This is a genomic window from Providencia sp. UF-183 (assembly GCF_058246155.1).
This window is the reverse complement of sequence record NZ_JBSICD010000007.1, coordinates 1-57,671: the sequence shown is the minus strand read 5'-3', so window position 1 is coordinate 57,671 and position 57,671 is coordinate 1. Positions and strand designations below refer to the sequence as shown.

Sequence of the window (57,671 nt, the reverse complement as noted above, 5' to 3'; positions counted from 1 at the left end):
TGGGCGTAATGCCATCAAGATAATACCAGCGCGAATTCAAACGAATAAAGCGGGAACGTTCATGAATAAGTTGTTTATGATCAGCTTTTTCATCAATAAAGCAAGTCGAAAATTCGACATAGCCTTCGTCTGGATTTTTAGCATAAGAAGAACTAATAACACGGAGGCCTAACCACTGCGTTTGTTCGAAGCTGGTTATTATTTCTTGCTCCCACTGTTTAGCGTTGCAATCTGGGTGCCATGTTTCAATAAGATAATTAGCGTTATGGTGGACATAGGCACTATAACGTGACCGCATCAGCTGTTCAGGGGTTTCAGGAGTGGCTTCTTTTTTCAAAAAAGGTGCACAGCAATGTTCAAATTGTGCTCTGCTGCCACAACAGCACTTACTTTCTTCTTGGTGATCCATAATACTCTCGATAAAAATAAGTAGAAGGTTGAAAAGTCACTATACTCAAAAGATAGGTGAAAAATGATTCTATAATATGAATAATAGTATTGTTAATTAACTAGGCCATCGCAGTAGGTATCAAATGAAAAATAGAAAAATATTGATAATAGAAGACGAAATTACCTTCTGTACCATCTTGAAAACTTACTTAGAAAGTTTAGAGATAGAGATATATACCGCAAGCAATGGCCAACAAGCAATTACTATGTTGACGATTGGGGAAATTGAACCCGATGTCATTCTTTGTGACCTCAACATGCCGGTGATGGATGGTGAGGCCTTCATGCGTGAACTCGTTGCAAGAAATATCACCATTCCTGTTATCGTTATTTCTGCGACAACAGATTTTACAAAACTCGACCGCATGTTTCGTCTCGGCGCAAGAGATGCATTACTTAAACCGATAAAGAACCTAGACGAAGTTAAAATTACCATTTTGTCTGCATTGTACCCAGAAGAGGATAATCTCACGGCCCAGATTGGGGAGGAGATCGAGCAAATAGCTGCTCTAATGCAAAGTAATACACAAGATATGTTAGCGGTTTTAAAGCAATTGCAGCCTCCAGTATGTCAAAACATTAATGGATATCGTATAAATTATCGGCAATTAAACGAGGCTAACCGGTTTGGATTGTTGCTTGATTTAGCGCCTATATCAGAGAACCAAATTGGATTTTATTGTATTGATACTGAGCGTTCACCACAAGAAGGGATCATGGCCGCTTTTTTAATCCGAGTTGTCTTCAATGATTTGCTAAAAAATGCAGTAAGTTATCCAGACAAAAAATTACCGAATATAGATAAAATTATTAATCAGATAAATCATTTGCTGGAAGATTCAGGGTTTGATGGGCAATTTCCATTGTTGTTAGGGTATTTTAATACTCACAATAAAGCCATTATTCTGGCTAGTGCAGGTTTAGAAGCCGAAGTGACTACAGAAGAATCTCATTTTAAGCTGGAGAGAAGTATTCCATTAGGTGCTTTAAAATTCTACCATCCAAACCATTTAGAAATAAATGGGACGGCTTGGCAGTGTTTAATTCGCAATAACAGCCAAAAAATAAAACTTATGTTTAATCCTGAAAATTAATGCTGTCTTAAAATGAATGGCAATGACGGGTAAAATAATACCAATAAGAGTCATCGCTATTTATTCATTAACAATTCCTGATATACTCCTGCGCAATAAAAAAATACCTCCTTCACTTTTTTGAAATATGAGGGAAAGTTGCGTAGAAATTCTCAGGAGCTATAAAATGACACAACGTAAGGTGCGAAAAGCGGTGATCCCTGTTGCGGGATTAGGGACACGGATGTTGCCAGCAACTAAGGCGATACCGAAAGAGATGTTACCGATCGTTGATAAACCATTGATTCAGTATGTTGTTAATGAGTGTATTGCAGCGGGTATCAATGAAATTGTTCTTGTTACACACTCGTCTAAAAATTCAATTGAAAATCATTTTGATACTAGCTTTGAATTAGAGGCTATTTTAGAAGCTCGTGTTAAGCGCCAATTATTAGATGAAGTCCAATCTATTTGCCCAAGCCACGTCACGATTATGCAGACTCGCCAAGGCATTGCTAAAGGGTTAGGGCACGCGATTTTATGTGCTAAGCCATTAGTTGGTGAAGAGCCTTTTGCGGTGATCTTACCTGATGTTATCTTAGACCGTTACAGTACAGACCTAAGCAAGTTTAATCTACGTGAAATGCTTGAGCATTACGAAGACACTGGTGCGAGTCAAATACTTGTTGAGCCTGTTCCACATGAAGATGTGTCTAACTATGGTATTGTCGATTGTAATGGGGAAACATTACAACCGGGAGATAGTAAAAAAATTATTCGGATGGTAGAAAAACCTAAGCAAGATGAAGCACCATCTAATTTATCAATTGTCGGTCGTTATGTATTATCTGAGAAAATTTGGGATGCATTAGCGAAAACAGCCCCAGGTGCTGGAGATGAAATTCAATTAACGGATGCAATTGCGTTAATGATGGAAAATAATGAACCTGTTGAAGCCTACCACTTATGTGGTAAAAGCCATGACTGCGGTAATAAATTAGGTTATATGAAAGCCTTTGTGGAATATGGAATGCAACATGACACGTTAGGTGACGATTTTACCAAATGGGTGAAAGATTTAGCTGAAAGCTTAAATACATCTAAATAGTGTTATACAGTCAGGTTTTATTATAGGCTAACTTAATTTGTTAGCCTTTTTTATGCAAGGAACTAGGATTATTTAAGCTTGTTATCTAAGTAATCAGAGGTATATCAAATTTTCTATATGAGGCTTTAGCCACTTTTTAGTTTTTTGAGACTTAAGCATTAAAAATACATGTTTAGACCAGACTAATAAACACACGTCTATACACCTGATTAATTCTAATTAAGATTACATTTCTTTACTATCTCGAGTTTTTTATTAATTTTTCAAGCCGTTTGCTGATAAGAAATACACGTCTAAACGTGGGCGGGAGAAGAATGATATTAAGAAGCCTATTTTATATGCGAGTGTGCTTTCGTAACAGATGGCTAATATAAAATAATATATAAGGGTACAAACAAAAACACCCTTTTAAAAAGGGTGTTTAGAATAAGCTTTTAGGCGATTAGATTAAGAAATCGTCTAAAGATTTACCTGCGTCAATAGCAACTTTGATCACGGCTGGAGTACGGCCTTGGCCTGTCCAAGTTTTAGTTTCGCCGTTTTCATCAACATATTTATATTTAGCAGGGCGTGCAGCACGCTTAGCACGAGTACTTGTTGTTTTGCCTGAATCCATTGTTTGCAGAAGGTCGTTTAAATCTACGCCTTGCTCAAGGATCATTTCACGAACTTTTTCTAACTTACGGTTACGTTCTTCTAATTCAGCACGTGCTTGGCTTTCTTCATCACGGCGCTCTTCAACAACGACCGTTAATTTTTCCAGCATTTCTTCTAAAGATTCTAAAGTAACTTCGCGAGCTTGAGCACGAAGAGTACGGATGTTATTTAACGCTTTTAATGATTCGCTCATTTTCCTGGTCTCAAATTATTTGTTGGCATGTGTACAGTAATAATAGAGTGCTATTTTAAATTCTGCAATAGCTAAATTACTTCCCTAGTTTAAAAGTAATCTTTAACGAATGCAATTTTTTTACTAAAGAAATATAAACTTTTGGTAGATATATATACCACTATTATCAATAACTGAACTAATGAAAAAAATAGCAATATGGAAAAGCTTAACAAACTTAATATTCTTCAAAACGAGTAAAAGGTCTTTTTTTACATTAACTCAGAATAATTGGGGTAGAGATTAACTTAAATTTTCATTTTTTGATGAGAAAATTTACTGCAATGTGCTTTAGTCAGGCTGTTTATTGTTAATATAAAATTAGCTTTTATTGCATATAAGGTAATCATTATAAGTATAAAACACAGATATGTTTACGTAAAAAAAGTTAAACTTTCAATAAGTAAAGTAAGTGTGAGTGGTTATAGTTAATCCAAGAACATGTTTTATGGTAAAATATTTTGGATATTATTTTTGAGGAAACTGCCAGATGGCTCAGCTTTATTTTTATTATTCAGCGATGAATGCAGGGAAATCAACGTCTTTGTTACAGTCATCGTATAACTATAACGAAAGAGGAATGCGGACGTTGATATTCACGGCAGAGATTGATAATCGTTTTGCCCAGGGGAAGGTATCTTCGCGCATTGGTTTATCAGCTGAAGCTTTATTATTCTCACCATTAACCAATATGGCAGAGGTTATTAAGCAAGAAAATAGCGCACAAAAAGTACATTGTGTTCTTATTGATGAGTGTCAATTTTTAACTAAACAACAAGTAGAGCAATTATGCGATATTGTTGATAACAGTGATATCCCTGTTTTATGTTATGGCTTAAGAACAGACTTTGCAGGGCAGTTATTTGAAGGGAGTCAATATTTACTTGCGTGGGCTGATAAGCTTGTTGAGCTTAAAACCGTTTGTTACTGTGGCCGTAAAGCGAATAAAGTATTACGTGTAGGTAGTGATGGTATTCCTGTTTACGAAGGTGCACAGGTTGATATAGGCGGTAATGAGAAGTATATCTCTGTATGTCGTAAGCATTATGCCGATGCGATAGAACAAGCAAAATTAATGGACTTAGGCACTATTCCTAAAAAGGGTATCGATTTTAATTAAGTTTAAAAATAGTCAGTAAGATAAACGATATAGTCCGAAGAGTTTGATGTGTTTGAATGAGTGGCTAAGTGCTTTAGTTCATCTAATATATGATTGTATTTTAATACCATTATATTATCGACAGAAACAATAAAGGCACCGCATTTGCGGTGCCTTTATTATTTAATTACCACTAAGAATTATTTTTTAGATGGTTTTTTTTCAGCAACTTTTTTAGGGGCTGCTTTTTTCTCAACAGCTTTCTTTTCTGTTTTCAGTTCAACAGATGGTGCACCTGCGTGCTCCACAAAATCACGACCATAATAGGAATCCAGTAATAACTGTTTAATTTCAGAGATTAATGGATAACGTGGGTTTGCCCCGGTACATTGGTCATCGAAAGCATCTTCAGACAGCTTATCTACACGCGCTAAGAAATCAGCTTCCGCAACACCTGTTTCACGGATGGATTTAGGAATACCTAAGTCAGCTTTAATTTCATCTAACCACGCTAATAACTTCTCAATTTTAACACCTGTACGGTCATCTGGATTTGTTAGACCGAGATGATCTGCAATCTCAGCATATTGACGACGCGCATGAGGACGGTCGTATTGGCTGAATGCAGTTTGTTTGGTTGGGTTATCGTTCGCATTGAAACGGATAACGTTACAGATTAATAGCGCATTTGCCAGACCATGAGGAATATGGAACTCAGAGCCAAGTTTGTGTGCCATTGAGTGACATACACCCAAGAAAGCGTTAGCAAAGGCAATACCCGCTAAGGTTGCACCATTGTGTACACGTTCCCGTGCTACTGGGTTTTTGGCACCTTCATGATAACTCGCTGGCAGATAATCTTTTAATAAGCTTAGTGCTTTCAATGCTTGACCATCGGTAAACTCATTGGCCAATACGGAAACATAAGCTTCTAATGCGTGGGTGACCGCATCTAAACCACCAAAAGCAGTTAATGATTTTGGCATGTTCATGACAAGGTTAGCATCGACAATTGCCATATTTGGCGTTAATGCATAGTCGGCTAATGGGTATTTTTGCCCTGTTTTATCATCGGTCACAACTGCAAATGGTGTGACTTCAGAACCTGTACCTGATGTGGTTGTGATAGCCACTAATTTTGCTTTCACGCCCATTTTAGGGAAACGGTGAATACGTTTACGGATATCCATAAAGCGTAATGCCAGTTCTTCAAAATGCGTTTCAGGGTGCTCGTACATAACCCACATGATTTTCGCCGCATCCATTGGGGAACCGCCACCTAATGCGATAATGACATCAGGTTGGAAAGCTTGCATTTGTGCCGCACCTTTGCGAACAACTGTTAACGTTGGGTCGGCTTCAACTTCAAAGAAAACATCAGTTTCAATATGGTGTTTTTTGAGAACATTAACAACTTCATCCACATAGCCATTATTAAATAAGTAGCCATCGGTGACGATAAATGCACGTTTTGCACCATCAGTCGCAATCTCTTCAAGGGCAATCGGTAAACAGCCACGGCGGAAGTAGATTGAATTTGGAAGTTTATGCCACAACATATTTTCAGCTCTCTTCGCTACAGTTTTGGTATTAATCAAATGTTTAGGACCAACGTTTTCGGAGATGGAGTTACCACCCCAAGAACCGCAGCCGAGCGTGAGAGAAGGGGCTAATTTAAAGTTATACAAGTCACCAATCCCACCTTGTGAAGCAGGGGTGTTGATCAGGATACGTGCTGTTTTCATTTTTTGACCGAAATAATTTACACGTACATGTTCATTATCTTGGTCTGTATATAAGCAAGAGGTGTGGCCAATACCGCCCATTTCAACCAATTGCTCCGCTTTTGCTACCGCATCTTCAAAGTTTTTGCCGCGGTACATCGCTAACAGTGGCGACAGTTTTTCATGGGCAAAAGGTTCAGACTCATCAATCAGTTTTACTTCACCAATTAAAATCTTGGTATTCATTGGTACCGTAATACCTGCCATTTCCGCAATTTTATGCGCAGGTTGCCCCACGATAGCGGCATTTAAGTTACCATTTTTTAAAATAATATCTTGAACGGCTTTGAGTTCTTTACCTTGCAGTAAATAACCGCCATGGTTTGCAAAACGTTCACGTACTTGGTTATAAATTTCATCGACAACAACAACAGACTGCTCAGATGCACAGATAACGCCGTTATCGAAGGTTTTGGACATTAAAATAGAAGCCACTGCGCGTTTAATATCGGCGGTTTCATCGATAACAACTGGGGTATTACCCGCACCCACACCAATGGCTGGTTTACCTGAGCTGTAAGCTGCTTTTACCATACCTGGGCCACCTGTCGCTAAGATCAGGTTAATATCAGGGTGGTGCATTAATGCATTGGATAATTCAACGGATGGGGAATCAATCCAGCCAATAATATCTTTTGGTGCGCCTGCTGCAATAGCGGCATTAAGAACAATTTCCGCTGCACGGTTAGTTGCCACTTTCGCACGTGGGTGCGGAGAGAAAATAATGGCATTACGTGTTTTTAAGCTAATCAGCGATTTAAAAATAGCTGTTGATGTTGGGTTTGTTGTTGGTACGATACCGCAGATAATCCCAATAGGTTCTGCAATCGTAATTGTACCAAATGTTGGGTCTTCAGATAGAACACCGCAGGTCTTTTCGTCTTTATATGCATTATAGATATATTCGGAAGCAAAGTGGTTTTTGATCACTTTATCTTCAATAATACCCATACCAGACTCTTCTACAGCGAGTTTTGCAAGAGGGATACGTGCATCAGCAGCAGCAAGGGCAGCAGCGCGGAAGATTTCATCTACTTTTTCTTGCGAAAAACTAGCGAATTCGCGTTGAGCTTTTTTGACACGAGCAACGAGTTCATTGAGTTCGGTAACGTTAGTTACGGACATATAGATTACTCCTGATAAATGTTAAACTTTTTAAGCCAATGAGCAATGTATCTATAAACAGGGTTAAAAAAGACTGCCTAAAAAAGAAAGTATAGATAATATTAATAATAACGTAGCTCATCATCGCCTATTGGCTTAAAAACCTTGTTAAAACGTGAATTATTGATGAATAGCTTATCAATAACTCGGTCTATCAGTTAAGGATAGATTAACAAAACAGAAATTAAATAAAGTGATCTAAATCACGAAAATAGCAAGCTGACACCTTTCAGCATGGTTGTTTTTGTACTGTTTGAAATAGTGTTGTTGGTGTATTAATTAACTTTCACATAAGTAAGCTAAATGCATCGAGATTGATAATAAAGCTAACAAAAAATGGGGTAAAAAGAGACATCTACAGAAAATAGTGCTTTGCTCAAGGAAATTTGTTACATCAGTGATAAAATTAAAAAAGATATCAATACATCTCTAACCAGAGTTATTTAAGGAATTGAATGAGTGAGTGCTGCATTACTTGATCTATCGGGCTACATTAAGTTTTTCATCGGTCTATTTGCGCTGGTAAACCCTGTGGGTATTTTACCCGTGTTTATCAGTATGACTAATTACCAGAGTAATGCTGGGAGAAATAAAACCAACACCATTGCGAATACTTCAGTTGCTATTATTTTATGTACTTCATTATTGATTGGTGACTCAATCCTACAGTTATTTGGGATCTCAATTGATTCGTTCCGTATTGCTGGGGGGATATTGATTGTTACCATTGCAATGTCAATGATAAGCGGAAAAATTGGTGAAGATAAACAGAATAAACAGGAAAAAACAGAAACAGCTGTTCGTGACAGCATAGGTGTTGTGCCTTTAGCATTGCCGCTAATGGCAGGGCCGGGGGCAATAAGTTCTTGTATTGTCTGGTCTTCAAGATGGCACGGTTGGCAGAATTTTTTAGGTTTAGCCCTCACCAGTATTTTCTTTGCTTTTTGTTGCTGGTTATTGTTTCGCTCCGCCTCATTATTAGTCCGCTATTTAGGGCAAACAGGGATCAACGTTGTCACGAGGATCATGGGGTTATTACTGATGTCCCTTGGCATCGAATTTATCGTCATTGGTGTCAAAGCACTTTTCCCAGGTTTACTCTAAGCCATTTCTTTCCAATGCCGCTGTTATGCATTTTTGCAAGTAGCGGCATTGAGATAATTACCACCTTCCCAATACAGCCTCAAAGTATCCAACAGCAGGATATGTCGTAAATCCACTTTTTTTGTCATAAACAATCAGCAATAGAAACAGTCTTATCTGTAATTTAATGTCGCATTTTTTGCTAAATCAGGGATAAAAAGTAAGGAATTGTGAGCTGCGTAAATTTATTCACTATTCTAATTGGTGTTTGTTAATGATATGTTTGGAAGAGTGAAGGGGGAATGTACTGCGCCACACAACGAAGAGTAATGTATTTTATTGAATTTAAAGGGTTTTATGTTATCTGTGCAAGGTTATTTTAAGATTGATATAAAATTTTTAACTAACAAATGTTAATTAGTTGTTTTGATTATTTGTATCTAAAGGATAAATTTGGCTATGTGTGGCTAGCTAAAGGGTTTAATTAATCACAGTGAAGGTTGCTAATCATGAGGGACAAAATGATAAGAACGGCAATAGGTTTGGGAGCTCTGTCATTATTTTTTGCATCATCCTATGTAAGCGCGAATTCAGCTAAGCCAGTACAGTCAATTGTCATTAACAACGGCTCAGAAGTCGCCTCCCTTGACCCCCACAAAGTGGAAGGGGTTCCTGAAAGTAATATCATTTTAAATTTGTTAGAAGGTTTGGTTTATACGGATGTCGATGGAAAAGTGACACCGGGTGTGGCAAAAAGCTGGGAAAACGATAATTACATAACTTGGGTTTTCACACTCAGAGATGATGCAAAATGGAGTGATGGAACGCCTGTCACCGCAGATGATTTTGTGTATAGTTGGCAACGGCTTGCGGATCCCACAACAGGTTCACCTTATTCAAGTTACCTACAAAATGCTTATATTTTAAATGCAGATGAGATCCTTGCAGGTAAAAAGCCTGTCAATGAACTTGGCGTAAAAGCCTTAGACTCCCATCATTTACAAGTCACACTCAGCCACCCAGTGCCTTATTTTGTCGATATGTTATCCCATACCGCCATGAAACCTGTTCACAAACAAACAGTTGAAAAATATGGTGATAAATGGACTCAACCACAAAATTTTGTGGGAAATGGGGCTTATTTACTGGATAAATGGGTGGTTAACGAGCGCATTGTTGTCAAACGTAACCCATTATATTGGAATAACGCGCAGAGCAAGATAGATCACGCGACGTTCCTCTCGATTTCATCAGAAGTCAGTGATATCAACCGCTATCGCAGTGGTGAAACCGATATCAGCAATTCCGCTATTCCGCCTGCGCTTTATCAAAAAATGAAACAAGAAAGGCCTAATGAACTATATGTAAGGCCTTATTTATGTACTTTTTATTATGAAATCAATAATAAACGCCCACCCTTTAATGACCCTCGAGTGAGGGAAGCGATTAAGTTAGGGTTAGATAGAGAAACCATTACAAATAAAATCATCAATCAAGGCCAAACAGTGGCTTATGGTTTTACGCCAACGTTTATTAATAATGGAAATTTTGTTCCGCCACAGTGGGCTAGTTTACCTGCTGAGCAGCGTTATCAACGGGCGAAGGCTCTGCTGGCTGAGGCAGGTTACACCAAAGAGAATCCCCTGAAATTTTCGTTGTTATACAACACGTCAGATCAAAATAAACAGCAAGCCATTGTTGCGGCGTCTATGTGGCAAAAAAATATTGGCGCTAAAGTTACATTGCAAAATCAGGAATGGAAAACGTCCTTACAAAGTCGCCATGAGGGGCAATACGACGTTGCAAGGGCAACTTGGTGTGCCGATTACAATGAACCAACGGCATTTTTAAATATGATGCTAACGGGTAATAGTAATAACACAGGTTTCTATTCAAACACTGCGTTTGATGCATTACTTGCACAAGCATTAACTGCGCCAAATGAACAAGCGCGTCATCAGATTTATCAACAAGCTGAAGCCTTGCTAGACAAGGACTCTGCGTTAGTTCCTGTCTATTATCGCGTCAGCGCTCGTATGGTAAAACCCACCGTTGGTGGATTTAAAGGTAAAGACCCCCTTGATTATACGGATATTAAGCGGTTATATATAAGTGAACCTAATAAATAATATCCAAATAATTATAAAAAGTGTTTATCTCAAAGATAAACCTGCATCAACACACAATCATAATAAATATGTATGGGAGTAACCGATAAGATGAGTAAATTAATCAATAAATCGATTATTGCACTTAGCGTGACAGCTGGGTTAGCGATGGGGTCAATAGCAACCAGTTTTGCTGCGACGGTTCCAGCAGGTGTTGAACTTGCTGAAAAACAAGTAATGGTGAGAAATAACGGCTCAGAACCACAATCTTTAGATCCACACAAAATTGAAGGGGTACCTGAATCTGCTTTAGCAAGGGATCTATTTGAAGGTATTACTATTGTTGGCCCAGACGGGGAAATTTTACCTGGCTCAGCAACCAGCTGGGAAAACAAAGATTTTACCGAATGGACCTTTAAAATTCGAGATGGCGCAAAATGGTCAAATGGTGACCCTGTCACGGCAGAAGATTTCGTTTACAGCTGGCAGCGCTTAGCGGACCCCGATACCGCATCGCCATATGCAAGTTATTTGCAGTATGCGCATATCAAAAATGTTGATGACATTATTGCTGGCAAGAAAAAACCAGAAGAGCTTGGCGTTAAAGCCCTTGATGACAAAACATTAGTGATTTCTCTCAGCGAAGCTGTGCCTTATATTCCTAAATTATTAGCGCACTCATCCATGTCGCCAGTGAACAAAAAAGTGATTGAAAAAAATGGTGCGAAATGGACACAACCACAAAACTTTGTTGGTAATGGTGCGTATAAACTGAAAGATTGGACGGTTAACGAGCGTATTGTACTAGAGCGTAGCCCAACTTATTGGGACAATGCGAATACCGTTATTGACCAAGTGACTTTCCTGCCAATTTCCTCTGAAGTGACTGATGTAAACCGCTATCGAAGTGGTGAAATTGATATGACGTACAGTAACTTACCGATTGAGCAATTTAAAAGCTTACAACAAAATATGCCCAATGAGCTACGCGTAAGTCCTTATCTGTGTATTTACTACTATGAAATTAATAATGAAAAACCGCCATTTAACGACCCGCGAGTTCGTGAAGCGTTAAAACTGTCGATGGACAGAGACACAATTACCTATAAAGTGAAAGCGCAGGGGGATATCCCCGCTTATGGCTTTACTCCACCATTCACCAGCGGTATGAAAACTGAGAAACCAGATTGGTATGCCAATATGACTCAGGAACAGCGCAATGAAAAAGCCAAACAACTGTTAGAAGAAGCGGGTTATAACAAAGCAAACCCATTAAAATTCAACTTGTTATATAACACGTCAGACTTACATAAACGTATTGCGATTGCCGCGTCTTCTATGTGGAAGAAAAACATTGGCGCAGACGTTAAACTCGAAAACCAAGAGTGGAAAACATTCTTGGATAGCCGACATCAAGGTAACTATGATGTTGCCCGTGCAGGATGGTGCGCAGATTATAACGAACCTTCTTCATTCCTGAACATGCTGCTTTCTTACAGCAGTAATAATACCGTTCACTATAAAAACACGGACTTTGACGCTGTAATGAAGAAAACATTACAGGTGAAAACGGACGAAGAACGTGCAGCTTTATATCAACAAGCTGAAAAATTACTCGATAAAGACTCAGGAATTGTTCCGCTTTACTACTACGTTAATACCCGCTTGGTGAAACCGTATGTGGGTGGTTATAGCGGTAAAGACCCATTAGATAACTTACATACTAAAGATTTGTATATTATCAAACACTAATAACAATGCTCTGGCTCCGAAAGGGGCCAGATATTAGCCTAATGGGCAATAGAAGTAGGAACGAGCAATGCTGAAATTCATTTTGCGTCGGGTGCTTGAGGCGATCCCGACTCTTTTAATTCTCATTACCATCTCATTTTTTATGATGCGCTTAGCGCCGGGTAGCCCGTTTACCGGTGAACGTAAGCTACCACCTGAGGTCATGGCAAATATTGAAGCCAAATACCATTTAAATGACCCAATGTATAAGCAGTACTTCAACTACCTTATTCAACTCTCCCAAGGTGATTTTGGGCCTTCATTTAAGTATAAAGACTATAGCGTCAATGACTTAGTGGCGAAAGCGTTCCCAGTTTCCGCAAAACTAGGGGCAACTGCCTTTGTGGTCGCCGTATTATTTGGTGTCACGGCAGGGGTCATCGCTGCCCTTAATCAAAATACAAAATGGGACTTTACAGTCATGGGGTTTGCCATGACGGGGGTTGTCATCCCAAGCTTTGTTGTGGCACCACTTTTGGTGCTGATCTTTGCCATTCATTTGAAATGGCTCCCCGGTGGTGGCTGGGATGGCGGTAATTTGAAACACATGATCTTGCCAATGGTGGCACTATCATTAGCTTATATCGCCAGTATCTCCCGTATTACTCGCGGCTCAATGATAGAAATTATGCATTCAAACTTTATCCGTACTGCACGTGCTAAGGGTTTACCGCTAAGAACTATCATTCTACGCCATGCATTAAAACCAGCGTTGCTCCCAGTGCTTTCCTATATGGGGCCTGCATTTGTGGGGATTATTACTGGTTCGATGGTAATTGAAACCATTTTTGGTTTACCAGGAATTGGCCAGCTATTCGTTAATGGCGCGCTTAACCGTGATTATTCCTTGGTGCTGAGCTTAACCATTTTAGTTGGGATATTAACCATTACATTTAATGCTATTGTCGATGTGCTGTATGCCGTCATCGACCCGAAAATTCGCTATTAATTGGAGAACCGCTATGATTTCGAATCAAAAAAATAGTGACGCTCTGGCGAATTTTTCAGAGCAATTGGATATTGAAGGGCGCAGTTTATGGCAAGATGCACGTCGCCGTTTTATGCATAACCGCGCCGCGATTTTTAGCCTATGTGTATTGTTTTTAATCACGTTATTTGTCATTTTTGCGCCGATGCTATCACCATTTTTATATGACGATACCGATTGGGAGATGATGTCTATGCCGCCAGATATGGCGACAGGTCATTATTTTGGTACCGATGCCTCAGGGCGTGACTTGTTAGTGCGTGTCGCAATTGGTGGACGCATCTCGCTGATGGTCGGTGTTGCCGCTGCGCTGGTGGCAGTAGTGGTTGGGACGTTATATGGCTCACTGGCAGGTTATGTGGGTGGTAAAGTTGACTCAATCATGATGCGTTTATTGGAAATTCTAAATTCATTTCCATTTATGTTCTTCGTTATCCTCTTAGTAACCTTATTTGGCACCAATATCTTATTGATTTTCGTCGCAATTGGCATGGTCTCTTGGCTCGATATGGCGCGTATTGTACGTGGTCAAACACTGGGGTTAAAACGTAAAGAGTTTATTGAAGCGGCATTAGTTTGCGGTGTCAGCACTCGGCATATTATTTTACGCCATATCGTGCCAAACGTATTGGGTGTGGTGGTGGTGTATGCATCGTTATTAGTACCAAGCATGATCCTGTTTGAATCATTCCTGAGTTTTTTGGGGTTGGGTACACAAGAGCCACTTAGTAGCTGGGGTGCTTTACTCAGCGATGGGGCAAACTCAATGGAAGTGACACCTTGGTTATTATTGATCCCAGCTGGTTTTCTGGTTATCACGTTGTTTTGTTTTAACTTTATCGGCGATGGCTTACGTGATGCCCTCGACCCGAAAGACCGTTAGAGGGAAATGTTATGTCAATAAATTCAACCAAAAGCCCTCTATTATCGGTTAAAGATTTGAGTGTAACTTTCTCCACTCAAGATGGCGATGTTACGGCGGTTAATAAACTTAATTTTGACTTACGAGCAGGCGAAACCTTGGGGATTGTCGGGGAGTCGGGTTCAGGGAAGTCGCAAACCGCGTTTGCGTTAATGGGGCTCCTTGCAAAAAATGGCCGAATTAATGGCTCAGCGATGTTTAATGGTCGTGAAATTCTTAATTTGAAAGAAAAAGAATTAAATCGGATGCGAGCGGAAGAAATTTCGATGATCTTCCAAGACCCAATGACGTCATTAAATCCCTATTTAAAAATTGGTACGCAACTATCTGAAGTGTTGATGCTTCACAAGGGTATGGGGAAAAGTGAAGCATTCGAAGCCTCAGTGAAAATGTTGGATGCAGTCAAAATGCCAGAAGCGCGTAAGCGCATGAATATGTATCCCCATGAATTTTCAGGTGGAATGCGTCAACGGGTGATGATTGCTATGGCACTACTGTGCCAACCAAAATTACTGATTGCGGATGAACCCACAACGGCGTTAGATGTGACAGTACAAGCGCAAATCATGACGTTGCTGAATGAACTGAAAGATGAGTTTGATACGGCGATTATTTTGATCACCCATGACCTAGGTGTCGTGGCGGGTGTTTGTGACAAAGTGTTGGTGATGTATGCGGGACGTACCATGGAATATGGCACTGCAAAAGATATCTTTTATCAACCATCCCACCCGTATTCTCTGGGTTTGTTAGCGGCGGTTCCGCGGCTTGATGGGGATGATGAAAGCCTTGCAACTATACCGGGCAATCCACCAAATTTATTAAGATTACCAAAAGGTTGCCCATTTTCACCGCGTTGCCAATATGCAACCCAACAATGTGTAGAGAGTGAACCTACCTTATCTTCTTTTGCACAAACCCGTCTGCGTGCCTGCTTTAAGCCTATGGAGGAATTAGTATGACCACTCATGAAAATAGGCCTGTCTTATTGGAAGTGAATGACTTAAAAGTGCATTTTTCCATTAGGGATAAAAAGCAGTGGTTTTGGCAACCCGATAAAAGTTTAAAAGCGGTAGATGGTGTTACGCTTCGGTTATATGAAGGGGAAACCTTGGGTGTGGTTGGGGAGTCTGGCTGTGGTAAATCGACCTTTGCTCGTGCCTTAATCGGTTTAGTCAAAGCAACGGATGGTACGGTCAGCTGGTTAGGCCAAAATCTATTAGGTAAAAGCGATAAAGAATGGCGCAGTGTGCGCAGCGATATCCAAATGATTTTCCAAGATCCATTGGCATCTCTGAACCCGAGAATGACCATTGGTGACATTATTGCTGAACCGTTAAAAACCTATCACCCAAAAATGCCACAATCGCAAATCACCGAAAAAGTGAAAGCGATGATGATGCGAGTGGGGCTATTACCGAACTTAATTAACCGCTATCCCCATGAGTTTTCTGGGGGGCAGTGCCAGCGAATTGGTATTGCTAGGGCGTTGATATTAGAGCCAAAACTGGTTATTTGTGATGAGCCAGTTTCTGCACTGGACGTATCCATTCAGGCGCAAGTCGTGAATTTACTGCAAGAATTACAGCGGGAAATGAAATTATCGCTGATATTTATTGCCCATGACTTAGCAGTGGTTAAGCACATTTCGGACCGAGTATTAGTGATGTATTTGGGGCATGCTGTGGAATTAGGTACCTATGATGAGGTCTATAATAACCCGTTGCACCCGTACACTCGCGCGCTCATGTCAGCTGTTCCTGTGCCAGATCCTGACAAGGAAAAAAATAAAACCATTGAATTACTGGAGGGGGAATTGCCATCACCGATTAACCCGCCTTCAGGTTGTGTTTTCAGAACTCGTTGCCCATTGGCAGATGAAGGGTGTGCCAAAACTCGCCCACTATTAGAGGGCAGTTTTAAACATGCGGTATCTTGTTTAAAAATCGATCCACTATAATGCTTTTAAAGCACAATTAACGTAAAAAGCAGGGTCAATTGGCTCTGCTTTTTTGTTATTAATCTTAAAAATAACGTTTTTAGTCATGTTCAGATAATTGTTAATGAATAATGGATATAAAATATGTTAATAAATTAGTTATTCATATAAATAAGGGCTTAAAAATCAATGGCGACTGATTTTTCACAGGATGAAGAGGCGATTTTACGCCAATGGCAGCAGATTAATGAACAGTATCCAAACGACGTATTAACGCGAATTCGCGAAAAAATTCCACTGGTTAAACAAGTTGATAGCGAGTTAGATCTATTTGGCGCAGATAGCCATGAATACGAATTAAACCCTGTTATTGCTTTGGCCGATATTGAAAAATGGGAAAAGCGAACAGGGGCGACATTACCGCAAGATTTTGTGCAGTTTTTAACACAAATTGGTAATGGGGGGTTAGGGCCTTATTACGGCATTGTCCGTTTTGAAGACAGTGAAAGTCGTTTTGATCAAACGGCAGCATTACCTTCTATTCTAAGCCCTGATATGAGCGAAGAGGAATGGCAAAAACTGACTTTCCTTGATGATGATTGCAGTGATGAAGAATTTGATGAAAGAGAAAATTATATTCACCAAGGCGTTTTTTACCTTGGAACCTGTGGGTGTGAATATGATTTATTATTAGTGATTACTGGGGAATATGCAGGGCGGATTATTTATACAAACCATTGGTGTGGTTCTAATCAGCCTTTCTTCTTTTCTTACGAATTGAGTTTTTCACAATGGTATGAACGTTGGTTAGATGAAGTTATTCAAGGCTATGAAACCAGTTGGTTTGGTCACAGAATTGGCGGTGATGAGCAAACATTATTTGATTTATACAACCAAATGGATTGTTCGGAACTAAGATGTCAGGCATTGTCAGGGTTGACTAAGCTTAAGCTTTTATCTGATAAAGGCTTGACGTTTTTGACCAAAATTATTAATGAAAAACAAGAGGACGAGTCAAGGCTGGCTTTGAAAATTTTAGCGCAGTATGCACCTAACATTGCCTCCTCATACCTGATGTCTGCGTTAAAAAGTACTGACCGTTCATGGCAAAATTTAGCGATTAGCACTATCTATTTTAATCAAAAAGAAAACCTAGCCGATTACAAAGATAATGTCCTGCAACTAATCAAAAATGTGGAAGATGCTGATTTTATTCGCTTTGCAGGGTATATACTTAAAGACTTAGCAGCCACGCAAGCGGAAGATTTTGCTCATTTATTTGAACATTCAAATCTTGACCTTGCAAGAACGGCTCTTTATGCAGCGAGTTCCGATGTGAATGTTAAGGAAAAATCTGCACTTTTTTACCCAAGTATTACGTCAGATGATGGTGACATGGCTTGTCTAGCCATTCGAACACTAGTTGAACTTAATACTGTAATACCTGATGTTATTCCTCTATTAGAATGCGCATGGGAAAAATTTCCAAAAGAGAAAAATGAATATGTCAGAACCAATATTCAGAATTATTTGCGAAAATTTTCAGTAACAGGCAACTTTCCTAAAGAAGATTAAGTTGTGAAGAAGAGGGGCGAATGCCCCTCAACTGCATGTTATTTTTTCCAGAGGATATGATGAAAAGGTTTTGTAGGATGACGGCTAATTAAGACACGAGCAAAAATATCGTCGAGTTCGTCATCGGGAGTTTTCGCTAACCCAATAATCACTTCACTGAACTGTGATAAATTAGCTTCATTCGCCAGAATACCCTGCCAACTATCTGTTAAATCAACAATTTCAGCTGCACCTGAGTCTTCAAACTGTAAGGCAAAAATCAGTTGATCAGCAGGCTCTAGGTTATCCATTGCACCATCGAGGAAAAGGTCATAAGCCATTTCAATGATATCGTCTTCATCGATTAAATGTGTATTGTGTGTCTCAGTCATGACCTTTCCTAATTCATTTACGCTATAACAGTGGGCTAAAGAAATAACAAACGCGCTCAACCACACGGTTCCAGAATGGGCGCTGTTCCCATTCTTCAATTTCTAAACGTGTCGAGCGAGCCATATAATCATACTGAACTAACGTCAGATCGCTACCAAAACTTTTATCATCAATAACGACAGTGATTTCAAAGTTGAGCCATAAACTGCGCATATCGAGGTTAACAGAGCCCACTAAACTGAGTTCGCCATCTACCAAAACGCTTTTGGTGTGCAATAAGCCATCTTCAAATTGATAAATTTTTACACCCGCTTCGAGTAATTCACTGTAAAATGAACGGCTTGCCCAACGGACGAGGAACGAATCGTTCTGCCTTGGCATGATAATACTGACATCCACACCACGCATCGCAGCCGTACAAATTGCGTGCAGTAAATCATCGCTAGGGACAAAATAAGGTGTCGTCATGATTAACTGCTTGCGAGCAGAAAACATGGCGGTCATCAGCGATTGTTGTATGAGTTCATCAGGGAAACCGGGCCCTGAAGCAATAGTTTGAGTGGTGTGCCCATTGGCTTGCTCAAACGGCATAATATTGCTATCAGGAGGTGGCGGCAAAATACGTTGGCCTGTTTCCATTTCCCAGTCAAAGGCATATACAATCCCTAACGTGGTACTCACTGGGCCTTCCATGCGCACTAAAATATCAATCCACTCACCAACACCTGAGTCCTGTTTAAAATAGCGGGGGTCGACCATATTCATACTTCCAGTGTATGAAATATAGTTATCGATAATGACAATTTTACGGTGTTGACGTAAATCCATGCGACGTAAGAAGAAACGCATTAAATTGACTTTTAAAGATTCGACAAATTCAATACCGGCAGCACGCATTTTAGCGGGGTAATCACTGCGGAAAAAGTGCCAACTTCCCGCGGAGTCAACCATAATACGGCACTTAACACCGCGCTTCGCTGCATTTAACAGGGCTTCGGTCACGCCATCGACTAACCCTCCAGGTTGCCAAATATAGAACACCATTTCGATAGAATGCTGAGCATTATTAATGTCATTGACAATGGCTTTTAATGAATCTTCGCAAGTGGTTAATAGCTGAATGCGATTCCCTTTAACCCCTGCAATACCTTGGCGTTTTTCAATAAGTTGAAAAAGTGGCTCTGCGACAGAACTGTTTTCATTTGCAAAAATATGTTTTGAATGGCGTAGGTTTTCGAGCCATGTGGCGACAGAGGGCCACATATGGTGGGCTTTATCAACGCGGCGTTTGCCTAAATGAAGTTCACCGAAAGCGACATAGGCAATGATCCCAACTAAAGGAAGGATATAAATAATTAGCAACCATGTCATTGCTGAGGTAACAGGCCTTCTTTTTACTAAAATGCGTACAGTAATTGCGGCAATAAGTAGCCAGTAAAGGAAAAAAAGAAGCCAACTCATAAGGGTATAGACGGTTGCCATAATGGATTACATGCCTCTCGCTAATAGGGGAATATCATCAAAAAAAGAAGTTTTACCTGAAAAAACAGTTAGCAACATATTAACTTAATAGAATTTAGCAAAATTTTGCAGTAAAAGCTTTGTGTAATAGACAATTCATAAGGAAATAATAGTTTCGTTCATTAATAGTTAATAATTGATATTAATATCGATTCAGAAATGGCGTGCTAAAAGTTCTACTTGGCACTTTTTTTCAAAGGAATATAATATTTTTTTCACAGTGTTTTTTTCATAAAAAAAGGGCAGGAAAATGAGACGCAGTAGGCACGAAGTCGGTCGTTGGAGAATGTTGAGGCAAGTGCAACGTCGTCGCCGACGCTGGCTGGAAGGGCATTCAAGACGCAACATGCACATTTATGCGATGCGCAAAATCGACATTTATCGCCGTAGACACTCACTGCTTTTTACTCAATGGGTTGAGTAGGGTTATTAAGGCGCACATTCACATTTTTCACTTTGTATGACAAACCTTATTGAATATGATTGCTATTTGCATTTAAACTAGCGACTATATTCTTTTAGGTAGACAGGTGTAGGGTAGAAATTGCATATGCGTTGGATCCGTTGGAGTTTAATAATCGTCATTTCGTTATCTATTCATGCAGGCCTTGCGATGGCATGGATTTTTAATCAACCTCATTTGGCGAGGGATCCTGAGCCAATGACGATTGCGATGGTTGCTTTTGCTGCTCCTGAACCTGCGTCAGAGCCTGTTCAGGAAGTTGAAACGCCTGTCGAACCTGAGCCAGAACCGATTATCGAACCTGAACCCGAACCTGTGGTTGAACCGGCAATTGTATTACCGAAGAAAAAACCTGAAGTGAAGAAAAAGCCAAAACCAAAACAGGAAGAGAAGAAAAAAATTAAAGAAGATGTGAAGCCAGTTGAAAAACAACTTGCGATGAATAACATCAAATCAGATGCAACGGCTCCGAAAACCAACAATAACCCCGTCACGACAGCGAAAAATACCGGGGCGAGCAATAGTCAATCTACCGCGAAAAGTGGCCCAAGGGCATTACATAAACAAGCACCAGTCTATCCTGAACGTGCACGTCGTTTAGGGAAAGAAGGTTATGTTAAAGTGCGTTATGATATTGATGATGGCGGCCGTGTGACGAATATCGAATTTGTTGAAGTGTCTCCTAAAGGCTTGTTTGAGCGGGATGTTAAACGTGCAATGAACCGTTGGACATTCGAAAAACAACCTGCAAAAGGTTATGTCACGGAAATTTACTTCAAACTTGATGGTACGGTTAGCCAAGTGTAACTCACTACTTGATACAATAAAAAAGCACCTTATAACAGGTGCTTTTTTAATTTCAGGGAGAATAAAACCGTTACTCAGTGATTTGCTCAGAACTGGCCAATTGAAAGTGCTGCTTTTCGGTTGGCAACTCCCGCGGGGTATTGTCATCATTTACTGCCACATAAGTAAAGACAGCATCAGTTGCGCGGTAGCGCTGGCCGACAGGTTCAGTTGCGACCTTTTTCACCCACACTTCAATATTAATCGTAATTGAGCTTTTACCCGTTTTTAAGCAACGTGCGTAGCAACAGACGACATCGCCAACGGCAACAGGTTTTTGAAATTTTATGCCATTTACAGCGACGGTAACAACACGGCCGAGTGCAATTTCTTTTGCAAGAATAGCACCGCCAATATCCATTTGTGACATTAGCCAGCCACCAAAAATATCGCCATTGGCATTTGTGTCCGCTGGCATGGCTAGGGTTCGTAAAACCAATTCACCGTTTGGTAATTGCATATTTAACTCTTATTAAAAAAGGGAATAAAAACGTCTAGTTAGCTTTTATAGCAAATTACTGATACTCAAGTAAACTCTAAGTACTGACTTATTACTCAAGTATCGCCAATAAAACGTATTAAGCCAATAAAATACAATAAATAGAGCAGAACATCGCCGTATAGGGTTTAATTTCGACGGAAAGTTAGAGTTATGCAAAGAAAACGCTAGAAGTGTTTTTTGTATTTAGTCAATTGATTAGATTGCCTATACTTAAACCGTAAATCTTTAATGAATATTTTGGGGAGGGTGTATGAGACTCATTTTGGCAATATTATTACCATGGCTGCAATTTTTTACGATTGGACGTCCGTTTGCAGGAATAATTTGTTTGATTTTACAACTGACGTTAATTGGTTGGTTACCCGCTGCTATCTGGTCTGTATATGCATTATCGCAATACAATACGGATAAAAAAATTGAAAAGGCGTTTGGACAGAGAAGATACTAGGTTAAAAAAAACCTGCTAATCAAATTAAGCAGGTTTTTTATTACCCAGATAAATGATCACTCTTCGTGCTTTTCAACTGCTTCTTTGGTCATATTTTTGAAAATATATACTACGCTTAACACAGTAAAAATCAGTGTTCCCGCAGTGAGCCCAAATACTTTGAAATTCACCCAAATATCTTGAGCCATCCAAAAGGCGACATAAATATTTAAGACTGCACAAAAAACAAAGAAGACTGCCCAAGCGCTGTTAAGCTTGTTCCAATAACTGTCAGCTAATTTAATTTCTTGATTACTTCCTAGCATGCGTTGAATGAGTGGTTTTTCAGTAAACCACTGGCTGAATAATAACGCGATTGCGAATGCACCATAAATAATAGTGACTTTCCATTTAATGAATGCATCACTGTGGAAAATGAGTGTTAAGGCAGCAAACCCCATCACAATAGCACAGGTAATTTTGGCGACTTTTTCGACTTTCTTATAAATAAGATAAGTGGCTAACAACGCGAGCGGTGTCGTTACCATTAAGGCACCACTAGCGTAAAAAATGTCATATCGCTTATATACGATGAAAAAGATAATCAGAGGGATAAAATCAATAAGTTGTTTCATAACAGTGAATACAGCGCCTCAACGTCAAGATAATAGAGTAGTTTAACCGATATTGGCATTAATTGTTAAAAGTTTGCACCTTTTTACCAATAAACATGCCTTGTTACCAATCATATTTGCACAATTTTACTATTATTTGACTTACTTCTAGATAAACTTTATTAGTTCGGCTATAAATAAGGTTTTAGATATTTTAACTTACTAATTTATAGGTGTTTTTCCCCAATGATAAAGGCGAAGCTATTTGTCTGGATGCCAGGTTTAAAAACGCTGTTTAACTACCAGCTTTCAGACTTAGGACCTGATGTGAAAGCTGGGTTGTCAGTTGCGGCAGTGGCGTTACCTGTTGCAATTGCTTATGCCGAATTAATGGGGGTAAACGCCATTGTTGGTTTGTATGCCTGTATCCTCCCGATGTTTTTTTACGCCTTATTTGGTACCTCGAAGCAATTAATCATCGGCCCTGATGCGGCAACTTGTGCTGTTATTGCGGCTGCTGTTGCACCGCTAGCGATGGGGGATGAAAATGTTCGCTGGCAGTTAATCATCGTAATGAGCTTAATGACGGGGATTTGGTGCTTGATTGCAGCACGATTCCGTCTAGGAACCTTTGCGGATTTCCTCTCTCGTCCGATACTCCAGGGCTTGCTAAATGGCGTGGCACTAACCATCGTCGTGAGCCAAATCGGTAAAATTTTTGGTATTACCACATTACCTGCGGGTTTTATCGAACGTCTTATCGCGTTTCCTCAATCGATAATGCAAACGCATATGCCAACCTTATTGGTTGCAGTGGCAACATTGGCAATCACATTGGTTATCAAACGCGTGCGTAGCAAGTGGCCATCATTATTGATAGCAATGGTTCTTGCAACAGTAGCGAGTATTGTTTTTAACCTTGAGCAATATGGTATTAGCATTGTTGGGGATTTAGGGGAAGGGTTGCCTTCTATACCCATGCCTGAGTTTCCTCCGGGATTGCTGCGAGACCTAGTGATCCCCTCAATGAACTTGGCGGTGATTAGCTTTGTGAGCTTTATGATGACGGCACGCAGCTTCGCGAGTAAAAATGGTTACGCCATTGATGCCGATCAGGAACTACGTGCGTTAGGGATAGCCAATATTGCCTCTGCGTTTTCCCAAGGCTTTGCGGTGAGTGCAGCAAGCAGCCGCACTGCGGTTAACGATATGATGGGTGGGAAAACACAACTGGTCTCTATTGTTGCGGCATTAACGATTTTAGCCGTATTGTTATTTTCTATGGATTTATTGGAATATATTCCAATGCCTGCGTTGGGAATGGTATTGGTTGTTTCGACTTTCTCACTAATTAGTTTTCGTAGTATTTTATCCATGCGTAAGCGCAATAGAGAAGCTTTCTTCTTATGTGTCTTTACGTTAATAGCGGTACTGCTCGTTGGGCTAATTAGTGGTGTTGGCTTAGCGGTATTATTAGGTTTATTGCAGTTTATCCGCGTGATATTTAGGCCGACGGACCAACAACTTGGTGTGGATGAGCAGGGGATGTTGCATTCGATGACATCAGATAATGGCATTAAACCGATTGAAGGCGTTTTAATTTATCGCTTTAATTCTCCGTTAACCTATTTTAATGTGAATTACTTTAAAGAGCGACTGAATAAGCATTTAGATAACCAGTTAAAGAGGCCTGCTTGGGTTATCGTCGACGCCGCAGTGAGCTTTACCCATAATGATGTAAGTGTATTCTCAACCCTTAATGACATCGTTACGTCTTTGAAAGCAAAAGGTGTTACGTTGGTGTTGGCAGGGCGCCGTACATCAATTAAGCGTTGGCTAGAACAAAACAAAATTACGCGTTCAGATGATGATTTATTAGTTGTGCCCGATATTTATTTTGCAATTCGCTTGATTCAAAGTAAGCAACAAATTCAAATTAAATGTGTTGAAGAGAGAAAAGCCCAAGAAGAGATGAGTGCTTTAGAGCAACAAAGTAATTGTGAAGATATTGATGAACAACTTAATTTGAAATCAGAAAATAATTAAGATATTTCTCAATTGATTGCATCAGGAGAAAGGGAGCTATTTGGCTCCCCTTTTTAAATCGAAATTAAGCGTTTTTATTCACTAACATGTATAAACGATAGAAATAAATTAAGGCGAAAGCGGCAACAATATTATTTAGCAAGAATGAAATGCCGTTGAGGACAATATGGTTCATCTGTAAGCTGCTTAATAACACGCTCACGAGCATTTGTGCTGCCATCCAAATTAAAATCATGGGTAGGGCAACACGCCAGTTTGCATAGGCCATTTTCCAGCTTTTACCCATGGCACTAAACGGATTTGTTTTTTCACTAATCAAGATGGCCGGCGCAAGAGAAAAGCCAATCGCCAGAACAATACCCGGAAGTACCATGATTGTAATACCGAGTTGAATAAGAAGAGAACAAACAATAAGTAACAAAAACATTGAAGGGGCTTTGCCTAACGAAGCACTAAGTGCCTGCGTTGCAGTCATGGACTCACCACGTGACATCCCTGCTATATAAGACAAAACACCGCATATAAGCACTAAGCTTCCCAGTGTGACAGATAAAATTAACCCAAAGGAAACTCGGAGAATACTGCTTTTATCTTGTTCTGAAAGACCTAAGATCCAGTCTTGTAAGCCTGCGTTCCCTGACTCAATCATTTGGTTCTGCGCTTGAGCCAGCACACCAATCATCTGTTCATTTGGGATCATCATTGCGTAAATCACGAGACTCACTGCCGTTGCTAATACAACGATAGTGAAGAGGCCACTCAGTTGATTTTTAAAAAAATTAACGCTGTCACTGATGAGTGAGTTGGCCGAAATGGACATTTAACTGCTCCTATCTACAAACGGGATCAAAATTTTAATGCAATTGTAACCGAGTATTAGGCATAGAGGTAGAGAAAGATAAGAAAATTCGGAAGGTTAACGTGAATACTAAAGAGAAATAGCCTCAAAATAGAAACAAATAAAACTGTAATTCTAATGGAATGTACTTAAATTGCATTTCAAATATATGTTTAGTATATGGAGTAAATATATAAAAATAAGAATCAATATTTTATTTTGTTAGTTATTTTCCAAAAATTGATTTAAATCAAAATTAAAAAAAGAATAGATGGAATAATAAAACTATATTTATTGGATTACCTATAAATTGGTAAAAGATGTGATCTTGATTTGAACATCAATTTATATAATGCGGTATATTTTACTAAAATAAAAACACAGGAATGGGATTGATAATGAAAAAACTCACTGCGCTTGTATTAGCGGCTGCAACTTTAGCTCCAGCTGCTTCTATTGCTCATGAAGCTGGCGATTTTATTTTCCGTACGGGGACTGCTACAGTTCGCCCAAATGCGGGATCTGAAAATGTATTAGGTTTAGGTTCATTTGATGTTAATAATAATACGCAATTAGGTTTAACCTTTGGGTATATGATTACTGATAATATCGGTGTGGAATTATTAGCGGCGACGCCATTTGAACATAAGGTAGGCGTTGGCCCATTAGGTAATATTGCAACCGTTAAACATTTACCACCGACATTAATGGCACAATATTATTTTGGTAGCAAACAAGATAAATTGCGCCCTTATTTAGGCGCCGGTGTTAACTATACCTTCTTCTTTGATGAAAAGTTTAACTCAACAGGTAAAGCTAATGGCTTGTCTGACTTAGATTTATCAAGCTCGTGGGGCTTTGCCGCACAAGCGGGTATGGACTATATGCTAACTGATAACTGGATGTTGAACGCATCAGTTTGGTGGATGAATATAGAGACTGATGTGAAATTTAAGCATGAAACATTAGGCCAGCAAAAAATTGATACTCGTTTAGACCCATTTGTATTTATGTTTGGAGCAGGTTACCGCTTCTAATAAATTTGATAGGATGCAATACAGGTTAATACCTGAATTCTGATGGAATAGAGTGCAGTAGGAAATCCGGGGATATTTATATTCCCGGATTTTTCGTTTTTCATCTTATTAAAAACACACACAAAGCTGTAACAATTAAGCTACATAAATAGATTTTAAATTTAGTGTGAATCCTTCTTATTTAAGGGATTAAATTAATAAAATTTTAAAGAGCGAAATGATAAGTCTATTTAATAAAGTGCGGTAACAGTCACGAAATTAAATAGAAACCAAATGTGGAGTAAGCAGCATTTGGTTTTAAGTATCAGAGTTTAATTATCGTTTACCAAAACCATTGAACATTTAATCCCGCATTGACGCTATTGGTCTCATATTCATCGGGCTTATACAGTGGGGCGCCTAAAAATAAATCATAACTGAAGATATTCACGTTCCCACGCATACCAATTGCCGTTCCTAGTAGTTGATCATCGGAATAAAGACCAAGTGGGTAGACTCCACCAAATACGCGGCCATAATCAATCGCATAATAAGGATAGAATGAAAAGCCAGGAATATAAAAGTTAAACTCATTCCTCAAATAAAAGCCTTTATCGCCAATAAGCGAAAACTCTTCATCAAAACCACGTACTGTCCACCGATTACCCAACGAGAATTGGTCTTGAATGGTCAACCTATCTTTGGTGTATTGCAAAAAGAATTGCGGGTTATAACTCATCACGAAATCGTCAAAAGGGATTGGGATCATACCCGAAACATCTAGGGTATACACACGAGCCATATGGCTTGCATCACCGTATTTCATGTCCCAACTTTGCTCGGCGCCTAACCAAGGAACATTACGTTGATAATTGAGGGAAGCATCCAAGGTGGCATTATCAATATTTTGTCGATGATTTACGCCAACTTTAAACGTGGTTAAGTTGCGCTCTTGAGATAAGAGTTTAACATCTTCAAGTTTGTATTCTGATTTCCGCTTAATTAACTGAATGGATGCGGTATCTTTGAATGTTTGCCCACGTAGAAAAACATTACTGGCGGTGGCATTGTAATATTTACTGTCACCACGATATTTATAACTGACGATGTCTTTGATGGTTTGTTTATAATCACTTTTACTGGCATAGAGAGAAAAAAGCCAATAATTGTAGGGAACAGCATAGTAAATTGCGGCATTACTTGTGCTGTTTCGCTCTTGATTTTTCAGGTTTTTTCCTGCGGAGATATAAACAGTATCATTAAGGCTAGTCAGATTATTACCATAGATTGTCACACCAACTTGGTCTTTACCTGTTTGGCGACTGCCTGAGTTATTGTAATAACCCCCGACGTTAACATGGGGGGATTTTTCCCTTTGGATAGTAATATCGGATGTTGAAAACTCTTTCCCCGGAGATAATTCAATATTTGCTTTAGCGCCAGGAATACGCTCCAAGTTTTCTAAACCTTGTTCGATATCGCGAATATTAAGAATATCGCCTTCTTTTGCGGGCATGATTGCACCCAGTGTAATATAGGTATCGCTATCTTCAGATAACTTTACGTTAGCAACTTTGCCGGGAATAATTTCTAACGTCAAAATACCCTCGCTGATATTTTGTTCGGGAATATTCACTCGAGTGGTGACATAACCTGATTTAATGATGTTATCCTGCAAGCCTTTAGCGAGTGTCTCGACACCTTTAATTCCAATGCAGACACCAACAACTTGGTTTGCATAAGCTTCGAGAGGGCGCATTGATGGTAATTTTGGTTCAGAGACGAGAATAACTTTTTTCATATTAAAACAGTGTTCTTCATCGTCAAACAACAAAATATTATTTGCCCGTTCTTGCTTTTTTCCTAAAACATCTTTGGCCTCTAACTGAGTTTGTTGTTGACGAGATTTGTCTTGGCTAATCTGGTTATTAATTTGCTGATTAACGGCCTGAGAGGGATCGCCTGCAACATAAAACGGAAAAGTGAGCAGAGTACTGGATAAAAAAAGAAAACGAAAATTCATGTTCACCACTTTTATTCATAAATGAAAACTAAAAAATGACATTAATAATATTTTTTAGATAAAAATGTATTATTTGTTAAATGAGATTTCTCTTATTTTATTTGTAATTATTGAAGCAAGATTTCATATACATATCCCTATGTTGTTTATTGATGAAAATAAGAGGTTCATTAGGCTACTAGCTGTTAAATTATGCGATGAAACAGGTTTTAATAAAAATTAATTATATTAATTAAGGCTGAAAACTAAATGAAAGTGCTTAGTGTTGATTAATTTAAGATAGCAATGCAATCTTTGGTTTTATAATTAATATGCTGTTGTATCAAATGGTTAGGTTAAATCCCAAAATGGAGTAATCAGGTGTTTTTACTTATATCTATATCTTTAAAATAATAATTAAAAATTGAGATGATTAGATAAATTTAACTAATCATAGTTTTGATTTAAGGTTTATAATTAAAGGTGGCTGATTTTTATTTTAAATAGCGTGATTAAGAGTGATAAAAGAGACCAGAAGGTCTCTTTTATTTTGCTAATTAATAAAAGTTTGGAGTGTTAAGAATGATTGTTGAGCCTAAAATCTGTCCATATGGGCTATTGTAAATTACAGGGCTTGTAATTTTAGTTGTGCCTCTTGAACTTAAGCGACCACCATTGTTTTCAATATAGCTTAATGCGTTGATCGTTAAATCTTTACCTGCAGCTATGACACCAGAAGAAGTATTGTCTAAATCACTTACACTTAGTGTTGTTGTGTTATCACTTGTGATTTTACCATAGCGGTTGTTTAACTCATGTCTCAAGTTAATATTAATGTCTCCTTTGTTACCCGCTCTTTCTGATATTTCAGCAGAGATAATACCAGAGAAGTTATTTAAATAGCTGCCTTTAATAGTAACTTCACCATCATGAGCATAAATACCACCTGTTCTTCCTGCAACGCCAAGTTTGCTTGCATAGCTATTGAACCCACTGGAATAGCTATTATCAAGTAAATATGTATTGATAACCACGTTAGAATCAGCATCAATTAAGCCACGGCTGTTCGATACACTGTTTGCTTTAATATCTAAGTTATTTCCCTTAATGTAACCATATTGGTTATCTAAGGTATTAACATCAAACTTAGATTTACCAGCACCTGAGATTAAAGTACCTTGGTTTTTAATGGTGTTGGCTTTAATGTTTAACGCTTTACCACTATTAATCGAGGAGTCAACAGTGTTTGTCAGTGCATTCGATAAGGTAATATTTGTCTGACCATTTGTGGTCTTGATGAGTGCTTTTTCATTTTTTAATGTCTGGGCATCAATATCAATACGACGTTTGGCGACTATTTCACCATCATAGAAATTGACGACTTGATTGCGAGCATTGATGGCAATATCTCGACCTGAAATTGTAGAGTTACCATTGAAAAGGTCAGATGAATTGATTGTGACATTATTGCCAGCTCTAATTCCAAGATTATCTGGGTTATTTACACTCTTTCTCCGATCATTTGAGTCATTTGTAACTTGGCCAGTTGTATTAATCGTGATATCACCGCGATTAGTTTTTATAGATCCCTCGAGGTTATCTAAATTTCTAGCAGTAAGCACAATGTCTTGGTTAGCACTGATGATACCGTTACCATTTTCAATATTTTCTATTGTATTTAGTTTAACACTACCACCAGTTGATTTGATTTGGCCTTCATAATTATATAACTGGTTATGTGTAGTATTAATATTAATATCATCATGACTACTAATTAAGGAGTTGTTGTAAAAATTTGATCCAGAATTAATATTGATTTTGCCATTTGCACTTATCTTCGCATTTTGGTTGTAAACAATACCGCTAGAATTAATATCTACACCGCCAAAACCAGCTGAGATATTTCCGTAATTAGAAACGCCAACACCACTTTCGTTTGAAACTAGGGTGATTTTATCTGCGTACATGCCGCCAAGTGAGGATACGTCAATACCTACACGTGTTTTTTCACCAACACCTTTGACTTTAGAAACGTATTTACCCTGAGCATCAACAAAGTTATTTCCTGCAACAATGTTGATTTCTTTTGCATTAAGTTCACCTCGGATTACCGCTGAACGGGCAATAATATCGGTTGGAGAATCAGATTGTAAGCGGCTGTTGATGATGATTTGGCCTTTTTCAACGTTGTAGCCTACAACCTCATTACCTGAAATAACAGGTTTACCTGTCGTTAAAGTGACTCGTTCCGTATTGATAAAACCACAGTTATTACACGTAATACCGGATGCGTTAGCGACAATAACTTGTGCTTTTGAACCTGCCACTTCTACCATGCCGTTGAGGGTGCTTGCTTTGGTGGAGTTAACTTCATTTAGAATAACTTTGGCAGGTCCATTACCATTGCTGAGGTTAAGGTTACCATTTATTTGGCCACCCAGAGTAGTGTTGGTATTGGTTGTACTGTTATTCAGAATAACGCCTTTTCTATCAACATCAAACTGGCTATAAATGTTATGAGAAACACCTTTATCGGTAGCACCTTTGATATGTACGATGGTAGGGCCATTATTTTGGTTCATAACGCCAGCACCATTAGTATTGACGATCGCTGCCTGAGCGACAGAAGCAGAACCTAAAATAACGCATACACTTAAAAATAGAGGGTTAATCTTCAGTGTTGGATGGCAAATAGATTTATTTCTAATATGTTTCATAAATATCCCTAAAATTGACTATAGATAAAATTAAAAATAGTTAATTAAAATTCCATTAAAGCGTAAGGATTATGCGTTATTATTATTTTTAATAAAATTTAATTGTGCTTAAGTTGATTGGTGGAATTATTAAAGAAATAAAATATGCTCGTGTGGGAAATAATGGTTTTTTGTATCTCGATAAATTCAAATGCCAATTTAATCATGGCATTATGATTACGCTTAAATGGATGTGTACGTGTTATTACTCGGGTAATAGCACGTATATATAGTATTGAAAAATAAAACAACTATGCAGTGTTATTTATGATTGTAAGGTTTACTTGGTAACTTCATTGTTTATATTTATGATATTTATTTTTTTAATGTTAATAGTAAAAATATGAAACAAATAAAATTAAACTAGATGAATAAATTAACAATTAATCCTAAAATCGTGTATTAACTAATTGAAATTTCATTCGATTAGTTGGATAGCTAAATTTTGAAACATGATGCCCTGGTACGCTATCTAAGCCCGCGAATATAAAAATGTAAACATAATTTATCAGGCTAAGAGATAAATTTAGCAATATCAGTCGATGAAAAATAAACCCCAAACTGGTGTGGTTGGGCGTTTTTATTTAATTAATTTTTTAGGTAAAATGATTTATTACGCTTTCTCATAAAACCATCTTAAATGGAGCTATTTTTAAATAAATAGAAACTGATTAATTGAACCTAAATGATACTGTATCATAGAAAGAAGAGGCCGGAAGGCCTCTTTTACTAATTAGTAATAATTAGGTGTGTTTAAAATAATAGTCGAACCCAAAATCTGTCCATATGGGCTATTGTAAATTACAGGGCTTGTAATTTTAGTTGTTCCATTGGAACTTAAACGGCCATTATTATTATCAACACGAGTAAATGCATCGATGATTAAATCTTTACCTGCATGCACTAAACCTGAATAAGTATTGTTTAACTTATTTACATCTAATTTTACGGTATTTGCACCTTGGATTTTACCATAGCGGTTATCTAAATCATTTCTCAGCTTAATACTGATATCACCTTTAGCACCGCTTCTTTCGCTCATGTCTGCAGTGATAATACCAGAATAGTTATTTAAGCTATTTGCATTGATGGTTACTGCACCATCTTCAGCGTAAATACCACCTGTTCTACCTGCAACACCGAACTTGCTTGCATAACCATTAAAACCGCTTGCGTAGCTATTATCCAGAGTGGTTGTGTTGATAACAACATTATTTTCAGCTGTAATCAAACCACGGTTGTTTGTGACATTTGTTGCTTTAATATCTAAGTTAGTTCCTTTGATGTAGCCGTATTGGTTGACTAAGCTATAAACATCAAATTTAGATTTCCCAGCACGAGAGACTAAAGAACCTTGGTTAGTAACGATATTGGCTTTAATATTTAACGCTTTTCCACTGTCTATTGCCGCATAACCATTGTTTACGAGGTTATGAGATAGCGTGATATTCGTTTGGCCATTGGTGCTTTTGATCAACGAATTGCTGTTTTGCAATGTTTCTGCATCAATATCAATACGGCGTTTTGCTGCAATTTCACTGCTACTATCATTAACAATTGCAGTACGTGCATTAATCGCAATATCACGGCCTGAAATTGTTGAATTACTATTTACTAATTTACCTGCATTAATAGTAACGTTATTGCCTGCTCTGATCCCGCGGTTATCTGCATTAATAACGTTATTACGTAAGTTGTAATAGTTTTCAATGGTGCCTGTTGCACGAATATCAATGTCACCACGGTTAGTTTTGATTGAGCCGTTAGTGTTAAGCAGGTTAGTTGATACGAGATTGATATCTTGTTGTGCATCTACAATACCACTGCGATTATCAATGTTTGAAGCTGTTGTTAGATTAACGCTACCACCATTAGATTTAATTTGACCGCTAACATTACTTAAGATTGCATTATTGGTATTAATATCAATATCGCCATTACTCATAATTGTTGAGTTATTGTATAACCCTGAGTTAGTTTTGATATTAATTTTGCCATTTGCATTCATTTTGGCATTTTGGTTATAAACAAGGCCTTTTGAATCGATATTAATGCCACCAGAGCCTGCAACCATGTTGCCATAGTTGGATACACCAGTACCACTTTCAGTTGAAACTAACGTAATTTTATCAGCATACATGCCGCCTAATGCGGACACATCGATACCAACTCGTGTTGTCGCACCAACACCTTGAACATTAGTGACGTAATTGCCTTTTGCATCAACAAAGTTATTACCCGTAACAATATTGATTTCTTTAGCATTGATGTCGCCACGGATCACCGCAGAACGCGCAATAATGTCAGTTGGGGAATCGGATTGTAAGCGGCTATTAATGATAATTTGGCCTTTTTCAACATTGTAGCCAACCACATCACCACCTGCCACGATAGGCTTACCCGTCGTTAAAGTGGCACGTTCGGTATTAATAAAGCCACAGTTATTACACGTAATACCGGATGCGTTAGCAACGATAACTTGTGCTTTAGTACCAGCCACTTCTACCATACCGTTGAGGGTACTTGCTTTGGTGGAGTTAACTTCATTTAGAATAACTTTAGCAGGGCCATTACCGTTATTTAGATTGAGGTTACCATTGATCTGGCCACCCAGTGTGGTATTCGTATTAGTTGCACTGTTATTCAGAATAACGCCTTTCTGGTCAACATCAAATTGGCTATAGATGTTATGAGAAACACCTTTATCGCTTGCACCTTTGATATGAACAATTGTAGGGCCGTTATTTTGGTTCATAACACCAGCACCGTTAGTGTTGACGATCGCAGCTTGTGCGACAGAAACAGAACCTAAAATAACACATACACTTAAAAACAGAGGTTTAATCTTCAGCGTTGGTTGGCTGATAGATTGATGATTTAGATGTTTCATACATTTCCCTAAAATAGACTATAGATAAAATTAAAAATAGCTAATTAAAACTCCATTAAAGCTTAATAATTATGCGTTATTATTATCTGCAATAAAATTTAATTGTACTTAAGTTGATTGAGGGGGATGTTAAAAGAATAAAATTAGCTCATGTATTGCATATTGGTTTTTTATATCGCTTAAGTTTAAAATGGTATAAAAATCAATATATTAAATATACTCTGAAATGGACAGTTTAGGGGTTATTACTCGGGTGATAACACGTAAATATAATATTAACTAATAAGCCAATCATTTAGAGTTATTTATGTATACTAAGGAAAGGTACTTGATTTAATTATTGATATTGATAATTCTGATATTTTTGAAAACTAATAATAAAAAACACTGTAATAAACCAAAAAATACAGATACGAAATGAAATGACTAATCCGAATATGGTGTATTTTTTTATTAAAGAAAAAACCACCCAATAAAGTAGGGTGGCTTAATCTTTAAATATATTATTTCTGTGTTGCGTTTTTCATTTTTCTGACAAATTCAGTCAAGGCTTTTAGCATGACATCTGGCTGATTAAGATTGTTTTCAATAATTTTAACTACAGCAGAACCTGAAATAGCCCCCGCAGCACCACTTTTAATCGCTTCAGTGACTTGCGCGGGTTCAGAAATACCAAAACCTTGGAGTGCAGGAGCTGCCTGATATTGCTTCAGTTTATCGACCAAGTGGGTTAATGGCATTTGAGCGCGTTGTTCAGTGCCCGTCACGCCAGCTCTTGATAATAAATAAGTATAACCACGACTATGCTCGCTGATTTGTTGCAATAAATCATCGTCACCATTAGGTGGGCAAATGAAAATAGGCGCAATATCATGGGCGAGGGCGGCTTCACGAAAGGGTTTGGATTCGTTCATCGGAACATCTGCAACTAAAACAGAATCAACGCCTGCTTTCTGGCAGCGAATATAAAAGTTTTCAATGCCATTTGTAAATACAAGGTTTGCATACACTAATAAACCAATTGGCATGGTTGGGTGTTTTGCGCGAATACGACTGAGTAATTCAAAGCATATTGTCGGTGTAATTTCGCTTTTAAATGCGCGTAAGTTGGCATTTTGAATTGTTGGGCCATCCGCCAGCGGGTCTGAGAATGGAATACCAATTTCCAGTGCATCAGCGCCACCTTCAATTAAAGCATCAACAATTTTCAGCGAGAGTTCGGCATCGGGGTCACCTAAAGTGACAAAGGGAACGAAAGCACCTTGGTTTAGGTTATTTAGACGTTCAAAAAGTTGGTTGTAACGTTCCATTAGATTTCCCCTTTGCTAGCTAAAATATCATGCACAGTAAAAATATCCTTATCACCACGACCTGATAAATTGACAATTAATAATTGCTCTTTATTGGGTTCCTGCTCTGCCATTTTTAACGCATAAGCCAAAGCGTGTGAGGATTCTAATGCAGGAATAATGCCTTCTTTACGAGATAACAGCTTAAATGCATTTAATGCTTCATCATCCGTAATAGAGACATATTCAGCGCGTCCAATACTGTTTAAATGCGCGTGCTGAGGCCCAACAGAAGGGAAATCTAAACCTGCTGAGATTGAATACGATTCTTCTATTTGTCCCTCGCTGGTCTGCATCATTGGCGACTTCATTCCAAAATAGATACCAACGCGACCATGTTTTAACGGCGCGCCATGCTGCCCTGACTCAATCCCTAAGCCCGCAGGTTCAACGCCAATGAGGTTGACATTTTCTTCAGGGATAAAAGAGGCAAACATACCAATTGCATTAGAGCCACCACCAATGCATGCAATGACGGCATCGGGTAAACGGCCTTCTTTTTCAAGAATTTGTTGTTTCGCTTCGTCACCAATCATGCGCTGAAATTCGCGCACGATGGTTGGATAAGGGTGAGGGCCTGCCGCAGTACCCAGTAAATAATGTGCTTTATCATAGCTACCAGACCAGTCTCTCAGTGCTTCGTTACAAGCATCTTTAAGGGTGGCAGAGCCACTGTGGACAGGGATAACCTCTGCGCCCATTAATTTCATTCTAAACACATTGGGAGACTGGCGCTCAACGTCTTTGGCTCCCATATAAATACGACATTTCATATTAAGCAATGCGCAAGCTAACGCTGTGGCAACACCATGCTGTCCCGCACCCGTTTCAGCAATAATCTCTGTTTTACCCATGCGTTTAGCCAGTAACGCTTGGCCCAATACTTGATTGGTTTTGTGTGCGCCACCATGAAGAAGGTCTTCACGCTTTAAATACAACTTTGTTTTGGTGCCTGCTGTGAGGTTTTTGCACAGCGTTAACGCTGTTGGGCGACCTGCATAGTTTTTAAGGAGGTCATGAAATTCTTTGATAAATTCTGCGTCGTCTTGTGCGGCAATAAAGGCATCTTCTAATTGATTGAGTGCAGGGATTAAAATCTCTGGCACATATTGCCCACCAAACTCACCGAAATACGGATCTAATTTGCTCATTATTTGTTATCCATCTCATCAGTTAAAACGTAATATATTGGTTTAGTCTTATCATTTCGCTTTATTGGACTGTCGATTCAGCCAGTAACGTTGATAACACTAACTTAATTTTTTGCTCACTCTTAATGCCAGGTTCAATTTCGACACCAGAGTTAAAATCGAGGCCATTGCACAGCAATTTAGCGGCTTGAAGGCAGTTTTGTGGATTTAATCCACCCGCTATCATTAACTTCTGTTTTGTGGTTGTTGGAATAGCGGACCAATCGAAGCTTTTCCCTGTCCCACCTTGGCCGTTATCGAGTAAAAGTACATCGATATCTGGAACCTCGTATTCAGCGGGGTTAGTTTGCGACATATCCAATGCTTTCCATACTTCACAATAACTTGGTAGATTGGCGCGAATTTCCTGAATATATTGCAGGTCTTCATTACCGTGTAATTGCACGGCAAAAAGCGCTAATTTTTCCGCGATATGGGCGACAAAATCGACGGATTGGTTACGGAATACACCAACATATTTTAAAGGCGCAGAATGTACGATACGCTCAGCTTGTGACAGTGTCACTTTGCGAGGGGAGGATTCAGCAAAGATTAACCCTCCAAAACAAGCGCCAGCGTCGAAAGCCGTTTTTGCATCTTGTTCGCGAGTCAAACCACACACTTTATGCTCACCGACCAGCAATTTTTGCAATGCTTTTGCGAGGTCATCTTGCTCCATCAACGCGCTACCAATCAAAAAGCCGTTAGCATATTGGCTAAGGGATTGAATATGCTGATGTAAATGAATGCCAGACTCACTGATCACAATCGTTTCTGGTGCTAAACGTGGTGCTAATTCACGAGTTCGATTTAAATCAATAGATAAATCGCGTAAGTCTCGGTTATTAATTCCTACGACTTTAGACTTTAATTTAATAGCACGCTCAAGTTCTTCTTCGTTACTCACTTCGGTTAAAACACCCATATTGAGTTGATGGGCAACATCCGCTAAAGCCACATATTCTTCATCATTTAATACTGATAACATCAATAAGATAGCATCAGCTTGATAATGGCGAGCAAGGTAAATTTGGTATGGGTCGATAATAAAATCTTTGCATAAAACAGGCTGTTTAACTGTATTACTGACAATGGTCAGGTATTCCATATTCCCCTGAAAATATTTTTCGTCAGTGAGAACGGAAATCGCAGACGCGTAAGGCGCATAGGTTTTAGCAATGACTTCAGGGTCGAAATCTTCACGAATTAATCCTTTTGATGGAGACGCCTTTTTACATTCCAAAATAAAAACAGGGCGTTTAGCGCTCAAAGCCTCATAAAAGCTACGTTGGCTTGGCTGTAAAGTGGAAAAAAAACTCTCTAAGGGTTGTTTCGCTTTGCGTTCAACAAGGTAAATAGCTTTATCATCAACAATTTTTTGTAATACTGTCGCTTTCATTTTATTGGTTCCTTGCAGCGAGCGCGGTGACTCGGTCGAATGATTTGCCGCTGCGAATAATCGCGAGAGCATGTTCGCTATTTTGTTTTAAATCTTCATGGCCGTTAATTCGCATTAACATCGCCACATTAGCTGCGACGGCAGCTTCATGAGCGGCTTTACCATGCCCTTGTAACAACTGGGTTAATAGAACACGGTTTTCTTCTGGTGTACCGCCTTCTAAATCACGTAATTGATACGGTGCTAAGCCAAAATTATCCGCAGTTAATTGGTAATGATGCAGTACGCCGTCTTTTAATTCAGCAACTTGGGTTGTGGCATGAAGCGAAACTTCATCCATCCCTCCACTGTGTACCACAGCTGCACGGGTAAAACCAAGCATATCTAAGGTTTCTGCCACCGGTTTGACGAGTGATTCTTGATAAACACCAATTAACGCGATAGGTGGGCGAGCTGGGTTGATTAATGGCCCAAGGACGTTAAATAATGTCCGTGTTTTCAGTTGTGAGCGAACAGGTGCTGCATGGCGAAAACCACTGTGGTATTGCGGTGCGAATAAGAAACATACCCCTAAATCGTCTAAGGTATCACGGGCACTTTGGGCACTTAAATCAAGGGCAATACCAAAGGCGGCTAATAAGTCCGATGACCCAGAGCGACTGGATACACTGCGGTTACCATGCTTAGCGACTTTTATTCCGGCCTCAGCGGCAACAAATGCGCTAGCGGTTGAGATATTAATACTGTTTGCGCCATCACCACCGGTTCCTACGATGTCACTGAACTGATAGTCAGGGCGCGGGAATGGCTGAGCATTTTCTAGGCAGGCAAGGGCAGCACCTGCAATTTCTTGCGGTTGTTCACCGCGCATTTTCATGCTGATAAGCACAGCGGCCAGTTGTGGCTCAGTCAATTCACCTTGAATAATGGCATTAAATAAATACTGACTTTCTTGTTGTGTAAGTGGCTGCGCTTTGAATAATTTATCATAAATGTTTTGCATAATTGGCTCTCTATATCCCGTTAGTGCGAATGAGTAGTGGTGCTTGCATTGGGTGTAGAAAGAGCCCACGCCACGGTATTTTCTAACAACTGTTTACCTAGCGTTGTTAAAATAGATTCAGGGTGAAATTGGAACCCACATACTCTGTCTTGCTCATTTCGCACGGCCATGACCATTCCGTTGGATTGCGCACTGATTGTCAGTGTTTCAGGAATTTGACTACCCACTAAAGAGTGGTAACGTGCCACGGAAATAGGATTTTCGAGATCAGCAAACATCGCTTGCCCATCGTGGGTGGCAAGGGACGCCTTACCATGTAAAATCTCACCTGCGGAAGAAACAACGCCGCCGTACGCTTCAACGATGGCTTGGTGACCTAAGCAAATCCCAATCACAGGAATTTTGCCAATAACCTGTTTTAAAACGTCAGGCATAGAGCCTGCTTCGCTCGGTTTCCCCGGGCCTGGCGATAATACTAAAATCGGCGAGCTCATTTGGTTTAAAACGGATAAAATATGCTCTGAGCTCACGGTATTACGGTAAATAACCACTTGGTGGCCACTTGCGCGTAATTGATCGACCAAGTTGTAAGTGAAAGAATCCACATTATCGAGCAGTAAGATATTCGCCATTAGAATAACTCCTTCACTTGGTGAGCTTGGGCAATTGCACGGATCACTGCGCGTGCTTTATTACGCGTTTCATCAGCTTCTGCTTGAGGTGATGAATCCAGAACGACACCACCGCCTGCCTGCACGGTTGCAATGCCGTTTTCGACATACGCTGAACGGATGACGATACAGGTATCGAAATCGCCTCTGCCATTGAAATAACCCACCGCACCACCATAGGAGCCACGACGCTGTTGTTCATATTGCGCAATTAATTGCATGGCTTTCACTTTTGGTGCTCCCGTTAATGTGCCCATATTCATACAGGCTTGATAAGCATGAAAAACGTCCAAATCGTGGCGCAGCGTCCCGACGACATGGGAAACTAAGTGCATCACAAAGGAATAACGATCGACTTTGGTTAAGTCTGCGACATAGCGGCTACCAGCCTCACAGATGCGCGCGAGGTCATTACGTGCAAGGTCAACCAGCATGATGTGCTCAGCGAGTTCTTTTGCATCGGTACGCATTGACAGTTCAATTCGGCTGTCTAAATCAAGGTCGATATCCCCTTGAGTGTTACGACCGCGAGGGCGAGTACCGGCGATAGGGTAAATTTCTACTTTTCGGTCGCTGGTGGCATATTTCAACGCGCTTTCTGGTGATGCACCAAACAGCGTGAAATCCTGATCTTGCATATAAAACATATAAGGACTTGGGTTTTGCGCCTTTAGTTTTTGATACGCAATCAGTGGATGCGAACATGGCATAGTGAATTTACGCGATGGCACCACTTGGAAGATATCCCCACAATAAATCGCTTCTTTTAAGGAGGTGACAATAGCGCAATATTCTTGGTCATTTTTACTCAAAGTAACTTGGAAGTTAGGCTCACTTTGCAAAGGCAGTGCAGGTAAAAATGGGCGGCAAGACGCAATAATTTCATTGTGACGATATTTAACAGAGTCCAGCGTTTGTTCATCTTGGCTGAAAATGCAGCTTTTTATACGCGCCGCTTGGTTTTGATGGTCGATCACTAAATAGTGTTCTGCCACAAAGAAACAGTAATCAGGGCACTGATTGACTGCCTTAACATCAGGGATAGATTCAAAGTTTGCTACAAGGTCATAAGCAAATAATCCGCCCACAAATACCGTTTCTGGTTTAGTGGAGTAGGTTTGCGCTAGGGCCGGCAATGCACGTAACACGTCTAAGCATGATGCTGCTTTTAAGCGGCTATCTTCATCTAAAGCGGCGTTAGGCTGTTCAAAGGTGACAGTCAATAACGGGGTTTCAATAGTGTGGGTGGATATCAACCCAGAAAGCTGTTCTAACAGCAAAGGTAGCAAGGCTTGGCCATTTAAGGTTAATGCTTCAACTTCGACGCGTTGGCCAAAAGCGCGAATACGCAGCGCACTATTAACAATCAATAAACTTTGTAAGTTAGCTTTATTATTGATTTCAGCAGACTCCAGCAACATGGTTGATGGAACGGAATCACATAAGTGATTAAATAGCAGCGTAGGATCTGGCTGATAGTTAATTGGGCTATCCAGATACGTAAAATGTGCTAATGTGGTGTTTTGTTTGTTCATTTTGTTGCCTTAAGCTAATTTTAGACATTAAAAAACCCGCCGTATGAAGGGCGGGTTTGGCACTGAGGCATGGTTTAACTATGCGTGTGCGGCTTCCGCCCAATTTGGGAAGTCACGCCACCAACGATTTGTTAAGTTAATTAAAGCCATAATGTGCCTCACTGGATAAACTGAATAATTTTGGCTGCAAGCCATCTTGCGTACTAGTAAACTGGATCGCCTTGAAAGTGTCAAGTACTTTGTTAATTCTTTAGGAAAAAATAGCTATTTATGGAAATTGGAGACGATATTACCTTGCAACCAGCGTCGACACCGTTACTCACACGCTACGACTTACATAGCCATACGACAGCTTCTGATGGGGATTTAATGCCAGAGGCGTTAATCGAGCGAGCGATTGAAAAAGGCATCAATGTTTTAGCGATCACTGACCATGATACGTGTGAGGGTTTGCTGCAAGCGAGACAATATTTACGCGATAACGAAAAGCCGATTGAGTTAGTTAATGGGGTGGAAATTTCAACATTATGGGAAAACATTGAAATCCATATTGTTGGTTTAAATTTTTCCCCAGAACACCCTGCAATGCGAGCGCTCCTTGCTGAGCAATCGGCTCGGCGCGAAGAACGCGGTATTGAGATGGGGCGGCGCTTACAAAAAGCGGGTATTGAAGACGCGTGGGATAATGCAAAAAACATATCGGGTGGTGGGCAGGTGACACGTGCGCATTTTGCGCAATATATCGTGAAAATTGGCAAAGAAAAAACCATCAACAATGTATTTAAACGCTATTTGTCTAAAGGCAAAACCGGTTATGTGCCTGCAACATGGTGTAGCATTGAAGCTGCCATTGAGGCTATCCATGCCGCAGGTGGTGTGGCCGTTTTAGCTCACCCGTCTAAATACCAACTTTCAAACAAGTGGTTAAAACGGGTCATTGCGTATTTCAAAGAGCATGGTGGCGATGCAATGGAGATTTCCCATTGCCAACAACCTGCTAATGAAAAACAGTATTTAGCCGAGCTAGCAAAAAACGCCGATTTACGAACCTCTGTGGGCTCTGACTTCCATCGTCCTTGTTCTTGGATTGAATTGGGTCGAAATCTTTGGTTACCAAATGACGACCAAGCAGTTTGGACGCTGTGGAATGAGGTAAAAAACAGCTAATTCGTTGATGTATTGGTAGGTCGGTGTAAAATAATAAGAGACAGAGAGTGATTAGCTTAAAACTATCCACTCCATTGAACAAAGAGATAGTGCCATTTTTAGGTGTTTTGCCGGGTGATGCTGTCGATACCAAATTGTTGAGGTATATATGAGCCAGTTTTTTTATGTCCATCCGGATAACCCGCAAGCTCGGTTAATCAGCCAAAGTGTTGAGATCCTAAATAAAGGCGGCGTGGTGGTTTATCCTACAGATTCAGGTTATGCCATTGGTTGTCGTTTAGAAGAAAAAGACGCATTGCAGAGAATTTGCCGTATCCGCCAGTTAGATGCTAACCACAATTTTACGTTAATGTGCCGTGATCTTTCTGAGCTTTCTAACTATGCACACGTGGATAATACGGTATTTCGTTTAATTAAGAATAATACCCCAGGTAATTACACGTTTATCTTAAAAGCCACCAAAGAAGTACCTCGCCGTTTGATGAATGAAAAACGTAAAACAATTGGTTTGCGTGTTCCATCAAACCCAATTGCGCGTGACTTATTGGAAGCCGTTGGTGAGCCACTGATGTCAACGAGTTTGATTATGCCAGGTGATGATTTTACTCAATCTGATCCAGAAGAAATTCGTGATTTATTAGACAAACAAGTGGACTTAGTGATCCACGGTGGTTATATCGGCCAGAAACCAACCACAGTCATTGATTTCACTGATGATACTCCGGTTGTGGCACGTGTTGGCACTGGTGATCCGTCGCCATTTGAATAAAACAGGCCGTTTAGGCATCGAAAGTGCGATAACGTGATAAATGGTAGGGGTTCAGGGGAAACCTGTGTATAATGCGCGGGTTTTCAAATTCATGACTTTTTGCGCTCGTTTTTGTACTAGGCAAAAAGTTATTTGACGCCTGTGAAGGCGACAGTAGAGGGTTACATGAGCGCTAAACCGCAAAATACAGAGAAATTACAAAAAATCCTTGCTCGTTCTGGGCATGGTTCACGTCGTGAAATCGAAACCTTCCTGCAAGCAGGTCGGATCAGCGTAGACGGAAAAATCGCCACTTTGGGCGACCGTGTCGAAGTCAAAGCATCAACTAAAATTCGTTTAGATGGCCGTTTATTGGCAATCAAAGAAGCTGAAAAAGAAATTTGCCGTGTGATGGCGTATTACAAACCTGAAGGTGAGTTGTGTACACGTCACGACCCTGAAGGTCGCCCAACGGTCTTTACACGTTTGCCAAAACTGACAGGGGCAAGATGGATTGCTGTTGGTCGTCTTGATGTGAATACCAGTGGATTGCTGTTATTTACCACTGACGGTGAGTTAGCTAATCGCTTAATGCATCCAAGTCGTGAAGTCGAACGTGAATACGCAGTGCGTGTTTTTGGTGAAATTAACGATGCAAAAATCCGCCAGTTGACCCAAGGTGTTCAACTTGAAGATGGTCCCGCCTCTTTTAAAACCGTCTCATATCGAGGTGGTGAAGGGATGAATCAGTGGTATAACGTCACCTTAACAGAGGGACGTAACCGTGAAGTTCGTCGTTTATGGGAATCCGTAGGTGTGCAAGTTAGCCGTTTGATCCGTGTGCGTTATGGTGATATCGATTTACCAAAAGGCTTACCGCGTGGCGGCTGGACTGAGTTAGGTCTGGAACAAACGAACTACCTGCGTGAATTAGTTGAGTTGCCAGTTGAAACTGAAAGCAAAGTTGCCGTTGAGCGCGATCAACGTAGAATTAAAGCGAATCAAATTCGCCGTGCTGTGAAACGTCACACTCAAGTGGCTTCACGACCTGCATCTAAGCGCCAATCTTCAGGGCCGACTGCTAAGCGTCGTACACGCATCTAATTTATTGCGCTGCTCTTATTAAGAAGCGATGGCATAACACCATCGCTTTTTTTATCCTTAAAAATAATAAGTTAGCTTGTGTATTTAAGCGTAAATTGCTGGCTCAGTTCACAGAATCACAATACCTATCTGTAATAGATAATTAAAATGAGATGTCTATCTCATTTTAATGTAACAAAAAAACTTAACATCAAGCCCTATGTGAGATTTAACTCACATAATTGCTGCAAAACGTACTTATAAACTCCAGAACACTATAAGCAGCAACGTCTATTACTTACACGAATAAATGTGGTTTATCCAAATGAATAAAGAATGGTTTATACGTGGATAAACTCGATAAGGATAAAAGATGAAAAAAATAACACTGACGCTGAGTGCGGTTGCATTAGCTTTAACGTTTACGGCAACATCTCAAGCTAAAATTCCAATGCCAGAAACCGTCAGCCCGGGCGTTACCGTTGTTGAATTAGCACAACAGCAACCTATTCATTGGGTTTCTATTGAACAAATCAAGCAAAGCCTAGAAGGCAAAGCGCCAATGGCCGTAGGTTTTGATATCGACGATACAGTGTTATTCTCTAGCCCAGGCTTCTACCGTGGTAAACTTGAGTTTTCCCCAAATGATTTTAGTTATTTGAAAAATCAGCAGTTTTGGGAGAAAATGAACAATGAGTGGGACAAATTCAGTATGCCAAAACAAGTGGGTATTGATTTAGTCAAAATGCACTTAGACCGCGGTGATACCGTTTATTTCATTACAGGGCGTACGAAGACAAAAACTGAAACTGTCACTAAGTATGTTCAAGAGGGCTTAGCTATCCCCGCGGATAAAATGCAACCGGTTATTTTTGCTGGCGATGAGCCGGGTCAAAATAATAAAGTAAGCTGGATGCGTGATCACAAACTGACTATCTATTATGGTGATGCAGATGCGGATATCGCAGCGGCTCATGAGTTAGGTATTCGCGGTGTTCGTATTTTACGTGCGGCAAATTCATCTTACCAACCGCTGCCAAAAGCAGGGCGTTTTGGTGAAGAAGTCGTGATTAATTCAGAATTTTAATTAAATTTTGAATATGAAAAAGGCGACTTAAGAGTCGCCTTTTTTACTGCATTAAAATAAGTATTAGTTATTCACAATTGCATCAATAACAACGCGGTTACCTGTGATAGTTCCTGTTGTTCCACTTGTCACAATAGGGCTCGTGACTTTAGTTGTACCGTTAGAACTAATAGTTCCATACTGGTTATTCACACGATTCTTTGACTCAATAGTCATATTTTTACCCGCAGCCATTTTACCTGAATAGTTTTCGAGTGAACCCACATCAACTTTCTGGTTATTAGCACTGGTGATTTCGCCGTAATTATTGTTCAAGGATGCTTTTAATTTAATATCCACATCATTACGCGCAGCATCGTTGTTATTTACGTTTGCAGCAATAGAACCATAGATGCCATAAAGGCTATCACCTTTAATTTTGATGGTGCCATCATTGGTTTGTAAACCGCCGTTTTGGTCTGTTAAACCAAATTTTGCATTCACTTGTTTAAATCCAGAACTGTAACTGTTGCCTAAATGACTTGTTTGAATATCCAAATTATTTTCAGCGTGGATAAGGCCAGATTGATTTTCAATTGAATGTGCAGTGATTGCTAAATTTTTGCCTTTGATATAACCAGACAGGTTATTCATCATGTTCGCTTTGATTTCAGACTTACCGTTGTCAGAAATAATTGAACCTGCGTTAGTCAATTGATTTGCATTGATATTCAGCAGTTTACCACTATGAATTTTAGAGAGTGAATCATTAGTTAATGCCACGGAAGCATCGAGATCCATACGGCCATTGATGGCATTCAGCTCAGAATTAGATTGCGTTAAATACATCGTGTTGATTTCAGCACGACGTTTGGCAACAATCTTACTGTTTGCCATATTTTCAATCGAGTTTTGAACATTTAAAGTGACATCTCTGCCTGCGGTGATATTGGAGTTTTCATTCACAATACGCACTGCATCAATATTGACATCTTGCCCAGCGATAAACCCTTTATTTGGATCATTTTGATTAGCTAAATAATCACGGTTATAAATAACATTGGTTGCATGAACCTTAATGTTTCCTTTCGCCGCTCTTACTGCACCATTATCATTAATGAAAGAATCAGACAATGTAGTCACATTTTGCAGTGCTTCAATGGTACCGTTATTATTCGCTAATGTACCTAAGGTAGTAATATTAACATCATTATTGAGGGAGCTAATGCGGCCACGGTCGTTATTAACGGAACCAGTGCCAGCAGCCTTAATATTGACGTTTTTCGTGCCAGCTATCGTGCCGCTGTTTGTCAGACCCGCAGCATTGATATCGAGGGTATTTGCAGAGTTAATATTACCGTTAATATTATTAACAGTACCTGCAGTATCCAGAGTAATAGCACCATTCTGGGAAACGATATCACCCGAGTTTGAAACGCCGACACCTGTTTCGGTCGCAACTAACGAAATTTTATTTGCATACATTCCGCCTAAAGCAGAAACATCAATACCAACACTTGGTTTAGTTCCGACAGCCGTTGTTGTTCCGACGACTTCACCTGCTGCGTTGACTCGGTTATTCCCTGCAACCACGTTTAAACGCTGGGCTGAAACTGCACCGTTGATAGCGACTGAACGTGCAATTAGGTCAGTAGGAGAATTTGAATTGAAATTACCATTAATGGTAATTTTTCCTTGTTGTACACTGTAGTCATTGACTAAGCCATTACCACCGATGGAAACTTTCCCAGTGGTTAATGTATTGCGGCTGGTATTGATAAATCCGCAATTATTACAGGTAATACCGGACGCGTTCGCGACGATGACCTGCGCTTTACCGCCTGCAACTTCAATCATGCCATTTAATGTGGTCGCTGTATTGGAGTTAACTTCATTTAGGATCACTTTGGCACGATTACCAGCAACATTACCATTTCCGCCAATTTTACCGCCTAGCGTCGTATTAGACATACCTGCGCTGTTATTTAAAATAACCCCTTTTTGGTCGACATCAAATTGACTATAAATATTGTGAGATACCCCACCTTCAGATGGTTTATTGATGTAAACAACGGTTGGGCCATTCCCTTGAACCATAACACCCGCGCCGTTTGTTGGTGTGATTGCTGCTTGTGCAATCGTTGTTGAACCGACAATCATTGATACACACAGAAATAAAGGTTTGAATTTCAATGTAGGAACATTAAAATTAGTCATTGAAACGTTTTGCATATATATCCCTTAAATTAAAATAGACAATATCTAAAATAACGAACAATCCATTATTGCAGTTTAATTATGCTGAAATATAAATTTAAATAAAATTAATAATGTTAACGTGGGTTAAAACATTATCGACTATCAAAGAATGGCCACTTGAGGATAAATTTAGAGTAAATGTATATTAAAAATAAAATGCAGTATAAAAACAACGGGTTAGGGTTGTTTTGAAAATGAATTAATTAGTGTGTTTACTCAAGGGTGAACACGTAGTTATAAATATTAAAAAGAAAATATCGGGAATTAATCATTAGGTTTTATTATGATTTAAATATGCATTATAAAAATTACCGAAATAATTTAACACTGAAATTGAAATAAACGGAAAATATTGGATTTTAATAATGTGACCCTGCGTTAATTTTCAGATTATAAAAACTTAGCAATAGCATGATTTAAATTTGCTATTGCTAAGTTATATTTCTCTAATTTACCAATCAATGCCTTTTTGCGCTTTAATTCCAATATCAAAAGCATGTTTAATAGGGCGCATTTCAGTGACCGTATCCGCTAAATCAATCAAATCACGGTGACACCCTCTACCTGTAATAATAACAGACTGATTGGCTGGGCGGCTCTGTAATGCTTGCAGTACTTCATCTAATCCAAGGTAGTGGTAACTAAGCATATAGGTCAGCTCATCTAACACAACCAAATCATACTGAGGATCACTTAACAGTCGCTTGGCATGATGCCATGTTTCAAGACAGGCAAGGGTGTCGGTTTCTTTATTTTGTGTTTCCCACGTAAAACCCGTGGACATCACAAAAAAAGGTGCGCCGAGTGGTTCTAAGAGTTCCCGCTCACCGTTATCCCAGCCCCCTTTAATAAATTGCACAACAGCGGCTTTCTTACCATGACCGATGGCTCGACAGACGGTACCAAATGCCGCAGTGGTTTTACCTTTACCATTGCCAGTGAAGACAATGATAATCCCGCGTTCAATTTGAGCAGCTTCTATACGCGCATCCACTTTTTCTTTTAAGCGTTGTTGGCGTTCTTCATGTCGGCTTTGTGACATAGTCGATTACTCCGCTGCGCCCGGTTTACGACCCGGTTGTGCATCATAACTGCTCCCCGTTTTTCGAATGCTATCATCGCCCATTAAGTAAACGTAAATCGGCATAATATCCGCAGGAGTTTTGAGTTTTTGTGGGTCTTCTTCAGGGAATGCACTTGCACGCATGCTGGTTCGAGTTCCCCCTGGATTAATGCAGTTTACGCGCAAATGGCTAGTTTTATACTCTTCAGCGAGCACTTGCATTAGGCCTTCTGTTGCGAATTTAGACACGGCGTAAGCTCCCCAACCAGTGCGACCTTGTTTTCCAACACTGGAGCTGGTGAAAACTAATGACGCATTTGGCGCTTTCAATAGTAAGGGGAGTAGGGATTGCGTGAGCATAAAAGTCGCATTCACGTTAATTTGCATGACATCGTGCCAAAGCTGGGTCGGTTGTTCTGCAATGGGGGCAATGACCCCAAGAATACCCGCATTATGTAAGACGCCATCCAGATATGGAACGTTCTTAGATATTTGCGTGGCTAATGCAAGGCAATCTTCCTCAGTTGTGGTTAATAAATCCAAAACATAGCATGGCGATTTTTTGCCTGAAATTGCGGTGATTTCGTGGCTAACAGCGTCTAATTTATGCTGTGTTCTGCCGACAAGGATCAATGCTGCACCGAATCGGGCATAGGTTAGGGCGGCTTCACGACCAATGCCATCGCCTGCGCCAGTGACGAGTATCGTTTTGCCTTTCAATAGGTCTTGTCTAGGCTGATATTGAAGCATATTCTTTCCTATGGTTGTGAATTAAATGTAACAGTATCATCGCACTGATTCGAGTTTTTGGCTAATCTAACATAGATATCTACGTAGTTTATGGCGTCAAATACGTTTTTTTCTGGTTGTTTAGCCATAATCGTGAGATTATTTTTGCGTTGAAGATAAATATCAGAAGGATCATGTTGTGGAGTATTTCTCTTTGTATGGATTATTTTTAGCAAAAGTCGTCACTATTGTGGTGGCGATTGTTTTGCTGGCAATTTTTGTCTTTGGTGTAGGTATGCGTCGCCAAGGCGCTAAAGGCTCGCTAAAACTCACTGATTTAGGTGAAAATTATCGTGAACGTCAACGCCAAATGCAACAAGTGAAAATGAATGAATCTGAGCATAAAGCTTGGCTCAAGGCATTCAAAAAACAGCAAAAAGCAAAATCAAAAAGTGAGAAAACTGGGGCGAAACTTGGGCAAACCTCTGTTAAAAAGCCTTGTTTATATGTCTTAGACTTTAAAGGCAGTATGGATGCACGTGAAGTAGCATCTTTAAGAGAAGAAATCAGTGCAGTTCTTGCAGTTGCTGACGCACAAGATGAAGTTTTACTTCGTTTGGAAAGCCCTGGTGGTATGGTTCATGGTTATGGGCTGGCGGCATCACAGTTACGCCGTTTAAAAGAAAAGAACATTCCACTCACAGTTGCGGTGGATAAAGTGGCGGCAAGCGGCGGTTATATGATGGCCTGTATTGCGGATAAAATCATCGCAGCACCATTTTCGATTATTGGCTCTATTGGTGTTGTGGCACAAATTCCCAATATTCATCGACTATTAAAGAAACACGATGTGGATGTTGAACTTCATACTGCCGGTGAATATAAAAGAACACTGACTTTGTTAGGTGAAAATACTGAGCAAGGTCGTAAAAAGTTTGTGGAAGATTTAAATTCAACGCATGACCTTTTCAAACAGTTTGTTCATCAAAATCGGCCTTCGTTAGATATTGATAAGGTTGCAACGGGTGAATACTGGTACGGTTCACAGGCACTCGAAAAAGGGCTAGTGGATAGCATTGGCGTAAGTGATGATATTATTATTGACGCCATTGACGCAAAAGAGATTGTCGGTGTTCGTTATGTCCTAAGTAAAAAAATGATGGACAAAGTGATGGGCAGTGCAGCAAACAGCGTCGATAACCTTTTATTGCGCTGGTGGCAGCGTGGTCAAAAACCGATGTTATAAATGAATAGTCGCCTCGCAAATATTCTGTTTTAATTCTACTATTAATTACCGGCACGAATGCCGGTAATTTTTTATCAATTATTGAATGTTAATTAGTCATTTTCACGTAATTGGTATTGTTCAGAAAGAACATGCGCAAGATGTTTGTACATATTAAAAGCAGCGGTACTTTTTAATGTTGGGATACCATTTTCATCGAGAAAAAATTCCCCTTTAAAAACCAGTGTGCCACGATGCTGTTCTACGGTGTCTACAAACATCCCGTGAATATACTCGTCATGCTTCTTTATGATATCGTTAGCTTTTTCAAGTAACTCTGTTTTTGTAATGTACTGAAGATTGTCTTGCATAATAGGGCTCCCTTGAAAAAATAATTGGTTGCTTCTAGCATTTTATCAGGTAGAGTGTGTGGTTTTCAATTATGGCTTAATGCCTTTATATGGTTAAAATCAGTCAGCTAGAAGACTTTTATGGCTTGTAGAATAACGTGACTGAGATTATAAGTTTTGTTTCAACACAAATAATTGATTGAAAATATATTGATATATTGTGATTGTATCGCAATATAAAAAACAGATTCTCATTTTGTGCATTTTTATGTAAAAGTGCGCCATAGTTGATATTCAGGTAAAGGTAAATATGGGTAAAGCTCTTGTTATCGTGGAGTCCCCGGCAAAAGCCAAGACAATTAACAAGTATCTTGGCAGTGGCTACGTTGTGAAAAGCAGCGTCGGCCATATTCGTGATCTGCCGAAAAGCGGCTCTGGTTCACAAACCGGCTCACAAAAGAGTACAGGCTCATCTACCGAGAAAGCAAAGAAAGTTAAAAAAGATCCACGTGATGCATTAGTGAATCGCATGGGTATAGACCCTTATCATGGTTGGAAGGCGAATTATCAAATTCTACCGGGTAAGGAAAAGGTGGTTTCTGAGCTGAAATCTCTGGCGGCTGATGCCGATCATATCTACCTCGCAACGGACTTGGACCGCGAGGGAGAAGCGATCGCATGGCATTTGCGTGAAGTGATTGGCGGTGATGATTCACGTTTTAGTCGTGTTGTTTTTAACGAAATCACGAAAAATGCCATCACCCAAGCATTTGATAGCCCTGGTGAGCTAAATATTGATCGGGTTAACGCCCAGCAAGCTCGTCGCTTTATGGACCGCGTTGTGGGGTACATGGTATCCCCATTATTGTGGAAAAAAGTGGCACGTGGTTTATCTGCGGGACGTGTTCAATCGGTTGCAGTAAAACTGATTGTTGAGCGCGAACGCGAAATTAAAGCATTTGTTCCTGAAGAATATTGGGAATTACATGCAGATTTAGCAGATAAAGACATTGCGAATTTGCGCATGGAAGTCACGTCACAAGCCGGTAAATCGTTCAAGCCTGTTAATAAGGCGCAAACGACTGCGGCGGTAAAGCTACTTGAAAAAGCGCGCTTTGAGGTCATTGACCGCGAAGACCGACCAACATCAAGTAAACCAAGCGCACCTTATATCACTTCAACACTGCAACAAGCGGCAAGTACACGCTTAGGTTTTGGAGTGAAGAAAACTATGATGATGGCTCAGCGTCTATATGAAGCGGGTTACATCACATATATGCGTACTGACTCAACAAACTTGAGCCAAGATGCGTTAGATATGGTTCGCGGCTATATTAATGATAATTTTGGGGCGAAATATCTGCCGAAAGATGTCAATGTATATAGCAGCAAAGATAATTCTCAAGAGGCTCATGAGGCCATCCGTCCTTCTAGTGTAGATGTCTTACCTGATTCACTAAAAGATATGGAAAATGACGCAAAACGGTTGTACCAATTAATTTGGAACCAGTTTGTTGCGTGTCAAATGACGCCTGCGAAATATGACTCTACGACCTTAACCGTGAAAGCGGGAGACTTTGAACTGAAAGCCAAAGGGCGCACGTTGCGTTTCGATGGTTGGACGAAAGTGATGCCTGCGCTGCGCAAAAATGATGAAGATAAAACCTTGCCACCTATTCAAGTAGGCACGGAATTATCATTAATCGAATTATTACCAAGTCAGCACTTTACTAAGCCGCCAGCGCGTTTTAGTGAAGCATCACTGGTTAAAGAGCTCGAAAAACGTGGAATTGGCCGTCCTTCAACTTATGCAGCCATTATTTCGACTATCCAAGATAGAGGATATGTCAAAGTTGAAAATCGCCGTTTCTATGCAGAAAAAATGGGTGAAATCGTCACGGATCGTTTAGAAGAAAACTTTAACGATTTAATGAACTACGATTTTACTGCACGAATGGAAAACCAACTCGACCATGTTGCAAACCATGATGCCGAGTGGAAAGCGGTTCTTGATGAATTCTTCTCTGATTTTAGTACCCAACTTGATGTTGCGGAAAAAGACCCAGAAGAAGGTGGGATGCGTACCAATCCGATGGTTATTACATCAATAACCTGTCCTGATTGTGAGCGTCATATGGGTATCCGTACGGCATCCACAGGGGTATTCTTGGGTTGTAGCGGTTATGCATTACCACCGAAAGAACGCTGTAAGAAAACCATCAACCTGATCCCTGAAGATGAGGTACTTAACGTACTAGAAGGGGATGATGCGGAAACTAACGCGCTGAGAGCGAAACGTCGTTGTCCGAAATGTGGCACAGCGATGGATAGCTACTTGATTGATAACCAACGTAAATTACATGTATGTGGTAATAACCCTGCATGTGAAGGTTATGAAATCGAAGAAGGCGAATTCCGTATTAAAGGCTACGACGGCCCTGTCATTGAATGTGACAAATGTGGCTCTGAAATGCACCTGAAAATGGGGCGTTTTGGTAAATACATGGGTTGCACCAATGAAGAGTGTAAAAACACACGTAAGATCTTAAGAAGTGGTGAAGTTGCGCCACCGAAAGAGGATCCTGTTCCGCTACCTGAATTACCGTGTGAAAAATCTGACGCTTACTTTGTATTACGTGATGGTGCAGCTGGGGTGTTCCTTGCAGCCAATACCTTCCCGAAATCCAGAGAAACACGCGCACCATTAGTGTCTGAATTGCAACGCTTTAAAGATAGACTACCTGAAAAGCTTGCTTATTTAGCAGAAGCGCCAGCGGAAGATGGTGAAGGAAACCCGACCGTCGTTCGTTTTAGCCGTAAAACCAAGCAACAATATGTTTCTTCGGAAAAAGACGGTAAAGCAACCGGCTGGAGTGCTTTCTACGTTGACGGTAAGTGGGAAGTGAAAGAGAAGTAATTCGTTAAGGTTACTTTTCAGGTTAAAAATAGGAATGCCAATCTATTATTGATTGGCATTTTTTTTGTGTTAAGCGATTTGTAATTGATTCACTTTAATCGTTTTCTTTGCTAAATCTTCATCAATAAAATCAAAGATTAATATGCCTTTTTGCATAGCCTGGTTTAACGTCACTAATTCATTGCGAATAATAGGGTTAATGATGTCTGCATACGCCATTGGGCTGCCCAGATGACCATTTGTCGCACTAATATGATTAAGTACGAGTTGCTGGTCATTGGTATCTTCATCACTGTGAATTAATGCTAGGATGTCATTAATTTTCTCCTGAACCTCAGGGCCATTCCAATTATCTTGTAATGAAATCAAGGGATTCTGATGCCAATTATGAGCCCAACGAGTACCATCCTCTAATGTTGAAACATGCAATTCTGGTGGAGCACATTCAATTGCCAATATTTTTCCTCTAAGCTGCTTTACGCTTGGCCAAGCAAAGATGTTTTCATCAATTTTTTCAGGCAGTAAGATATGTTTTAAGTAAGGCACAATAAATGGGATAAGGGCTTGTTTATACTCCTCAAAATCATCTTTTTTCTCATTGGCATTTTGAATACGTAAAATGACAAATTCAGTAGGGTGTGTATCAAGGAAAGAAATAAAACACTGGAAAAGGTCTTCTGCCTTGATGTCACTGTGCCATTCACGGTGCGCAATATTCAGATTGCGAGTTAGCCTTAAGTCAAAAAAACGAACGCCACAGTTAAGCTGCTCTGAGAGCGATAATGTCTGGGTTTGGTAATAGGGCTGATCACAAGTTGATGTGATGGCATCGTGAGTCCCCGGGAGCAATAAATCCGTTACGGACAATTCATCTGCGACATACTTTAGCCAATCAATATAATTATTATTGTGCATAGTGCTTACCTAGTCCATTTTCTAAATAGGCAATGAGCCGTTATTGTAACGGCTCATTGTCGTTATCATATCAATGTTTTATTGTGCTTTTTTCATTTTAATCACGGTCCAAGACAGTAAAGCAGCGATTAACGTTAAGACGGATAAGCCAATAAAAACATTACCAATAATATTTGTTGGTGTGAGAATTTCTTTGACGACTTGCCCTTGTTCATTTAATTGTGGGCTAAAAATGATTTTACCTAAAATTAATGGCGCCAGTAGTGCAGGGAGGTAGCCAATTGTGATAGCCAAAGACATTGCCGCGGAAGCATGCTTTTTATCAATCCCAAACTCACCGATCGGGGCATAGTAGACGCCTCGGATCATAAAGCAGCATGCAGAGGCACATAACATCAGGATCATTATGGAGTTACGAACCGCTGGGCTAATGATATTGTCAGGTGCTTGGCCCGCCATAAACTCCGTGATTGAGGCGGGGTTCATGTAGAATAAAGTACCAATAGCCGCGAGTAAAATCACCAGAACAAACGACATAAAACGCATAAAATGGGCGGTGGATTTAAACGCTAAAGTGACCAGCAATGTGGATAATAACGGTAACATTCGCAGCGCAATCACCACGGATACAAATACTGCTGCGACGGTTGCGGATGCTCCATAACCTGCCTGTAAAAAACGAGCAAAGTAAGTGCCAGCTGCCACAAAGGTGCCGTAAATACAAAAAACGTTAAGGCCTGTTACCCAAACAATCGGTAATTTAATGACTTTTAATACCCCAAGCAGGGCTTCTTTTACTGAGCTTACGGTATCCGCATCTTCACTGACTCGGGCGTCTTTCGGTACAGCTAAGAAAATGAGTATCGCAGTGGCGAGTACAATAATTGATGACGTGATCATCATGGTGCGGCTACTGGCTTCGTAGTAAACCATTGCTGCCCATAATAAACTCATCAAAAATGCCAATAAACCTCGTCCAAACTCAAACATACCGAATGCGACACCTTGGTGCTCTTTGGTGGTTGATAAGCTGACGGCTTTAAAGTTGGCGGGTTTAAATAATACCTCACTGAGTAACAACATAGAGAAAAAGCACAGCAGTAGGGTCGGCATGCTTAAGCCGGGTGAGTTTAAGGCGATGAAAAGGGAAATACAGCCAACGCCGAGTGTAGTGATTAACATAATCACACGGACTTTAAACCTATCACCGACCCAACCGAGAGCCAGGGTACCCAGTAAAATTACTAATCCTTGCATTGAATAGAGTTGGCCTGCTTGTGCGTCAGTGATGCCCATTGCGACAGGAAAGCCGAGTGGTAAGGAGTTCCGCAAATCCCAAAAGGCATACAATAACTGGGCGTTTGCGGTAATAAAAATAAGTTGAATAATGGTGTGTGCTGAAAAACCAAACTTTTTGGCAAGAGTATTCATAATCTATTTTCCACTTATTATAAAGTTTAAGAAAACATAGTGTTATTTTTGATAGCTCGTTTTATTTGTAAGGTACAACGCTTCTTTTTATTTAAGTTGCTTTTTAACTTGGTGGGACTTTATGAAATTTTTGTTTCCTATTTATTTCATGTGAAATGAATAGTCTGAAATGTAGGCGAAATAAAAATAATATACTGTGATCGTTTTCACAGCATGTTAACATTTTTTATCAATAGGTTATTTTACGTAAACATACTGAAATGAAATTTTTATTATAAATTAATAACGGCATAATCATTCTCATTAAAGCCATTTAGGAGTAGCAAATTAACGAGGTTGATTGTGATATAACTATCATTTATTAACTAAAGCCAAATCCAGCACCAAAGTGATAACAAATTTATGTTAGTTTAAGTACAGTCATTGACACTAATGCAGAAACAGTAACAGTTCTTGCCTTGATTATCTTAAGGTAAGTCGATGGAATGATTATAAATGTTATCTACTGGAGGCAATATGAAGTTAAAAATGTGTTTACTCGCCGCTTTACTGACCGCGGGCACAGCTTATGCGGCACAATCCACAGTGGTATTAAAAGAAGCAACACCAACCGGTGATGGCAAAACCATTGGTGAGGTGGTTATCTCTGAAACTGAGTATGGATTACTGTTCACACCAAAACTTTCAGGTTTACAATCCGGTATTCATGGTTTCCATGTTCACGAAAATCCAAGCTGTGAGCCAGGAGAAAAAGACGGCAAACCCGTTCCTGCACTTAAAGCGGGTGGGCATTTAGACCCAGCAAAAACGGGTGTTCACAAAGGACCATATGATAATTCAGGTCACTTGGGGGATTTACCGGGTCTAGTCGCAGATAGCCAAGGTAATGCCGATTATGCGGTTTTAGCGCCACGCTTAAAAACACTGAAAGATGTGCAAGACCGTGCGCTAATGGTGCATGTGGGTGGCGATAATTATTCTGATAATCCAGAAGCGTTAGGTGGTGGTGGGGCGAGGATGGCCTGTGGTGTCATCAAATAATTTTGCTCGTCATATTTTACGCTGTGGCGTTGTTGGCTGCGCTTGCTAACCCTAGTCACATACTGGTGTATGCTCCTAGGGCTTAGCTTCACTTGCCGCCTAGCCACAACGCAAACTATTTAGAGCAAGGTCTAAACTGTTAAGGGGAGTCCTTAACTGACCGTATTTTACGCTGTGGCGTCGTTGACTGTGCTTGCTAACCCTAGTCACATACTGGTGTATGCTTCTAGGGCTTAGCTTCACTTGCCGCCTAGCCACAACGCA

At 39.8% G+C, this 57,671-nt stretch carries 44 protein-coding genes, 2 pseudogenes and 1 other annotated feature (1 of these 47 running past the window's edge); of the genes and pseudogenes, 23 read left to right on the top strand and 23 right to left on the bottom strand.

What is annotated here, in order from left to right:
- Nucleotides 1-409: the 5' portion of a YchJ family protein gene (locus AC4IFT_RS08460; RefSeq protein WP_490736844.1), read on the bottom strand. 71 nt of this gene lie to the left of the window's left edge; 409 of the gene's 480 nt are visible here — the first part of the coding sequence; the start codon lies at nt 407-409; its stop codon lies off the left edge, out of view.
- Between the two features lie 124 nt (nt 410-533).
- On the opposite strand from AC4IFT_RS08460, the gene rssB reads away from it, so the two are divergent.
- Together rssB and galU are read left to right on the top strand one after the other, a co-directional pair.
- Nucleotides 534-1,544, top strand: coding sequence for a two-component system response regulator RssB (gene rssB, locus AC4IFT_RS08455; RefSeq protein WP_490736842.1), 1,011 nt, complete (start codon nt 534-536; stop codon nt 1,542-1,544).
- 166 nt (nt 1,545-1,710) lie between these two features.
- Nucleotides 1,711-2,631 (top strand): UTP--glucose-1-phosphate uridylyltransferase GalU, encoded by a 921-nt coding sequence (galU, locus tag AC4IFT_RS08450; protein WP_490736840.1) that lies wholly within the window; start codon nt 1,711-1,713, stop codon nt 2,629-2,631.
- Nucleotides 2,632-3,073: 442 nt separating this feature from the next.
- Here the strand turns inward: galU and hns are convergent, their stop codons facing one another.
- Nucleotides 3,074-3,481, bottom strand: a complete 408-nt coding sequence (gene hns / locus AC4IFT_RS08445) for a histone-like nucleoid-structuring protein H-NS (RefSeq protein WP_490736838.1) — start codon at nt 3,479-3,481, stop codon at nt 3,074-3,076.
- Nucleotides 3,482-4,010: 529 nt separating this feature from the next.
- On the opposite strand from hns, the gene AC4IFT_RS08440 reads away from it, so the two are divergent.
- On the top strand, nt 4,011-4,640 hold the full coding sequence (locus AC4IFT_RS08440) for a thymidine kinase (RefSeq protein ID WP_490736836.1): 630 nt from the start codon (nt 4,011-4,013) through the stop codon (nt 4,638-4,640).
- Nucleotides 4,641-4,819: 179 nt separating this feature from the next.
- Here AC4IFT_RS08440 and adhE read toward each other — a convergent pair whose 3' ends face one another.
- A complete protein-coding gene (gene adhE, locus AC4IFT_RS08435; protein WP_490751087.1) occupies nt 4,820-7,528 on the bottom strand; it encodes a bifunctional acetaldehyde-CoA/alcohol dehydrogenase in 2,709 nt (902 codons plus the stop codon).
- 498 nt (nt 7,529-8,026) lie between these two features.
- Between adhE and AC4IFT_RS08430 the strand changes: the two genes are divergently transcribed.
- The 8 genes from AC4IFT_RS08430 to AC4IFT_RS08395 all read left to right on the top strand — a co-directional run bounded on the left by AC4IFT_RS08430 (nt 8,027) and on the right by AC4IFT_RS08395 (nt 17,973).
- Entirely contained in the window at nt 8,027-8,671 is a 645-nt protein-coding gene (locus AC4IFT_RS08430) for a YchE family NAAT transporter (protein WP_490751086.1), read from the top strand.
- A gap of 500 nt (nt 8,672-9,171) precedes the next feature.
- Nucleotides 9,172-10,779, top strand: coding sequence for an ABC transporter substrate-binding protein (locus AC4IFT_RS08425; protein ID WP_490751085.1), 1,608 nt, complete (start codon nt 9,172-9,174; stop codon nt 10,777-10,779).
- A 90-nt stretch (nt 10,780-10,869) separates the two neighbouring features.
- Nucleotides 10,870-12,510, top strand: coding sequence for an oligopeptide ABC transporter substrate-binding protein OppA (gene oppA / locus AC4IFT_RS08420; protein ID WP_490736830.1), 1,641 nt, complete (start codon nt 10,870-10,872; stop codon nt 12,508-12,510).
- Nucleotides 12,511-12,577: 67 nt separating this feature from the next.
- Entirely contained in the window at nt 12,578-13,498 is a 921-nt protein-coding gene (gene oppB / locus AC4IFT_RS08415) for an oligopeptide ABC transporter permease OppB (RefSeq protein ID WP_219247737.1), read from the top strand.
- A 13-nt stretch (nt 13,499-13,511) separates the two neighbouring features.
- A complete protein-coding gene (gene oppC / locus AC4IFT_RS08410) occupies nt 13,512-14,420 on the top strand; it encodes an oligopeptide ABC transporter permease OppC (RefSeq protein ID WP_490736827.1) in 909 nt (302 codons plus the stop codon).
- Between the two features lie 11 nt (nt 14,421-14,431).
- Nucleotides 14,432-15,421, top strand: coding sequence for an ABC transporter ATP-binding protein (locus AC4IFT_RS08405; RefSeq protein ID WP_490736825.1), 990 nt, complete (start codon nt 14,432-14,434; stop codon nt 15,419-15,421).
- On the top strand, nt 15,418-16,419 hold the full coding sequence (oppF, locus tag AC4IFT_RS08400) for a murein tripeptide/oligopeptide ABC transporter ATP binding protein OppF (RefSeq protein WP_219247739.1): 1,002 nt from the start codon (nt 15,418-15,420) through the stop codon (nt 16,417-16,419). Before AC4IFT_RS08405 ends, oppF begins: the two co-directional genes overlap by 4 nt.
- 168 nt (nt 16,420-16,587) lie before the next feature.
- Nucleotides 16,588-17,973 (top strand): SMI1/KNR4 family protein, encoded by a 1,386-nt coding sequence (locus AC4IFT_RS08395; protein WP_490751084.1) that lies wholly within the window; start codon nt 16,588-16,590, stop codon nt 17,971-17,973.
- 38 nt (nt 17,974-18,011) lie between these two features.
- Here the strand turns inward: AC4IFT_RS08395 and AC4IFT_RS08390 are convergent, their stop codons facing one another.
- Nucleotides 18,012-18,344 (bottom strand): HI1450 family dsDNA-mimic protein, encoded by a 333-nt coding sequence (locus AC4IFT_RS08390; protein WP_490751083.1) that lies wholly within the window; start codon nt 18,342-18,344, stop codon nt 18,012-18,014.
- 22 nt (nt 18,345-18,366) lie between these two features.
- On the bottom strand, nt 18,367-19,827 hold the full coding sequence (cls, locus tag AC4IFT_RS08385; RefSeq protein WP_349424563.1) for a cardiolipin synthase: 1,461 nt from the start codon (nt 19,825-19,827) through the stop codon (nt 18,367-18,369).
- Nucleotides 19,828-20,116: 289 nt separating this feature from the next.
- On the opposite strand from cls, the gene AC4IFT_RS08380 reads away from it, so the two are divergent.
- Together AC4IFT_RS08380 and AC4IFT_RS08375 are read left to right on the top strand one after the other, a co-directional pair.
- Nucleotides 20,117-20,290 (top strand): YciY family protein, encoded by a 174-nt coding sequence (locus tag AC4IFT_RS08380; RefSeq protein ID WP_206086122.1) that lies wholly within the window; start codon nt 20,117-20,119, stop codon nt 20,288-20,290.
- A gap of 126 nt (nt 20,291-20,416) precedes the next feature.
- Nucleotides 20,417-21,136 (top strand): TonB family protein, encoded by a 720-nt coding sequence (locus AC4IFT_RS08375; RefSeq protein ID WP_490751082.1) that lies wholly within the window; start codon nt 20,417-20,419, stop codon nt 21,134-21,136.
- A 70-nt stretch (nt 21,137-21,206) separates the two neighbouring features.
- Here AC4IFT_RS08375 and yciA read toward each other — a convergent pair whose 3' ends face one another.
- A complete protein-coding gene (gene yciA, locus AC4IFT_RS08370) occupies nt 21,207-21,635 on the bottom strand; it encodes an acyl-CoA thioester hydrolase YciA (RefSeq protein WP_206086120.1) in 429 nt (142 codons plus the stop codon).
- Nucleotides 21,636-21,927: 292 nt separating this feature from the next.
- Here yciA and AC4IFT_RS08365 point away from each other — a divergent pair, with 292 nt between their 5' ends.
- A complete protein-coding gene (locus tag AC4IFT_RS08365; protein WP_490737206.1) occupies nt 21,928-22,125 on the top strand; it encodes a YqaE/Pmp3 family membrane protein in 198 nt (65 codons plus the stop codon).
- A 56-nt stretch (nt 22,126-22,181) separates the two neighbouring features.
- Here the strand turns inward: AC4IFT_RS08365 and AC4IFT_RS08360 are convergent, their stop codons facing one another.
- Complete coding sequence (locus tag AC4IFT_RS08360) at nt 22,182-22,739, bottom strand: septation protein A (RefSeq protein ID WP_490737208.1); 558 nt, start codon at nt 22,737-22,739, stop codon at nt 22,182-22,184.
- Nucleotides 22,740-22,964: 225 nt separating this feature from the next.
- Between AC4IFT_RS08360 and AC4IFT_RS08355 the strand changes: the two genes are divergently transcribed.
- Nucleotides 22,965-24,764 carry a SulP family inorganic anion transporter gene (locus AC4IFT_RS08355; RefSeq protein ID WP_490751081.1) on the top strand — a complete coding sequence of 600 codons (1,800 nt, stop codon included), beginning with the start codon at nt 22,965-22,967 and terminating at the stop codon, nt 24,762-24,764.
- A gap of 64 nt (nt 24,765-24,828) precedes the next feature.
- Here the strand turns inward: AC4IFT_RS08355 and AC4IFT_RS08350 are convergent, their stop codons facing one another.
- Nucleotides 24,829-25,584, bottom strand: a complete 756-nt coding sequence (locus AC4IFT_RS08350) for a YciC family protein (protein WP_490751080.1) — start codon at nt 25,582-25,584, stop codon at nt 24,829-24,831.
- A 416-nt stretch (nt 25,585-26,000) separates the two neighbouring features.
- Between AC4IFT_RS08350 and ompW the strand changes: the two genes are divergently transcribed.
- Nucleotides 26,001-26,639 carry an outer membrane protein OmpW gene (gene ompW / locus AC4IFT_RS08345; RefSeq protein WP_272539867.1) on the top strand — a complete coding sequence of 213 codons (639 nt, stop codon included), beginning with the start codon at nt 26,001-26,003 and terminating at the stop codon, nt 26,637-26,639.
- A 322-nt stretch (nt 26,640-26,961) separates the two neighbouring features.
- Here the strand turns inward: ompW and AC4IFT_RS08340 are convergent, their stop codons facing one another.
- From AC4IFT_RS08340 to AC4IFT_RS08300, 9 genes and pseudogenes are all read right to left on the bottom strand, one after another.
- Nucleotides 26,962-28,641 carry a ShlB/FhaC/HecB family hemolysin secretion/activation protein gene (locus tag AC4IFT_RS08340; protein ID WP_490751079.1) on the bottom strand — a complete coding sequence of 560 codons (1,680 nt, stop codon included), beginning with the start codon at nt 28,639-28,641 and terminating at the stop codon, nt 26,962-26,964.
- Nucleotides 28,642-29,177: 536 nt separating this feature from the next.
- Entirely contained in the window at nt 29,178-31,337 is a 2,160-nt protein-coding gene (locus AC4IFT_RS08335) for a filamentous hemagglutinin N-terminal domain-containing protein (protein WP_490737218.1), read from the bottom strand.
- A gap of 772 nt (nt 31,338-32,109) precedes the next feature.
- The gene (locus AC4IFT_RS08330; RefSeq protein ID WP_490751078.1) at nt 32,110-34,266 is read right to left on the bottom strand and encodes a two-partner secretion domain-containing protein; all 2,157 of its coding nucleotides are present in this window, start codon (nt 34,264-34,266) and stop codon (nt 32,110-32,112) included.
- 503 nt (nt 34,267-34,769) lie between these two features.
- Complete coding sequence (gene trpA, locus AC4IFT_RS08325; protein WP_490751077.1) at nt 34,770-35,576, bottom strand: tryptophan synthase subunit alpha; 807 nt, start codon at nt 35,574-35,576, stop codon at nt 34,770-34,772.
- Complete coding sequence (gene trpB / locus AC4IFT_RS08320) at nt 35,576-36,766, bottom strand: tryptophan synthase subunit beta (protein ID WP_490751076.1); 1,191 nt, start codon at nt 36,764-36,766, stop codon at nt 35,576-35,578. Before trpB ends, trpA begins: the two co-directional genes overlap by 1 nt.
- 61 nt (nt 36,767-36,827) lie before the next feature.
- On the bottom strand, nt 36,828-38,204 hold the full coding sequence (gene trpCF / locus AC4IFT_RS08315; RefSeq protein ID WP_490751075.1) for a bifunctional indole-3-glycerol-phosphate synthase TrpC/phosphoribosylanthranilate isomerase TrpF: 1,377 nt from the start codon (nt 38,202-38,204) through the stop codon (nt 36,828-36,830).
- A gap of 1 nt (nt 38,205) precedes the next feature.
- Nucleotides 38,206-39,198 (bottom strand): annotated as a pseudogene (gene trpD / locus AC4IFT_RS08310) (anthranilate phosphoribosyltransferase); the annotation flags it as partial.
- Nucleotides 39,199-39,265: 67 nt separating this feature from the next.
- Nucleotides 39,266-39,839: pseudogene (locus AC4IFT_RS08305) on the bottom strand (glutamine amidotransferase-related protein); the annotation flags it as partial.
- Nucleotides 39,839-41,413, bottom strand: a complete 1,575-nt coding sequence (locus AC4IFT_RS08300) for an anthranilate synthase component 1 (RefSeq protein ID WP_490751074.1) — start codon at nt 41,411-41,413, stop codon at nt 39,839-39,841. The pseudogene AC4IFT_RS08305 and the gene AC4IFT_RS08300, both read right to left, overlap by 1 nt.
- A gap of 26 nt (nt 41,414-41,439) precedes the next feature.
- Nucleotides 41,440-41,542 (bottom strand) — a sequence feature (Trp leader region).
- Nucleotides 41,543-41,683: 141 nt separating this feature from the next.
- On the opposite strand from AC4IFT_RS08300, the gene rnm reads away from it, so the two are divergent.
- The 4 genes from rnm to aphA all read left to right on the top strand — a co-directional run bounded on the left by rnm (nt 41,684) and on the right by aphA (nt 45,498).
- Nucleotides 41,684-42,580 (top strand): RNase RNM, encoded by an 897-nt coding sequence (gene rnm, locus AC4IFT_RS08295; protein WP_490737229.1) that lies wholly within the window; start codon nt 41,684-41,686, stop codon nt 42,578-42,580.
- 148 nt (nt 42,581-42,728) lie between these two features.
- Nucleotides 42,729-43,349: an L-threonylcarbamoyladenylate synthase gene (locus AC4IFT_RS08290; protein WP_353241579.1), complete on the top strand. Its 621-nt coding sequence runs from the start codon at nt 42,729-42,731 to the stop codon at nt 43,347-43,349.
- A 165-nt stretch (nt 43,350-43,514) separates the two neighbouring features.
- A complete protein-coding gene (rluB, locus tag AC4IFT_RS08285; protein WP_219247776.1) occupies nt 43,515-44,432 on the top strand; it encodes a 23S rRNA pseudouridine(2605) synthase RluB in 918 nt (305 codons plus the stop codon).
- A gap of 352 nt (nt 44,433-44,784) precedes the next feature.
- The gene (aphA, locus tag AC4IFT_RS08280; RefSeq protein ID WP_225819487.1) at nt 44,785-45,498 is read left to right on the top strand and encodes an acid phosphatase AphA; all 714 of its coding nucleotides are present in this window, start codon (nt 44,785-44,787) and stop codon (nt 45,496-45,498) included.
- A gap of 63 nt (nt 45,499-45,561) precedes the next feature.
- Here the strand turns inward: aphA and AC4IFT_RS08275 are convergent, their stop codons facing one another.
- From AC4IFT_RS08275 to AC4IFT_RS08265, 3 genes are all read right to left on the bottom strand, one after another.
- Nucleotides 45,562-47,709, bottom strand: coding sequence for a two-partner secretion domain-containing protein (locus AC4IFT_RS08275; protein ID WP_490751073.1), 2,148 nt, complete (start codon nt 47,707-47,709; stop codon nt 45,562-45,564).
- Nucleotides 47,710-48,187: 478 nt separating this feature from the next.
- Nucleotides 48,188-48,778, bottom strand: a complete 591-nt coding sequence (gene cobO, locus AC4IFT_RS08270; RefSeq protein WP_490751072.1) for a cob(I)yrinic acid a,c-diamide adenosyltransferase — start codon at nt 48,776-48,778, stop codon at nt 48,188-48,190.
- A gap of 6 nt (nt 48,779-48,784) precedes the next feature.
- On the bottom strand, nt 48,785-49,549 hold the full coding sequence (locus AC4IFT_RS08265; protein WP_490736658.1) for a YciK family oxidoreductase: 765 nt from the start codon (nt 49,547-49,549) through the stop codon (nt 48,785-48,787).
- A gap of 178 nt (nt 49,550-49,727) precedes the next feature.
- On the opposite strand from AC4IFT_RS08265, the gene sohB reads away from it, so the two are divergent.
- Complete coding sequence (gene sohB, locus AC4IFT_RS08260; protein WP_490751071.1) at nt 49,728-50,774, top strand: protease SohB; 1,047 nt, start codon at nt 49,728-49,730, stop codon at nt 50,772-50,774.
- A 92-nt stretch (nt 50,775-50,866) separates the two neighbouring features.
- Here sohB and AC4IFT_RS08255 read toward each other — a convergent pair whose 3' ends face one another.
- Complete coding sequence (locus AC4IFT_RS08255) at nt 50,867-51,124, bottom strand: DUF2498 family protein (RefSeq protein ID WP_273803175.1); 258 nt, start codon at nt 51,122-51,124, stop codon at nt 50,867-50,869.
- A 289-nt stretch (nt 51,125-51,413) separates the two neighbouring features.
- On the opposite strand from AC4IFT_RS08255, the gene topA reads away from it, so the two are divergent.
- Entirely contained in the window at nt 51,414-54,020 is a 2,607-nt protein-coding gene (gene topA / locus AC4IFT_RS08250; RefSeq protein ID WP_490751070.1) for a type I DNA topoisomerase, read from the top strand.
- A 69-nt stretch (nt 54,021-54,089) separates the two neighbouring features.
- Here topA and AC4IFT_RS08245 read toward each other — a convergent pair whose 3' ends face one another.
- The gene (locus AC4IFT_RS08245; protein WP_490751069.1) at nt 54,090-54,935 is read right to left on the bottom strand and encodes a phosphatidylinositol-specific phospholipase C domain-containing protein; all 846 of its coding nucleotides are present in this window, start codon (nt 54,933-54,935) and stop codon (nt 54,090-54,092) included.
- Between the two features lie 78 nt (nt 54,936-55,013).
- Nucleotides 55,014-56,366, bottom strand: coding sequence for an MFS transporter (locus AC4IFT_RS08240; protein WP_490736666.1), 1,353 nt, complete (start codon nt 56,364-56,366; stop codon nt 55,014-55,016).
- A 516-nt stretch (nt 56,367-56,882) separates the two neighbouring features.
- On the opposite strand from AC4IFT_RS08240, the gene sodC reads away from it, so the two are divergent.
- Complete coding sequence (gene sodC, locus AC4IFT_RS08235) at nt 56,883-57,407, top strand: superoxide dismutase [Cu-Zn] SodC (protein ID WP_490751068.1); 525 nt, start codon at nt 56,883-56,885, stop codon at nt 57,405-57,407.
- Nucleotides 57,408-57,671: the final 264 nt, after the last annotated feature.

Excerpts from the sequence above, each read along its gene's own strand:
- AC4IFT_RS08360 (WP_490737208.1), bottom strand. The coding sequence starts at position 22,739 with ATGAAACAACTTATTGATTTTATCCCTCTGATTATCTTTTTCATCGTA.
- oppC (WP_490736827.1), top strand. The coding sequence starts at position 13,512 with ATGATTTCGAATCAAAAAAATAGTGACGCTCTGGCGAATTTTTCAGAG.
- AC4IFT_RS08335 (WP_490737218.1), bottom strand. The coding sequence starts at position 31,337 with ATGAAACATATTAGAAATAAATCTATTTGCCATCCAACACTGAAGATT.
- yciA (WP_206086120.1), bottom strand. The coding sequence starts at position 21,635 with ATGCAATTACCAAACGGTGAATTGGTTTTACGAACCCTAGCCATGCCA.
- topA (WP_490751070.1), top strand. The coding sequence starts at position 51,414 with ATGGGTAAAGCTCTTGTTATCGTGGAGTCCCCGGCAAAAGCCAAGACA.
- trpA (WP_490751077.1), bottom strand. The coding sequence starts at position 35,576 with ATGGAACGTTACAACCAACTTTTTGAACGTCTAAATAACCTAAACCAA.
- AC4IFT_RS08355 (WP_490751081.1), top strand. The coding sequence starts at position 22,965 with ATGATAAAGGCGAAGCTATTTGTCTGGATGCCAGGTTTAAAAACGCTG.
- AC4IFT_RS08390 (WP_490751083.1), bottom strand. The coding sequence starts at position 18,344 with ATGACTGAGACACACAATACACATTTAATCGATGAAGACGATATCATT.
- AC4IFT_RS08265 (WP_490736658.1), bottom strand. The coding sequence starts at position 49,549 with ATGCTTCAATATCAGCCTAGACAAGACCTATTGAAAGGCAAAACGATA.
- galU (WP_490736840.1), top strand. The coding sequence starts at position 1,711 with ATGACACAACGTAAGGTGCGAAAAGCGGTGATCCCTGTTGCGGGATTA.
- trpCF (WP_490751075.1), bottom strand. The coding sequence starts at position 38,204 with ATGAAAGCGACAGTATTACAAAAAATTGTTGATGATAAAGCTATTTAC.
- AC4IFT_RS08405 (WP_490736825.1), top strand. The coding sequence starts at position 14,432 with ATGTCAATAAATTCAACCAAAAGCCCTCTATTATCGGTTAAAGATTTG.
- hns (WP_490736838.1), bottom strand. The coding sequence starts at position 3,481 with ATGAGCGAATCATTAAAAGCGTTAAATAACATCCGTACTCTTCGTGCT.
- rnm (WP_490737229.1), top strand. The coding sequence starts at position 41,684 with ATGGAAATTGGAGACGATATTACCTTGCAACCAGCGTCGACACCGTTA.
- AC4IFT_RS08425 (WP_490751085.1), top strand. The coding sequence starts at position 9,172 with ATGATAAGAACGGCAATAGGTTTGGGAGCTCTGTCATTATTTTTTGCA.
- sodC (WP_490751068.1), top strand. The coding sequence starts at position 56,883 with ATGAAGTTAAAAATGTGTTTACTCGCCGCTTTACTGACCGCGGGCACA.
- oppB (WP_219247737.1), top strand. The coding sequence starts at position 12,578 with ATGCTGAAATTCATTTTGCGTCGGGTGCTTGAGGCGATCCCGACTCTT.
- adhE (WP_490751087.1), bottom strand. The coding sequence starts at position 7,528 with ATGTCCGTAACTAACGTTACCGAACTCAATGAACTCGTTGCTCGTGTC.
- AC4IFT_RS08375 (WP_490751082.1), top strand. The coding sequence starts at position 20,417 with ATGCGTTGGATCCGTTGGAGTTTAATAATCGTCATTTCGTTATCTATT.
- AC4IFT_RS08255 (WP_273803175.1), bottom strand. The coding sequence starts at position 51,124 with ATGCAAGACAATCTTCAGTACATTACAAAAACAGAGTTACTTGAAAAA.
- AC4IFT_RS08245 (WP_490751069.1), bottom strand. The coding sequence starts at position 54,935 with ATGCACAATAATAATTATATTGATTGGCTAAAGTATGTCGCAGATGAA.
- AC4IFT_RS08290 (WP_353241579.1), top strand. The coding sequence starts at position 42,729 with ATGAGCCAGTTTTTTTATGTCCATCCGGATAACCCGCAAGCTCGGTTA.
- AC4IFT_RS08330 (WP_490751078.1), bottom strand. The coding sequence starts at position 34,266 with ATGAAACATCTAAATCATCAATCTATCAGCCAACCAACGCTGAAGATT.
- rluB (WP_219247776.1), top strand. The coding sequence starts at position 43,515 with ATGAGCGCTAAACCGCAAAATACAGAGAAATTACAAAAAATCCTTGCT.
- ompW (WP_272539867.1), top strand. The coding sequence starts at position 26,001 with ATGAAAAAACTCACTGCGCTTGTATTAGCGGCTGCAACTTTAGCTCCA.
- oppA (WP_490736830.1), top strand. The coding sequence starts at position 10,870 with ATGAGTAAATTAATCAATAAATCGATTATTGCACTTAGCGTGACAGCT.
- AC4IFT_RS08440 (WP_490736836.1), top strand. The coding sequence starts at position 4,011 with ATGGCTCAGCTTTATTTTTATTATTCAGCGATGAATGCAGGGAAATCA.
- rssB (WP_490736842.1), top strand. The coding sequence starts at position 534 with ATGAAAAATAGAAAAATATTGATAATAGAAGACGAAATTACCTTCTGT.
- AC4IFT_RS08300 (WP_490751074.1), bottom strand. The coding sequence starts at position 41,413 with ATGAACAAACAAAACACCACATTAGCACATTTTACGTATCTGGATAGC.
- oppF (WP_219247739.1), top strand. The coding sequence starts at position 15,418 with ATGACCACTCATGAAAATAGGCCTGTCTTATTGGAAGTGAATGACTTA.
- AC4IFT_RS08340 (WP_490751079.1), bottom strand. The coding sequence starts at position 28,641 with ATGAATTTTCGTTTTCTTTTTTTATCCAGTACTCTGCTCACTTTTCCG.
- cobO (WP_490751072.1), bottom strand. The coding sequence starts at position 48,778 with ATGTCACAAAGCCGACATGAAGAACGCCAACAACGCTTAAAAGAAAAA.
- AC4IFT_RS08380 (WP_206086122.1), top strand. The coding sequence starts at position 20,117 with ATGAGACGCAGTAGGCACGAAGTCGGTCGTTGGAGAATGTTGAGGCAA.
- AC4IFT_RS08395 (WP_490751084.1), top strand. The coding sequence starts at position 16,588 with ATGGCGACTGATTTTTCACAGGATGAAGAGGCGATTTTACGCCAATGG.
- cls (WP_349424563.1), bottom strand. The coding sequence starts at position 19,827 with ATGGCAACCGTCTATACCCTTATGAGTTGGCTTCTTTTTTTCCTTTAC.
- AC4IFT_RS08240 (WP_490736666.1), bottom strand. The coding sequence starts at position 56,366 with ATGAATACTCTTGCCAAAAAGTTTGGTTTTTCAGCACACACCATTATT.
- AC4IFT_RS08350 (WP_490751080.1), bottom strand. The coding sequence starts at position 25,584 with ATGTCCATTTCGGCCAACTCACTCATCAGTGACAGCGTTAATTTTTTT.
- aphA (WP_225819487.1), top strand. The coding sequence starts at position 44,785 with ATGAAAAAAATAACACTGACGCTGAGTGCGGTTGCATTAGCTTTAACG.
- trpB (WP_490751076.1), bottom strand. The coding sequence starts at position 36,766 with ATGAGCAAATTAGATCCGTATTTCGGTGAGTTTGGTGGGCAATATGTG.
- AC4IFT_RS08365 (WP_490737206.1), top strand. The coding sequence starts at position 21,928 with ATGAGACTCATTTTGGCAATATTATTACCATGGCTGCAATTTTTTACG.
- AC4IFT_RS08275 (WP_490751073.1), bottom strand. The coding sequence starts at position 47,709 with ATGCAAAACGTTTCAATGACTAATTTTAATGTTCCTACATTGAAATTC.